Below are 55,823 nucleotides of genomic sequence, written 5' to 3' on the forward strand. Positions count from 1 at the left end.
GCCCGCGCCCGCCTGGCCCGCGCCCGGGTAGCCCTGCGGGGGACGGGAGGGGCCGCCGCCGAAGCCGCCGCCACCACCGCCACCGCCTCCGTAACCGCCGGAGGGGCCGCCGGGCGCGCCGCCACCGCCGCCTCCTCCGCCCGAGGGGTCGACGATGGCCTCGATCTTCCACTGCACGCCGAGCGCGTCGCTGATCGCCTGCTTCAGGACGTCCTCGCTGCCGCTGTTGGCGAAGCTGTTGCGGGCGCCGGGGTTGTCGAAGCCGATCTGCAGCGTCTCGCCGTCGAACCCGGCGACCTGCGCGTTGTTGAACAGCAGCATCCACGTCAGGCGGCGGCGGTTCTTGACCGCCTCCAGGATGTTCGGCCACATCTGGCGGACCCGGGACGGGTCGCCGAGCGGCGCGGCGGACTGCGGCGGCGCGGGGGCCGCCGATGCGGCGGCCGGCCCGGGGGCGGGCTCTGGGCCGGCGGGCGGGCAGGCGGCTCGGACTGCGGCGGCCGGGGGGCGGGCGTACCCGTCGCGCCGGGCGCTCCCGCCGCGCCGGCGCCGGGGGCCGCGGTGGTGGGCCACGCTCCGGGGCGCGGTGCGGCGGGCGCCGCGGGCGGACTGCTCGGCGGCGCGCCCGCGCCGGGCGCGGCAGGGGTGGGCCAGGCGCCGGGCGCGGGGGGCTGGGCCTCGGGCGCGGGCGTGGCGGCGCCGGGTGTCGGGGTGCCGTGCGGGGGTGTGCCCTGCGGGGATGTGCCCTGCGGGGGCGTGTTCTGCGGGGGCGGCGGCGCGACCGGGTGCGGCGGTGCGACCGGCGCCGCGGCCGAGGGGTCCGCGGTGGGCGCCGGGGGTGCCGTTACGGCGGGTCCCGACGGCGTACGGCCCATGGCGGCGCGGGCGGCGGCCGCTCCCCCGGGCCCGGCGGGCGTACCGGCGCCGGGGCCTGAGCCCGGACCCGTACCGGACCCCGCGCCGGGGGCGTACCCCGCGCCGCTTCCGTACCCCCCGGCGGGGTCACCGCCCGGGGCGGCCGTCATCGCGACCGCGCCGGAGGCGATGCCGCGTTCGAGGCGTTCCAGGCGCGCCTGGACCGACCGCTCGTCGTCGTACGCGGCGGGCAGCAGCACGCGCGCGCAGATCAGTTCGAGCTGGAGGCGGGGGGAGGTGGCGCCGCGCATCTCCGTCAGACCCGCGTTGACCAGGTCGGCGGCGCGGCTCAGCTCGGCGGCGCCGAAGACCGATGCCTGGGCCCGCATGCGTTCCACCACGTCGCGCGGCGCGTCGATCAGGCCCTTGTCCACCGCGTCCGGGACGGCGGCGATGATCACCAGGTCCCGTAGGCGTTCCAGCAGGTCGGCGACGAAGCGGCGGGGGTCGTGGCCGCCCTCGATCACCCGGTCGACGATCTCGAAGACCGCGGCGCCGTCGCCGGCGGCGAAGGCGTCGACCACGTCGTCCAGCAGCGCGGCGTCGGTGTACCCGAGCAGGGCGGTGGCCATGGCGTACGTCACACCGTCCGCGCCCGCGCCGGCCAGCAACTGGTCCATGACCGACATCGAGTCGCGCACCGAACCGGCCCCGGCGCGCACCACCAGCGGGTACACGCCGTCCTCGACCCGGATCGCCTCGCGCTCGCACACCTCGGCGAGGTGGTCGCGCAGCGTGCCGGGGGGACCAGGCGGAAGGGGTAGTGGTGGGTGCGGGAGCGGATGGTGCCGATGACCTTCTCGGGCTCGGTCGTGGCGAAGATGAACTTCAGGTGCTCCGGCGGCTCCTCGACCACCTTCAGCAGGGCGTTGAACCCCGCGGAGGTGACCATGTGGGCCTCGTCGATGATGTAGATCTTGTAGCGGCTGCCCGCGGGGCCGAAGAACGCCTTCTCCCGCAGGTCACGGGCGTCGTCCACGCCGCCGTGCGAGGCGGCGTCGATCTCGATGACGTCGATCGAGCCGGGGCCGTTCCTGGCCAGGTCCAGGCAGGAGCGGCACTCGCCGCAGGGGGTGGGGGTGGGGCCCTGCTCGCAGTTCAGGCAGCGGGCGAGGATGCGCGCGCTGGTCGTCTTCCCGCAGCCGCGCGGCCCGCTGAACAGGTACGCGTGGTTGACCCGGTTGTTGCGCAGGGCCTGCTGCAACGGGTCCGTGACGTGCTCCTGCCCGATGACCTCGGCGAAGGTCTCGGGGCGGTAGCGGCGATAGAGAGCGAGAGACACGAGTACGAGGTTATCCGCGCGGACCGACAACGCGCCCCCGGCTCGGGGGGCGGGCCCGGGGGCGGGGCCTGAGCGGGGGCTCGCGGCGGGGCGGGGGGCCTCCGGCGGTGTGGGCGGGCGGCGCGGCCGGGAGGGGCCGGGCGGCGCGGCCGGGAGGGGCCGGGGGCCAGGGGAAGCCGGCGGGACCGGGGGCCGGGAGGAGCCAGGAAACTGCGGGAGCCGGCGGGACCCGGGGCAGCCGGGGGGCCACGAAGCTGCGGGAACCGGCGGGAGCCGGGGTCCCGGCAAAGCGAAGACCCCCCACGTACCCGCCAGAGCCCACCTACCCTTGCTGCCTTCCGGCCCTGGGGGAGTTCAGCGAGATAGCGCCACGTGAGGGGCTGCAGCCCACCCTACCCGATCCCCTCCCCCCACATCGAGTTCGCACCCACCCCCTCGCGTCTTGTACTGTTCCCCACGGAGGATTCGCCTAGAGGCCTAGGGCGCACGCTTGGAAAGCGTGTTGGGGGCAACCCCTCACGAGTTCGAATCTCGTATCCTCCGCACCCGCCCACCAGGGCAAACGTCGGCCCGGACAGCATTGCTGTTCGGGCCTACGTCGTTACAGGGTTGCAGTTTGGGTTGCAGTTGCCATGATCAGACGGCGGGAGGCTGCTGGTCCGGGCGGGTCCAGAGCAGTCCGCCGACCTTGTCGGCTGTGTCCTTGAGGACGCGGTTGGTCAGGTGCTGGTAGCGGCGGCGCATGCGTGCTGACTGGCCGGGTTCCCAGCCCATGATCGCGTCTACGACGGTGTCGGGGACGCCGAGGATGAGCAGGATGGTGCCTGCGGTGTGGCGGGCGTCGTGCAGGCGGCCGTCGCGGAGGCTGGCGGCCTCCAGCAGCTCCTTCCACTTGTGGTGGTCGGTGTTGGGGTTGAGCGGCTCACCGGTCGGTGAGGTGAAGACGTATCCCTTCTCGACCCACAGGTTGCGGGCGAGGCGGCGCTCGTGGTCCTGTTCGTCGCGGTGCTGTGCGAGGAGCTTCATCAGCTCGTCGGGGACGCCGATGGGGCGCCGTCCGGCGCGGGACTTGGTCTCCTTGGTCTCGCGGCGGGTGTTGATCTTCTGCGGCCAGTAGCCGGGTTTGCGACCGCAGGGCGTGCCGCAGCCGTGCTGGTAGCGGGGCCGCAATCGGCCCCGGTGGACGACGAGCACGCCGAGGTCGAAGTCGACGTCCGCCCACTTCAGTCCGAGCACCTCGCCCTGCCGGAGGCCGAGCGACAGGGCGATGACCCACCGGGCGGCGTTCCGCTCGCGGTTGGCCACCTCCAGGAGGAGCTGGACCTCCTCGACCGTGTAGGGCACCACTTCTTCCTCGACGAGGCGTGGGGCCTTGGCGATGGTGGCGGGGTTCTCGGTGAGGTGGCGGCGGCGCTTGGCCTCGTTGAGGGCGGCGCGCAGGGTGCGGTGTGCCTGGTGGGCGGTTCCGGCTGAACTGCCGTTGTCCTGCATCTTCTTGTAGAAGCGCTCCAGGTGTTCGGGCTCCAGCTTGGTCAGGCGGTGGGCGCCGAGGCCGGGTATGAGGTGGTGATAGACGGCGACGCGGTAGCCGTCGATGGTGTTCTCGGAGACGTGCAGGGCTGCGATGTTCTCGACCCAGTGGGTCAGCCAGGATTCGACGGTCCAGGTCTGGCCGGGCTTGCGGACGCGGCCGGCGTCGCGCTCCTTTTCCAGTTCGCGGACGGCCCTGGTGGTCTCGGTGCGGGTCTTGCGCTTGACGTGGCGGCGGTCGGGCTTGCCGTTGTCCTTGACGCCGACGGTGACGTAGCCGTGCCACTTCCCGTCCTTGCCGAGGTAGATCGAGGAGGCGCCGTTGGGCTGCCGGGACTTTGCCATGACCGCCTCCTCAGGCCGCGAGAGCGACGGTCGAACGGGCGGGCTGAGTGCGGGCGGCGACGTACTGGTTCAGCGCCTCGGCCGGGATACGGCGCAAGCGACCTACCGTCACGGACGGGATCTCACCGGAGGCGAGCAGCGCGTACATGGTGGTCCGGCCGACGCTCAGACGCCGGGCGGCTTCCTCGACGGTGAGCGCAACCAACGTTGGGTCGTGCGTGGCCGAGCTGCTGGCCTGAAGGAGGCGCAGGAGATCCTGCTGGCTGACGCCGAGCGCGTCGGCCAGCAGGGCAAGGGGCGTGGGTGTTGCAGGCATGGGGTTCCTCTCGGCGGCGCGGGGCAACGCGCTGCCGTGCTGACTGGTGGGATGGGCGGTGAATGAAGGCATCCCGCGTGCCTGGTCCTCGGCGTTGGTAGCGCCGAGGACCGATGCGGGTGTGTGGCAGGGCTGAGCAGAAATCGGCGCGAGCCGCGACCGGGCTGACGGCCTGCACAGGGCGCACGACCAGGCGGGGGTCCCTGGCGGAGGAGGAGCCCCCCTACTGACCAGCAGACGGCCCCTTGCGCAGTGGGTCCCATGGGGAGTTCGGGGCGGGGTACCACTCGGGTGAGGTGTCCCCGCCGACGTCGACGCCCTGAGCCGCGAGGCGTTCCGCGATCTCGTCGTACTCGCGCTCGGCCTCTTCGAGCCGGGCTTTGGCGCCCTGCTCGATGTCGTGGGCGGTTCTCCACTCCTGCTCGGCCTTCTGGACGCGGTCGCCGGCCTCCTGCAGTTCGTAGTCCGGCTCGTCGGGGCCGGCGACGGCCTCGGTCATGAAGTGGGCGGCGGGGACGTTGAGGGCCTTGGCCAGGCCGACGACCTCGTCGAAGCGCAGCAGGCGGGTGCCGTTCTCGATCTTGGCGATCTGGGTCTGGTGGAACTTGAACCCGAGCTGGGTCATGCGCTCGGCTAGGTCTTCCTGCGACAGGCGAGCGGCCTTCCGCAGGACCTTCATGTTGTGCGCCACCAGGGCCTCGCCCTCAAGGGGCGTGTAGCGGTGCGCGTTCGGACTGGACATGTCGACCTCCCTTCGACCCGGTCTCGACGCGCCGGGATAGACCAAAACAATATCGCATGGAGAACCCATGCTGCAAGCGGTTGAGCTGTTCGTTATGCGATCGTGACACTGCCTGGACCAGCTTACATGCTGGAATCGCATGCTCTGAATATGCCAGGAGCGCTTGACTGGTGGTGCGTGACGGTGATACGAATGTTCTAATCCCGCATTGGGATCCCAATCTGAGGGAGGTTGAGCGTCGAGACCGACACCGCACAGCACAAAGCCCCCGGCGCTACCAACACCGGGGGCCTGACGGAAACCACGCCACCGCCCATCCCAGGACAGTCAGCCAACGGCGGACCGGGTTGCCCCCCGGAACCCGCCGAGCAAGGAGTCTCCATGAACGAGAGTACTGCCTCCAGCCACGGCCCCGCAGCCCCAAGCCCCATCCCACCGGCCGGCACCTGGCCACCCGTCGCACAGCCAGGCGGAGGCCACCGGCCACCCCACCCCAACGCCGTATCCCCACTCACCGCCCCCGCGCAGGAGTCCACCCCGGACCGCCCGGAAGAGCCGACCAGGCCGCCGGAGATACCCGACGCACCGCCGACCGAGGGCGACGAGCTGCTCAGGCGGCTGCAGGCGCTGATCGCCAGGTTCGTCGTCCTGCCCTCCGGCGAGGCCTTGGACGCGACTACGCTCTGGGTCGCCGCATCCCACCTGCAGCCCTCCTGGCAGCACGCCCCCCGCCTGGCGATCGTCGGCCCGGCCAAGCGGTGCGGCAAGTCCCGACTGCTCGACGTCCTTGCCGAGACCGTCCACAGCCCCGTGCTCACCGTCAACTCCACCCCGGCGGCCGTCTTCCGGTCCATCACCGAGGAGCCGCCCACCCTTCTGGTGGATGAGGCCGACACGATCTTCGGGAGCCCGAAGATGGCGGAGAAGAACGAGGAGATGCGTGGCCTGCTCAACGCCGGGCACCAGCGCGACCGCTACGTCCTGCGGGTGGTGGGCAGCGACCACACCCCGCACAGGTTTCACACCTTCGCGATGGCGGCCATCGCGGGAATCGGAGACCTGCCCGACACGATCATGGACCGGTCCATCGTGATTCGGATGCGCCGCCGTGCCGAAGGCGAGCGCGTCTCGCCGTACCGCACCAAGCGCGACAGCCCCGCCCTGCGCGCGATGCGCACCGACCTGGCCCGCTGGGCCAAACCGCTGGCCGACCAAGCCCTGCACCTGGAACCGCAGATGCCGGTCGAGGACCGCGCGGCCGACACATGGGAGCCGCTGGTCATCGTCGCCGACCTCGCGGGCGGCAGCTGGCCGCGGCGCGCACGGCAGGCGTGTACCCGGCTCGTCTCATCCGAGGCGGAGTCCGAGGACGAGCATCCCAGCGGCGCGCGCATCCTCGCCGACATCCGCCGGATCTTCCACGCGGGCAGTGATCCGGACAGCATCGCCACCGACCAGCTCCTGTTCGCCCTCAACGGCGACCCCGAGGCCCCCTGGGGCGAGTGGGGGCGAGGCGGCCTGACTCCGCGCGGCCTCGCGGGGATGCTGCGCGAGTTCGGCATCTCCTCCGGGAACGTTCGCATGGGCGATGGCACCCAGCGCAAGGGCTACATGCGCAACAAGTTCGCCGACGCCTGGCGACGCTACTGCCCCACCGTCCACCCCCTCGGCCCCGCCCCGAGACAGGGCAGCCCGCGCTGACCCCCCTCCCGCAGGACGCGTACCAGCCGTCCCCGCCGTAACACCACCGCCGACAGGGCACCGTTCAGCGGCTGAACACGAGGCCGTTCAGCCAGTGAACGCAGGCACTCGCCCGCCCAGCCGGCAGGCCGGGCCGGGACGCCACCCACGACCGTCTCGTGCCGTCCCAACCGTCCCTGCCACATAACCGCAGCTCAGGGCACCTTCCGCCAAGACGGATCGCCGTCCCAAGACGGAAAGCGGTCATGACACGGAGACGGCAGCGGCCCACCACCGCCACGGCACACCCCAGCCGGGCGTGCCCTGCCGTACCTGCCCTGACCTGCGGTTGCAACGGCCAAGACGCCAAGACGGATCTTCCAGCAAGCCCCTCGCCCGTAAGGATGTCCTCCCGCATGCCCACCACCCCGCCGGACACGCACCCGCCTGCAAGCGGTGCGTTCGCCCGGACGACGATCACGGTCGTGATGGCGGTCATCGCTGCGCTCGCGTTCGTGTTCTCCTTCGGCAACGTCTGGGCGCTGGCGCTTCGGCTCGGCGTGCCGCGTCCGATCGCCCCGCTGATCGCGCCTATGGTCGACCTGTCCGTGGTCGGCCTGCTCGTCGCCCTGCACCATCTGGCCGCCCACGGCACCGACCCCGCCGACCTGCGCTCAGCCACCCGCCTGATGCATCTGTGCGGCCTGCTGACCCTCGCCCTGAACACCGCCGAGCCCGTGCTGGCCCGGCACTACGGCCGCGCCGCCCTGGACACCGTCGCCCCGGCGCTGCTGCTTGGCTGGGGAGCCGTCGGCCCCACTCTGCTCCGCCACCTCCACACACCCGCCCACCCGACGCAGGAGCGCCCAGGCCCCACGCCACCGGCAGCGGCCACCGCTCATCCCGCCCAGCGGACAAGGCCCAGGGCAGCCGCTCCAGTCCGGACACCGCCATCTGGGCAGCCCCGTCGAGGGGACGCGCGCCCCGCTGCGCCGAGCAAGCGCACGGGACGACCGCCCGCGGCAACCATGGACCAGCTGATCGGCGTAGCCCGCCCGGCCGTCGCCGAGCACGGCGTCAGCGTCGCCGTGGTCAAGAAGGCCCTGAAGGATGCCCGGCACACCGGTCGGCAGCGCCCGCTTCACCGTGCTGATGCAGCACCTCAGGGACGAACACACCCCCGCCGCCGCAGACCCGCAGCCGGAGCCCGAGCCAGCGCGAGCCCACCCGGCGGACGCCTGACCCGCGGCTCCGTGCTGCCGGTCGCCTCTCTGTACCGGCTTCACCCAGGCGGGCGGGTGGCCGCGTCCAGCGCCACCCGATCCGGGTGTGCGGAAGTCCCGTAGCTCTGGACTTCCGCACATCCGGCCCCGTTCCTTACACCCCGAAGGCGGTTCGGCCAAACCGCCAACCCTCCGCACCATGACCACCGAGAGGGCCGCCCCGTCATCCGCCACACCCAGAACCCCCCGCTGGAGAGCACCGTGAAACTCAATCCCAACCCCGGCCAGGACACCGGGGAGAGCAGTAATCCCGCAGGCAAGGCCCGTAAACTCGCCGGCCGGTGGGGGCGCGCAGGCAACAAGACAGATCCGGGCGGAGCAAGCTGGAGCGAAGTCCACATCGCCGGGGGCGATGCGGACTTCGCGCTTGATCCCGCCCCGGCGGGGGCGGGCACCGACCGGCGCCAGGGGGCACCTGAGGGGGCGGGGGAGGCCGAGCGCGGCCTCTTCCCAGGGCAGGGCCAGTCGACCGAGCACCCTGCGCGCTTCGCGCCCACCGTGTCCCCCGACGTGTTCGTGCACCGACGTATCGCCGCGCTCGACGTCCCTGTACTGCCCGACGACGCCGACACGCTCGTCGCGAGCCGTCGGCCGCTGAGCGAGATCCTTTATCGCGCGCGCAGCGGCACCAAGCGCGAAATTCAGCTCACTGCCTCCGCCGAACCCGCCGAGCGGGACTTCATCGACCTTGCCGCGAAAGCGGCCAAGCGCTCTCGCTCGGCCTACCTGATGGACGCCGCCCTGACTTTCGCCCACGCCTACCTCGACGACCATCGCCCGGACGGCATCCCACCGCTGCCCTCGCCGCAAGCCATCCAGGACCTGAATCGCCTGTGCGGGCAACTGCTGCGGGAGATCCACCGCGTCGGAGTCAACCTCAACCAGATCGCCCGCGCGATCAACATGGGCACCCTGCCCGACCACACCGACGACGTACTCGCCGAAGTCCACGCCCTGGCCCGCGCCGCGCGCCTGGCCCTGGAGCACACCATCGCAGGGGCCCGCCATGGTGCCTGACATCTCCACCGGCTCCCGCACCCGCGGCCTGCTGTCCTACCTCTACGGCCCCGGCCGCCGCGACGAACATACCGACCCGCACATCGTGGCCGCGTTCGCCATGCCCGGCATCCCCGATCCCGGCCGTGCTCCCCTGGACCAGCACCACAACGTCCTGACGGAACTGGCCGACTACCTTGACCAGCCCGTCCGCGTCCGCGAACAGCGCACCGGCAAGAAGGTGCCTCAGCACGTGTGGCACTGCCCCGTGCGCACTGCTCCCGGCGACCGCTACCTCACCGACGAGGAGTGGGCCGAGGTCGCGCGCCGGGTCGTGCACGCCACCGGCATCGCCCCTGACGGCGACGATGCCGGCTGCCGGTGGATCGCGGTGCGACACGCCGAGGACCACATCCACATCATGGCCACCAGCGTCCGCGAGGACGGCCGCCGCCCACGCACCAACCGCGACGGCCAGCGCGCCCAGGCCGAATGCCGCACGATCGAAGCCGAACTCGGCCTGCGCCGCCTGAAGTCCGGCGACCTCACCGCAGCACCGATGCCCACAAGCGCCGAGCAGGCCAAAGCCCTACGCTCGGGCAACACCGTCACCGCCAAGGAATGGCTGCGCGATGAGGCGTATGCCGCAGCAGCGTCCGCTCGTGACGAGGCCGAGTACTTCTCCACCCTCAGCACCCTCGGCATCAAGATCAAATACCGGGTGGGTCCGGAGACCGGCGACGTGACCGGATACAGCCTGGCCGCCCCCGACGACACCAACAGCCAACGCGAGCCGGTCTACTTCAGCGGCTCCACCCTGGCCCCCGACCTGTCCATCAACCGCCTGCGCGAACGCCTCGCCGCCCACGACCTCACCGACCAGCCCGCCGCCCGCTCCACCGGACCAGGCCCCTGGCACCAGGCCGACACCGCCCTGCACAACCTGCACAGCGGCCTCCTCGGCCAGGAAGCCGAGGGCGGCCGGGCACGAGACAGCGTGGTTCAGGCGCAGGCAGCAGCATTCAGCGAGCTCCTCCACAACGCCGCCGCCACCGCACCCGCCCACGTGCGAGCTGAACTGCGAGCAGCCGCCACGGCATTCAACCGCGCCAACCGCTCCGCCATCCGCGCCGAACACCAGAGCGCCGCCGCCCTGCGCACCGTAGCCAAGGAACTGATCCACGCCCTGGGCTCGGACAAAGACGGCAGCGGAGCCGCCGCACTGCTGTCCACAGCCGTCTCGGTGGCCATTTTCCTGGCCCGCTGGAACGAGACCCGAGGCCACCAGCAACAAGCCGCCGCAGCCCACCAGACCCTCCTCCACCTGCAAACGGCCTACCGTCAAGCCGCCGAACCCGTAATGGCCGACCTCGCCTCACGCACCCCCAGCCCGCAGACTGCCCAGCGCTACGCCACCGACCTCCGCGCCGCCGTCCCCGACCACGCAGCCCGCATCCTCGCCGACCCCTCCTGGCCCGCCCTGGCCACCACCCTCGCCAAAGCCGAAAGCGCCGGCCAAACCCCCCGCCGCGTCCTCGCCGAGATCAGCCAGCAGCGGGAACTCGACACCGCCGACCACCCCGCCGAAGTCCTCAACTGGCGCCTCCAGCACCAGACCACCGAACATCACGCCGCGCGCGTCCGAGCCGCCACCGCCCGCTCCCACCACAACGTCAGTGCGGGTGCGGCGCCCTCGAACACGACAGGCAACACGTCGCCTCGTGCAGTGCAGGCAGACCGTGAGAGGCCTATGCAGCGACGCTGATGGAGCGCCTGCGAACGCGGCTGCGGCCACCTGGGGAAGTTGTCGGGTACCTGGCGTCACAGAACGCTCAGGGAGACGACTCATGCCTGCCATCGAGATCCCAGCCGGCTACACCCACGACGAGTGGACAGAGTTCCTCAAACGCGGGCGCCGCGTCATCCGCACCAAGAGCGCCAGCAACTTCGACCTCGGCGACCTCCTTGTCGAAATGCTCGCCAACAGGTCGCTCGCTACTGGCGAGGTGAGCCGCGTCATCGTGCTCTTCGCACAGCAGATCAGGAGCACCGAAAGTTCGCTCAGGACGTACCGCTACGTGGCAACCGCGTGGCCGGCCGACAAGCGCCGCGAAGACGTGCCTTGGACCGTGCACCAGCACCTCGCGGCACTCCCGAACAGGTTCGAGCTGATCCGGGAAGAGCCGTCGGACGAACTCGACCCCCGCGACCACGGCGTGTGGACCGTAGATGCCGCGCTGCGCGCACGACAGAGCCTGCCCGACCACCCCTCCACACCCCATGAACGTGTTGACCACGCAAAGCGCCTGCTCCGGGCCACAGACGAGGCCGCCCAGGTCGTGACGCAGCTCGCCGACCGGACAGAGGTCATCAAGAAGGCCGTCGAGGACCCGGCATTCCGCCGGGCGGTGCGGGACGCAAGCCGGGAACGCGGCCGGGAGCTGGAGGAGCGGGCGGAGTTCCGGCAACATCAGGCAGCTTCGCCTCCTGAACCGTCCCGCACCGAGAACACGTCGGACGTACCGCCGGCGAGCGTGTCGTACCGGGACACGCCCTCCTCGGTCTTGAAGATCCTCGGCCAGTGCACGTCGTTCTGCGTCTCCATGCAGAACGCGGTCGTTCTCGCCCAAGAGGAGATGCTGGACGCCGACGAAGAAGCAGCCGTCCTGGACAGCCTCAAGAAGGTCCGCGCCGTCTGCGATTGGTGCGAGCACGTGGTCACCACCGGCCAGGGCGACATGGACGAGGCCCTCGTGCGTCTCCTGGACAACGACGGAGGCCAGCTGTGAACAGCCGACGCCGCTCACCGTCCGACCTTGGACTGGAACTGTGGGACCTGGTCAAGGAGACCGGGGAGGAAGGCCTCCCCCGCGAGTCTGCCCTGGAACACATGACCGCAAGCCAGTTCGAGATCGCGAAGGTCTGGGACCGCGACCACATGTGCCCCAGCCAGAACGAGTGCTTCCTCTACGTCCTCGGCCAGTACGTCATCTCCCGCGACCCCCAACTCTCCGTACTCGCCCTGAACCGCGAGATCGAACTGCTCTACCGCCGAGCAGCCCGTCTCCACCGCAGCTCCATCGCACCACTGGTGGACACCGACATCCAGACCCCGCAGCTGCGCGTCGCCCACGCAGCACTGGCCGGCATGATCGAAGCCGCCGCACCGCTGCGTCGCGTGGGCTTCTCCGCCGAACTCGCCGTGCGAACCGAAACCTGAATTGCACCACTTCCGCACTTCCGCTGCAGCACTGGGAGAGCCGAACCTGCGGGTAACCGCAATCCTGCTGCACACGTTCCTGCGAACGCCGGCTCCCCAGGCGTCCCAGGAACTGGGTACAGGGAGCGCACTGGGTGGGGCCGGCAATTCACCGGCCGCTTCTGCTGCGACGGTGCCTTGCGCGCGTTCGTTTGGGCTCCGGCAGAGCAGGCCTGTGGGCTGTGGGAGGCGCCGGTGGTACTGGTTCGTCCCCCAGGAGAATTGCCTGCCAGATTCGATCCTGGAGTTCGCGGATGCAGGGACCACATGCGTACATCGGCGCCTGCGCTCCGGCGACGCTGGCCGGGCCGATCCACAGAACGCGGGTCCACTGCTGGCCGCAGAACAGCCAGCAGTATCCGTCGACCCATGCGTTGCCGTCATCCGTTACCGCCGGCTCGGGCAGACCTCCGCGGGCGAACGCGGCTATCCCGGGGATCACCTGGTGCTGCACGAAGACGTCGGTCAGCACTGCCCCACCTCGGGGATCACTGACCGCTGGGGGAGGGCGCGACGTCCTCGCTCTTCTTCTGGTCGGAGAACAGGAGTGTGGGTTCGGCAAGGATGTCGCGGCCCGCCTCGCTCTTGTAGATGGCATCGACGCTGCCGAAGCGGGCGTCGACGTAGTCGAGTCCCAGGCGGGCGGCGGCCTGACGGACCGATGCCTCGTCGGGGCCTTCGATCTCTAGGAAGGTGGGGAGGTCGGGCCAGGTGTCGAAGTCAAAGGCGACGTCCCCGAGCTGCCACTCCTCGCGGAAATTCTCCTGGTAGCGCACCTCGCGCAGTCCCAGGTTGCCGAGGATCTCGGCCATCGCCTGGAGGTCGCCGACCTCGGTCTCGATCTCGGTCGTTCCGTGGATGGAGTTGGCGTCGGTGACCTGCTTGAGGGTGAGGGTTGTGCGGGTGCCTTCGTTGCGGAGGCGGACCCACTGGGAGCCGTCGAGGACGTCGCTCTCGAAGATTTTGCGGGTGAGCAGGGTCCGGGGGAACGCCTGGACTGCTCCCAGACCTGCCAGTTTCGTCTGGAGGCCGGCCACGTCGACGGCGAGGAACTTCGCCTCGTATTCGTGCTTCATGATCGTTTCATGCCCTTTCGGTGGTTACAGAAGAGGTGCGGGTCGCCAGCAGCGCGCCCATACGGTGCACATGCGGATGAGGTTGGCCGATGTGCGGAAGCTCGGTGAACTGCCCGGTTCGCAAGGTCAGCTGGATGTTCCAGCCGTCGGAGAAGTAGGGACTGAGGCGCTCCGGGGACGTGTAGTGCTCGCTCAGGTGGTGCCGGGCCGTGACGGGCATCATGAACTCGGCTCCGAACAGGCCGTCGACGCGCACGAGGTCCTGCATGCGGGTGACGAAGTCGGCCAGGGGCCGGTGGTGGTTGGCACTGTAATGCCAGGAACAGCTTGTCCAGACTGCGTCGTATCGCGCTGCAAGGGGCAGGTCCCCGTCCAGGAAGTCTGCCTCCACGATGTCCACGCGGTCGTCCAATTGCTCTTGCTGAAGCCGTTCGACCAGCCCGGCTGCGTGGGCCTCTGTTCCGTCGGGGAGCTGGACGAGTCCACCCTGAAGGGCGACCGGGTCTCGTTCGATCGCGATGACGCGGTGGCCGGCCGCGGCGAGCGGCAGGACCAGCCTGCCGTCGCTTGCGCCGATGACCACCACGGTGGCGCTAGAGCCGACGTGCTCCGACAGTGCCGCGCGGAACTGGGGGAAGAAGGTGAGCGTGTTCTCCCACCGGCTGAGGGTCTGCACCGCTGCCTCCTTGGGCAGTGACGTCGAGGATGGCGTGGACGACCTGTTCCGGCGTACGGCCCGTGGTGTCCACGCGATGCATAGGGAAGGGGGCGTACGCGTGGGTGATCTGCTCGGCTACTTCTTCAGCGAGTCCGTCCCAGCGCGATGCGGGCTTGTGGCGGGCCAACAGCCTGCGTCGGCGTTCTTCTTCGTCGCACACGAGGCTGTACGTGATGGGTTCGGGCAGATCCGGCGGCAGGGTGATGCCGAGACGGGAGCCGTAGGCACGGTGGTTGGCCAGGCAGCGGGCGAAGTAGCTGTCCACGACGACCGGGATACCGGCTGACAGGTGCCGGTGGATGTCGTCGGTGGCGGTGAACAGGGCGGAGAGGTAGAAGGCCATGCGGGCTTCCACGTTGTCCCGGGCGTCGATCTCCCGCCGCAGAGACTGGTAGAGCGCGGGCACGGTGGGGACGAGTTCCGCGCCGCGGGCTGCCGCCAGCAGAGGCGCGACGGTGGACTTCCCTGTGCCGCGTAACCCTTCGAGGCTCTCGAAGAGCGGTCGGTCAGGCACGGGCGTAGACCACGCTCGGCACCGCGAGGGCGATCTCGTCGGTGGCGGAGGGCCGGTGGACGATGTGGCCGGCTGCCTTGTCGTACCAGAAGGCGTGGGCGTCCTTGCCGACTGCCTTGCAGGACATCGTCAGGGCGCCGCGCGGGTCGGCCTCGATCCGGGGAATTGCAAGGGCCTCCGTCACGGGGTCGCAGGTCTCGGGGGTGCCCTTCTCCGAGAGGTCCTCGTCCACGATGACCTCGATCGAAAGGTCGGCGGTCCGGAGCTGCTCGCGCAGGCGGCCGTACGCGGTGGTGTCGGTGATGAGCAGTTCGGGGTGGTGGGCGGCGTTGCCGACCGGGCGCAGGTGGTGGAGCTTGAGCTGCTGGGTGCCATGGTCCTGGAGGGTGCGGGCCAGTGGCAGGACCTCGTCGATGTTGCGGGCGTTGACCGTCATGGTCGCACCGGTGGGGATGCCCAGATCGCGAGCGTGGTCCAGGGCGCTGAGCGCGCCTTGGTAGCTGCCGAACTTGCGAATGGCGTCGTTGGTCGCGCCGTTGCCCTCCAGCGAGATCCGCAGCAGGTCCAGGTACGGGGCGATCTCGGTGAGGCGGCGCTCGATGCGGTAGCCGTTGGTGCAGATCTCCACCTGGAGGCCCAGCTCCTGCTTGGCGTACCGGACGACCTCGGGCAGGTCCTTGTAGACGAAGGGCTCGCCACCGAGGAGATTCACGGCCTCGGTGCCGTACTCCTTGTGCATCAGCCTCATCAGTGCGATGGCCTCTTCGAGGGTGAAGGCGTCCGCGTGCTGGAGGCGTTCACCGTGGAAGCAGTGCTGGCAGGCGAAATTGCAGCGGTAAAGCAGTTGCAGGTAGAGCATCCGGATCGTCCTGATGCCGGTGACTTCCGCGATCATGCAGACCTCCCTTGGCCTGTTGCCTGGTTGAGGCCCTGATGGTGGCCGGGCAGTGCGGGACCTCGTCACCGCGTAAAGGGACGGGCGCAGGACGTCCCGGGACGTTTTCAGCCCCGACCGATGTCCTCCAGCAGGCGGAGGACGCGGACGGTGTCCGCGAGGTCGGGCAGGACAGTGGGGGCGCCGGCGGCGGCGAGTGCGGACGGGCTGTCGACGCCGGTCGCTACGGCGATGATGTGCGCTCCGGATATCAGTGCGGCTTCGACATCCCGGGGGGTGTCGCCCACCAGCACGACAGGGGTGCCGAGGGGGAGGCCGCGGTCGCGGTGGATACGGCGGCGGGCGATGTCCACGAGATGTGGACGCTCGTCGGCGTCGGCGCCGTACGCACCGACTGGCAGGTCGAGCAGCGCGTCCAGGGCGAAGGCCGACAGCTTGACGTGCGCGTTGGCCGTGATATTTCCGGTCAGGACCGAGGACACCCAACCGGCCCGCATAGACGCTTCCTTGAGGACGCTTCGTACTCCTGGCAGCGCCGTGCCCCGCTCGCGCAGGACCTCAAGCCGTTCCTGGCCGGCCGTGGCGAGGGCAGCCTCGACCGCCGCCCACTCGGGCTCGTCCGCACCGTTCCGCCTGAACATGTCCCGCATGATCAAGCGGTCCGTGCGCCCCTCGGTGATCGCACCCTCAGTTGGGCGTCTTCCCGTTACGGTCTCGAACGCAGCGGCGTAAATCTCCTTGCTCACGCCGGCGTTGTCGATGAGCGTGTGATCGATGTCCCACAGGACGATGAGCGCCATACGGCCAGCGTAGGTCCGCCAGGGGAACGACCGGTTCCGTTGGCCGTGAACCAATCGGGCTTGCCCGTCAGGCGTGCCCTGCACTTGTATGGCTCTGTGAATGAGCGACTGCACTCCGTACTCGCCCAGCGCGGCGTCACGCCCGAGTCGCTCGCCGAAATATGCGAAGTAGACCCAAAGACCGTCGGCCGCTGGCTCGGCGGACGCATCCCCCACCCGCGGCACCGCTACCGCGTCGCCAAGCACCTCCGGGTAGAGGAGACCTTTCTCTGGCCCGCCCCGCAGGGCACGAGTAGGCCGACGGCCGGTGTCCCTGGCTCGGAGCTGCTCGGTACGTACCCGAATCGGGCCAGCGTCCCCCGAGAGACGTGGCTCTCCCTGCTCCATGAGGCCCAGGAGCAGATCGACGTGCTGGTCTTCTCCGGGACGTTCTTCGCCCAAAGTAATCCGCACGTCGCCAAGATGCTGGCCGCCCGCGCCGCCGAGGGCGTCCGCGTGCGACTGTGCTTCGGTGACCCAGGCGGCCAGGCCGTCTCCCTCAGGGGCCGCGAAGAAGGAATCGGCGACACGCTGGCCGCCAAGATCCGCGCCTCGCTCACCTACTACCGCTCGCTGCTAACGGTGAACGGCTGTGAGGTGCGGCTGCACGACACCACGCTCTACACCTCGCTCTTCCGCTACGACGACACCCTGCTGGCCAACCCGCACATCTACGGTCAGCCCGCCAGCGCCAACCCCGTCCTCCACCTCAAGTGGGCAGACGCCAACGGCTGGTTCGACACGTACGCTGACAGCTTCGACGCCGTCTGGGCCGGCGCACGCCCCTGGACGCCCGAACAGGAGGGGACCACCGCACATGGGCAGGACTGAGTACTACAACGACCCGCACGCCCCCAAGGCCAACACCCTCATCCCTGCCAGCAACCTGCTGGTCGTGGACGAGTCCGGGGCGATCCTCCTCCAGCGCCGCCGCGACACCGGCCAGTGGGCACTGCCCGGCGGCGCCCAGGACATCGGCGAGACCGCCGCCCAGTGCGCGGTCCGAGAGTGCGTGGAAGAGACCGGTATCGTCGCCGAGATCACCGGCTTCCTTGGCGTCTACACCAACCCCAAGCACATCGTCGCCTACACCGACGGCGAGATCCGTCAGCAGTACGAGAACACGTACATCGGTCGCCCTATCGGCGGCGAACCCACCATCAACGACGAAGCCGACGGCGTCCGCTTCGTCCAGCCCGCCGACCTCAACGACTACGACATCCACCCCAGCATGCGCCAGCAGATCGGCGACTACCTCGCTGGCACCTACCCCTACCTCGGCTGACCCTGGGCCAGCGCCACCTCCACCCGCTCCACGGCCGCGAAGATCTCCGGCGCAGCCCGCCTAATGAACCGTCCGACGACGCTGCTGTCCCCATACCGGCTCAGGATCTCCGCTACCCGAGCCTGCGCCGTCGTCGGCTCCCCGTCGGGCATCGTCGTCATGTCGCAGTACACGAGCGCGTCCACCAGAAGCCGGTCCTCCAGCAGCGGGAACTCCGCCTCTAGCGCCTCCTGCAGGCCGCGCTCCTCCGCCTCCAGCAACGCGAAGGAGTGGTTGGCCACCAGCCTGCACAGCCGCTCGTCGGCCCCATGCTCATCGCGGAGGAACCGAGCCCCGTCGAGCGGATGAAAACCGGTAATGGCCAGCCGAGGCGCGTAACCGATGTCGTGCAGAATGGCCGCCGTGTGAAGCAGGTCGGAAGCTAGGCCGGGCATCGGCGCAAGTGAGGAGGCGCGGGCCGCGACTCCTTGAGAGTGGAGCCATCGCTGAGGCAACGGATCAGCGAGCTCGTCGTGTGCCAGTTGCGACGCCCAGGTGACCATGATTTGGTGAAGCACGCAAGAGCCATTCCCGGGACTGCAGGGAGCTACTCGTCATAGGTCGTGGCGCCAGCGCCTCCACGAGGCGTCCAAGAAGGCCTGGCACCTCGCACCTTCCTGCAGTGGCTCGCGTGGCCAGGCCAGTCCCTCATTGGGATGACATTCAGCGGAACGCCTGTGCGGCATCGTCGACCGCCGGTACGACCGACTCATGCAGCGTTGGTCACGTCTCAACGAACGCCAGCTTGCCCTCCTGACTCGTATCGCAGCGGGTGACGATCCGGTGACCTCGGACACTCCCGAGCTGGCCCTCTCTGCTCGTGCGCTGAAGGAACGCGGCCTGGTCACGATGCTCAAGGCGGGCGGCAAGAAGTGGCAGGCAGCGACCACGGCCGCCGGCACCTTCTACCTGGAGCACGGCCACCATCCTGACCTGCCCGCAAAGAGGCCGCGGGCGGTTGTTGGGGCAGCCGTCCCCACAGAGTCAACGAACGAGGGCACCGCTGCGCCCACGACCGAAGAATCAGGACAAGGGGTCACGTCCGCTGGAGTGGTGTATCGACGGCCACTCGGTGATCTTGTTGTGAGGCTATGCGGTGAGTTCGGTGGGCAGGGCGGTTTCGTCGGTGTGTGACTCGTTCGGGTGGCTGGTCCGGGCCAGTAGTTCCCGGCTCATGTAGCGGCGGGCTTCGGTCCATTCGTCGTTCTGTTCGGCCAGGACGGCGCCGACCAGGCGGATCAGGGCGGTTCGGTCGGGGAAGATCCCGACGACGTCGGTGCGGCGGCGGATTTCCTTGTTGAGGCGTTCCTGCGGGTTGTTGGACCAGATCTGCCGCCAGATCTCGCGGGGGAAGGCGGTGAAGGCCAGCAGGTCGTGCTGGGCTGTGTCCAGGTGCTCGGCGGCCTTGGGGAACTTCGCCTCCAGGGCGTTCAGCACGTGCCGCATCTGGGCTTTCACGGCGTCGGCGTCGGGCTGCTCGAAGACCGTCCGCAGAAGAGTCGCCACCCACGGCTGGGCGGATTTCGGGACCTGGGACAGCAGATTCCTTGCGTAGTGGGTGCGGCAGCGCTGCCAGGAAGCGCCGGGCAGGACCGCCCCGATCGCGGCCACCAGGCCGGTGTGGGCATCGGAGACGACGAGCTGGACGCCCGTGAGGCCGCGGGCGGTCAGTGAGCGCAGGAACGCCAGCCAGCCGGCGCCGTCCTCGCAGGTGGCCACGTCGATGCCGAGGATCTCGCGGTGCCCGTCGGCGTTGACACCGACCGCGACCAGCGCATGGACATTGACGATCCGGCCCTCTTCGCGGACCTTCTGCGTCAGGGCGTCGACCCAGACGAAGGCATACGGGCCGGCGTCCAGCGGCCGGTTGCGGAACGCGGTGACCTGCTCGTCCAGGTGCTTGGCCATCGCGCTGACCTGCGACTTCGACAACTGCGTCACCCCGAGGGACTGCGCGAGTTTCTCCACCCGGCGGGTGCTGACGCCCAGGAGGTAGGCGGTGGCGACCACGGAGATGAGGGCCTGCTCGGCCCGGCGGCGGCGTTCCAGCAGCCAGGCCGGGAAGTAGCTGCCGGTCCGCAGTTTGGGGATCGCGAGTTCGACGGTTCCCGCGCGGGTGTCCCACTCGCGCGGGCGGTACCCGTTGCGGTGGTTGACCCTCTCGTCGCTGACCTGCCCGTACTCGGCGTTGCACATCGCGTCGGCCTCCGCCGACATGAGCGCGTCGGTGAAGGTCTTGACCATCGCGCGCAGCAGGTCGGGACTCGCCGAGGCGAGGTTGTCCTCGGTCAGGGCGTGCAGGGGCAGACTGTCAGGTGCGGTCATCGTGCTGATCTCCTTCGAGGCTTTAGACACTTCGAAGATCAGCCGGTGGCCGTCTGAGCTTGTTCCGCTTTGGCGGACACCGTTGGTGTGGTGGTCAGGCTGCGAGTGCGGTCTCGTACTCGGCGGGGCTGCGGTAGTCGAGGCTGCTGTGCAGTCGGTGCAAGTTGTACCAGCCCTCGATGAAGTCGAAGATCGCGGTTCGGGCGGCGGCCCGGGTGGGCCAGGTGGTCGTGTCGAGCAGTTCGCGTTTGATGGTGGCGAAGAACGATTCGGCCAGTGCGTTGTCCTTGTCCCAGCATTGCCCGGTGCGGCCGACTGACAGACGGACCCCGAACTGGTCTGCCAGGGCGGCGAATTGCTGGCTGGTGTACTGGCTTCCGCGATCCGAGTGGAAGATCACCGGTCGCATCGGGCGACGCTGCCGGCAGGCGGTGGTCAGGGCGTCTGCGACCAGATCAGTGCGCATGTGGTCGGCGGTTTCCCAGCCGACGACGCGGCGTGAGGCGATGTCGATGACGGTGGCCAGGTAGAGCCAGCCTTCCTCGGTCGGGATGTAGGTGATGTCGCCGCACCAGCGGGCGTCAAGCCCGGTGGGGTCGGGCTGGAAGTCCCGGCTGATGAGGTCGGGACGGGTGACCGCCCGGGGGTCGGGGACGGTGGTCGGCTGCCGTCGTCTGCGGTGTCGGCCTGCCAGGCCGGCCGCCCGCATCAGCCGGGCGACACGGCGACGCCCACACGCAGCGCCGTCGCGCACCAGGGCGGCGTGGACGCGTGGGGCACCGTAGGTTCCCCGCGACCTGGCGTGGACAGCGGTGATCTGCTCGGTCAGTTCGGCGTCGCGGACCGCGCGGGGGCCGGGGGTGCCGGTGCGGCGGGCGTAGTAGGCGGCTCGGGAGACCTGAAGTAGCTCACAGGCGCGTTTGACGCTGTGACCTGCGCTTTTCTCCGCCTCGATGAACGGGTGAACCGTCACCGGGTCTCCTTCGCGAAGAAAGCCGTGGCCCGCTTGAGGATGTCGACGTCTTCACGCAGCCGGCGGTTCTCCCGCCGAAGCGCAGCCAGTTCCTCGCGTTCGCTGCTGGTCAGGCCGTCGCGCTCGCCGGCGTCGACCTCGGCTTGCTTGACCCAGTCGCGTACCGCCGTCTCGGTCAGGTCGAAGTCCTTCGCGATCTGGCCGACCGTGCGGTCGCCACGCTGGCACAGCTCGACGATCTCGGCCTTGAACTGCGGCGTGAACGAGCGGCGAGGGCGCGGCTTCTTCTTCCCCATGCTCTCCATGATGGACATCCTCCCGGGGCAGAGCCCCTGATCTCGAATGTCCGTCAAAGCGGATCAAGCCCACGTCATTCTATGCGGGCACCAACCCAGACGCCGGGACAAACCCCCGGATCGGGTCCAACCCGCTACACCACTTCCAAGGACGCAACCGGACAAGGGGGTGCGACTGAGCTCTCGGGGTCAGGCTCTCGCCGCAAGGCCTCGCGGAAGCCCGTCGCTTCGGCACGGGCACGTGGAGGGGAGATCGGAGGGCCCGCGCTGATCGAGCAGGTGCTGGCGGCGGAGCGCTTCCTGCGGATTCCCGACCCGACTCCCGAGGAACGGGCCGGTTACAGAAGGGCGTTCGACGCGGCCCGCACGTGTGCGCCGACCGGCTACCACCTGAAGTACAGCGGGCGAGCCAAGGGCGACTTCTTCCTGGGCTTGCTCAGGGTGACTGGCGAGGATGACACCGAATGGAACCGCATCCGGCTGCAGCGCAGTAGAACGATCACTGACGTCGACGACGTCATTGCGGCGGTGCGGGCGGACCACAGCGCTTTCGAGATCTCCGATGATGTGCTCCCTCGCGTCCTGTCCCTCCTTCGCCTTCTGGTGCAGGAGGCTCTGCGCCGCCACGGTGACATCGCCGTGTCCAAGAAGCGTAGGCACCCACGCCCCATGCTCACCGTCCACGGCAGGACTGGGCTTGATCCGCTTTGACGGACATTCGAGATCAGGGGCTCTGCCCCGGGAGGATGTCCATCATGGAGAGCATGGGGAAGAAGAAGCCGCGCCCTCGCCGCTCGTTCACGCCGCAGTTCAAGGCCGAGATCGTCGAGCTGTGCCAGCGTGGCGACCGCACGGTCGGCCAGATCGCGAAGGACTTCGACCTGACCGAGACGGCGGTACGCGACTGGGTCAAGCAAGCCGAGGTCGACGCCGGCGAGCGCGACGGCCTGACCAGCAGCGAACGCGAGGAACTGGCTGCGCTTCGGCGGGAGAACCGCCGGCTGCGTGAAGACGTCGACATCCTCAAGCGGGCCACGGCTTTCTTCGCGAAGGAGACCCGGTGACGGTTCACCCGTTCATCGAGGCGGAGAAAAGCGCAGGTCACAGCGTCAAACGCGCCTGTGAGCTACTTCAGGTCTCCCGAGCCGCCTACTACGCCCGCCGCACCGGCACCCCCGGCCCCCGCGCGGTCCGCGACGCCGAACTGACCGAGCAGATCACCGCTGTCCACGCCAGGTCGCGGGGAACCTACGGTGCCCCACGCGTCCACGCCGCCCTGGTGCGCGACGGCGCTGCGTGTGGGCGTCGCCGTGTCGCCCGGCTGATGCGGGCGGCCGGCCTGGCAGGCCGACACCGCAGACGACGGCAGCCGACCACCGTCCCCGACCCCCGGGCGGTCACCCGTCCCGACCTCATCAGCCGGGACTTCCAGCCCGACCCCACCGGGCTTGACGCCCGCTGGTGCGGCGACATCACCTACATCCCGACCGAGGAAGGCTGGCTCTACCTGGCCACCGTCATCGACATCGCCTCACGCCGCGTCGTCGGCTGGGAAACCGCCGACCACATGCGCACTGATCTGGTCGCAGACGCCCTGACCACCGCCTGCCGGCAGCGTCGCCCGATGCGACCGGTGATCTTCCACTCGGATCGCGGAAGCCAGTACACCAGCCAGCAATTCGCCGCCCTGGCAGACCAGTTCGGGGTCCGTCTGTCAGTCGGCCGCACCGGGCAATGCTGGGACAAGGACAACGCACTGGCCGAATCGTTCTTCGCCACCATCAAACGCGAACTGCTCGACACGACCACCTGGCCCACCCGGGCCGCCGCCCGAACCGCGATCTTCGACTTCATCGAGGGCTGGTACAACTTGCACCGACTGCACAGCAGCCTCGACTACCGCAGCCCCGCCGAGTACGAGACCGCACTCGCAGCCTGACCACCACACCAACGGTGTCCGCCAAAGCGGAACAAGCTCAGGCCGCCCTGAAGCCGAAGATGCGCGGGTGGCTGCACGTGGGCATGTTCCCGCTCGCGCTCGTCGGCGGCATCACCTTGGCCGCTTCTGCACGCTCGGAAAGCGCCGCGGTGGCGTGCTCGGTGTATGCGATGTCCGCGTTGCTGCTGTTCGGCACGAGTGCGGTGTACCACCGCGGGGACTGGGGCCCGCGGGGCGAGGCCGTCATGCGCCGGCTGGACCACGCGAACATCTTCTTGATCATCGCCGGCGCTTACACGCCTCTGGCAGTCCTCCTGCTGCCCGGCGCCGGCGGGTGGTCCTGCTGTCCCTGGTGTGGGCCGGGGCCGCGGCCGGCATCGCCTTCCGTGTCTGGTGGATCAGGGCGCCGCGCTGGCTCTACACCCTGTGCTACATCGCCCTGGACTGGGCAGCGGTCTTCTACCTGCCCGGCTTCGCGCGGACCGGGGGCACGGCGGTCGTCGTACTCGTCATCGCCGGCGGTCTGCTCTACACCGCAGGCGCATTCGTCTACGGACTCAAACGCCCCAACCCCTCGTCGCGCTGGTTCGGATTCCACGAGGTCTTTCACGCTCTCACTGTCGCCGCCTTCACCGCGCACTACGCCGCCATCCTCCTGGCAGCCACGTAACCGGTGTCCAGAGCAATGTCAAAGCGCAGAGTGAAGGGGAGCAGGCCCCGGCTGCACATCGACGAAGAGAGGCTTGCGGGCCCGGCGGGTGCGGATCCGGGCACAGGCCGGGCGATCGTGGTGCAATATGCAGTGCCCGGTGCCGGGCACTGCACCGGAAATCCGCGCATGTGGGACAAAAAACCTGAGCGTCGTCGAGCTGTGAGGAGTCGCTGTGACCGCATGGGGGCCGGGCGGGGACGGTGGGCGCGGCTTCCGTCCTCCCAACGGCAGGAGACGCGAGGGTGGCCCCATGACGCTGGTGGGGACGTTGCAGGCGGCGGAGGCCGCGCCTCCAGTGGAGTCGCTCGACGTGGTCGCTCGCATGCTCAAGGAGCACCTCGGGGCAGCCGCGGTGTCCTTCCTGATCACCGACTTCACCGGAAGCTCGGTCGTACGGCTTGGTGCTGCAGGCAGCGTCGAGACCGGTGTGCCAGCCCAGCGCATCGCCTTGCGGGGCACCCTGTACGACGACGTGATCCGCAGCCAGCAGCCGAGCGTGCAGGACGAAGGCGGGGGGACGCTGGTGCGGATCGTCGCCCCGGTGACCAATCGCGGGGACGCCATCGGACTCCTCGAACTGTTCCTGCCGGCGGCGCCGGATGCGGAAGTGATGCGGGAGATCGGTGAGACGGCGCATGCGTTGGCGTACATCGTCATCGCGAACCGGTCCTTCACCGACGTTTACCAGTGGGGCCGGCGCACTATTCCGCTGAGTCTCGCCGCGGAGATCCAGCACCGGCTGCTCCCGGCGTCGCTGGCCTGCGAGGCGGCACAGTTCGCGGTCGCCGGGGCACTGGAGCCCGCCGACCACGTCGGGGGTGACACATTCGACTACGTGATCGACCGGGACGCCGTCCAGTTGTCCGTCACCGATGCCATGGGTCACGACGTCGCTGCTGCGCTGCTGGCCACCCTGGTGGTGGGCGCCCTTCGCCGGGCGCGGCGGGCGGGGCCGGCCTGGAGGAGCAGGCCCGCCAGGCCGACCAGGCCATGCGGGAGCACGGTCACGGAGGCTATGTCACCGGTCAGCTGCTGCGGATCAGCCTGCTCGACGGCGGGACCGAGTTCGTCAACGCCGGGCACCCCTGGCCGCTGCGGATGCGGGAAGGGGAAGTGCGGCAGATCGTTCCGGAGATCGATCTGCCGTTCGGCGTCCAGTTCCCGCACACCTACCGGATGCAGTCGCTGGACCTGCGGCCCGGCGACCGGCTGGTGATGCTCACCGACGGCATGCTGGAACGCAACGCCAAGTCCCTGGATCTGCCGGACCTGATCGTCCGCACCCGGGCGCTGCACCCCCGAGAAGCCGCCCGCACCCTCATCGGGGCGATCGTCGATGCCGGTCATGGTCACCTGGAAGACGACGCGACCGTCATGTGCCTGGACTGGCACGGCGTCGGGCATTCTCAGCGGGACGCCGCCACAGGCGCCGACCTCACCGGCGCCTCACGACCGTCACGGACGTGACGGATCGCTCCCCGGCGCTGACTCGGGGGTGCGCATGCCGTGGCGAAACCACAGAACTCGCCGCGCTGACTGCTGCCCAGCGGCCGATCAGGTCGGCAGATGCAAATCGAGAGGGCATCCTGTCCTGATGGTTCGGCGTGCGGGAAGCGGAGGCCCGTTACGGTGACGAACTGCACGTGTCGCTGCTCGTGTCGGTCGGTAGCGCGGTCAGGGATCTACGGCTCGGCCCGTGCTGGGCGGCCCGGCTCCGGCACCGGCTCGGTGGCCAGTACAGGGCCGGCATCCTGCCCCAGAGGACGGGAGTTGTCCGGCTGACGCGGCACTGCCGGAATGCGCCGGAAGGACGTCATCGGCTCTGGGGTTCGCAGGCCGGTCAGAGCACGGGCGGCGGCGCGTGCCGCCGCGCGGTAGAAGCGGTCGGGAAGGAAGGCCGCGTCGGCGACGATCATGGCGGCGGAGAAGAGCGGGAGCCCCATGAGGACCGCGATGCTGAGGTGCATGCCCAGGAGCATGACGAGCAGCACGTACTTCAGGCGGCTGAACAGAGAGAAGGGGAAGGCGACCTGGATCAGCACGGTCAGGTAGCCGACCGCGGTGAGGAGCAGCGGGTAGCTGTCGAGCAGCGCGGACAGGGCCGGCCAGGGTCGGAAGAGGTCGAGGTTGACGACGTAGTGCAGCGCGGTTCCGGCCTGCCACGAGGCGCCCTGCACCTTGTACAGGCCCGCGGAGCCGTACAGGAGACAGACCTGGGCGGCGATGACGAACATGCCGCAGTTGTGGAGAGCTGTGACCAGGCACTCACGGGCCATGCCGAACTGGGACCAGAGGTCGCTGGTTGCCCGCCACAGGGCCCAGCGGCCGGGGCGGCCGGTCCGGGCACGGCGAGCGATCCGCCGCGCGTCGAGCGACCACCGGCGTCCGCAGGCGGTCGCGGTGAGGTAGAGGGCCATCAGGAGGATCAGGTTGTCTCCCCCGTCGGTCATGAAGATGGCCCGTGCGTGGAAGGACGCCACGACGAGGGCGAAGACCACGGACATCGCGCGGGTCCGCCAGCCGAGCAGGAACAGCGCGCAGACAGCGAGGGCCGCCAGGTAACAGAGGTCGAAGTAGACCATGCTGTCGGAGAGCGTGAGGAAGCTGAACCAGCCGGTCTGGTCGAAGAGCCGGGTCGCGAGCGCGGGGGTCCACGGGGAGTCCGGGCCCCAGATCTCGTCCCGGTGCGGGAACTCGCGCAGCAGGAACACGAGATAGCACAGGCCGTAGCCGATGCGCAGCACCGACGCCGCGTAGAGGGAGATCGGGCGGTGGGTGAGCAAGGTGATCACGGCGTCGAGGCTGATGCGTGCCGCAGGTACGGGGCCGGCGTCGTCCGTTCTCGGGACATCGCCGGTTGCCGGCACGGGAGTCGCGGTCCGTTCAGTGGCCATGCGCGGTCACCTTCCACCAGGGCAGATTGCGGGTGTCGACGGCCGAGGCTGGTGCGGGGCGAGTGTGGCCGGCGCCGTCTCGGCCGGCCACCGGCGTGGTGCGGACGCGTAGTTGGACCCCCGTGATTGCACCGGGCCGGGCGGCCGAGAGACGGTTCACGGCGATGTTCCGCAGGTATTCCTGCCACATCACCGCGCGGTCCGTGTAGGACACATCGCTGTTGCCGTGGGATTCGAGGTAGCCGGTCCACGCTCTGCGGAGCATGTTCTGGGTGGTGTGGCTTGGGAAAGGGTTGTGCCTGACCCCGGCGTTGTCGACCGCTGTGAGATCGAGCCAGCCGCTGACCTGCTGTGAGCCGTCGGCGGAAGTGCGGACCGTACGGGCGGAGATCTGCGGAACGGACGACTCCGGCTCGGGAGCGAAAAGGCGCCAGTTCTGTTCGAAGAGCGGGTAGACCCAGCTCTGGATCTGTTTGGCGTACCGCTGCGAGACCTGATTCGGGGGAGCCACGTGCAGGAACAGGAAGAGCGTGTGCAGGACGGCTACGCCCACCAGTAGGACCGCGATACCTCGTGTCGCGGCGCGCAGCGGAAGCGGCAGGTGCGACAGCGTGGCCGGACCTTCGGATGGGCTGTCCTGCTGCGGCCCCGGCAGTGCACGACGGGCGGTGCCCGGGCTGCCGAGCACGGTGGCATCCGGCGCCTTCGTGCCCGGCGATTCGCCCCCGCCCACTACCTCTTCTGGGCCAGTCAGTGTCATCCCGGCCCTCCTCTCACGACTTCCGCTGAACTTCGCTGTTTAGGACGCATGAAGGCGGGCCCGGCCCGGCGAACGCATCGCTGCGCACGCCGGGCCGGGACCGAGTGGCGTCAGTGCTGATCTACCGGCTTCGTGTCGTCATCCGCCGTGGGCCAGTCCGAATTCGGCTGGTCGGGCGCGTCCTCGTGCGGTGACTGCCCGTAGGCCGGGGGCTGGCCCTCGTGGGGCTGCTGTCCGTAAGTCGGGGGCTGGTCCTCGTGGGGGGCTTCTCCTCGTGGGGCGGCTTGCCCTGGTGCGGCGGCTTGCCCTCGTTGCCTCCAGTGTTGCCCGCCGAGTTGCCGGCCGTGTTGCCACCGACGGTGCTGCCGCCAACGGTGTTGCCACCACCGACGGTGTTACCGCCACCGATGGTGTTACCGCCGCCAACAGTGTTGCCACCGACGGTGTTACCGGCGATCGAGCTGCCGCCGAGCAGACCACCGCTGGTGATGCCGCCGAGCAGACCACCGCTGGTGATGCCGCCGAGCAGGCCGCCGGTCGTGCCCGTGGTGGTGCCGGTGGTGGTGCCGGTGGTGGTGCCGGTGGTGGTGCCGGTGGTGGTGCCGGTGGTGGTGCCGGCCGTGGTGCCGGTCGTGGTGCCGGTCGTGGTGCCGGTCGTGGTGCTGCCGGTGGTCGTACCGCCGGTGGTGCTGGCGCACGAAGGCCGGGTGATCGAGTTCGTGTCCAACGTCACGGAGCCGTTGCGGGCCAGGGCGCGGCCCGTGACCGAGGCGCCGGTGTCCAGTCCGGTCGAGGCCAGCGACATGATGGTGCCCACGAACGTGGTGTCCGTACCGAGCGTGGTGGAACTGCCCACCTGCCAGAAGACGTTGCACGGCGAGGCGCCGTTGACCAGCAGGACCCGGCTGGCGGACGCGGTCGTCAGCGTCGACCCGATCTGGAAGACCCATACCGCATCGGGGTTGCCGGCGGCATTGAGGGTGAGCGTGCCGGTGAGCCCCATGGAGGTCGGCGCGTTGTAGACACCTGGCGCCAGGGTCAGACCGCCGAGGTCCGAGGAGATGCTCGCGTCCGGTTGCTGGCCGGCGGCGTTGTTGTACGCGACGGTCAGGTCGGACTGGGCTTGGGCGGCGACCGCGTCGGCGGCGTGAGTCGCCCCGTGCACCACACCGGGCGGGAAGCCTGTGATCGACGTACCCGGGCTGACGCCCAGATCACCCGTGATCGTTGAGGGCCCGGTATTGGTCACCGACTGGCCGCCCAGTACGGCGAAGCTGTCGACCGTACCGAGAGGAACGGCCGTCGCGATGGCGGCGGCGGGGGTCGGTGAAAACACCGCCACGGCACCGGCGATCACCATGGCCGACGCGATCGATGTCGCCAGGGCACGCCGGCCCGGCATGCCCCGAGCTTTGAATTTCATCGATGAGCTCACTCTCTTCGGGGGAGCGAGTCCGTCGAGCGATCCCGCCCGCGGACTGAATCCGTAGTTCCCCTCTTCCCAACGGCAGGCTGTGGTTGTTCAGTTGCCGGAAAGGTGACAGCCAGAGGAAAGAGATTGCCACAAGAGTAGGCAGCGCGATGAGGTGAGTTGGCAAGCAAATGGGTGAACGATTCCACGTATTCCACCGAATGGCCCCTTCGTGCTGGCATATGCCCTGGTCGCGGCCACGGTGAGGCAAACCCGAAAATTTCCCCGCCTCGCCCGGATATCACCTGCAGGGGCGGACCGGCCGCTAATAATGTCGGCGCACCATCGCATGTTCACTCCAGCTCGCCAAGGTGCACATGCGTAAGTCGGAAACAATATGGAGCGGCCTCGGTGTGAGGCGTGGGGGAATTCAGCGTTCAGTGGGGACCGCGCACGCCGGCGTACCTCCCGGCATCCGTTCACGGTTGTTCGCGACGAGGCGGTACACCCCGTGGGCGGCCCAGCGAAGGAGTGGCAGGCGGAGCAGTCCTCCCAGCGCGGCCCAGCCTCCGCCGGAGCTGAGCAGTAGCCGTGCGACGGCCTGCGCCCCGCCGTACGACGCTCCGACAGGCGTGACCCACAGCACCTCGTACTCGGCCTGCTGCTGGTCGACACCCAGTGACGGCAGATCCGCGCGCTGCCACGGGGTGAAATCGCAGCAGGGCCGGAGCCACCGCTCGGCGAACATGACCGAGGTCGTGCAGAAGGCGCAGTCCCCGTCGAAGACGAGTACAGGTCGGGTACACATGAAGCCATCATCCAGCGCCGGATCGCCTCAACGAGGCTGACGCGCGTGCGCCCCCGAAGCGCCATTCGAACGTGGCGCAGCAGGTAAGGGTGCCTCTCCCGCCGGGCGGGCCGACTCTCCGATGCGATGACAGCGACGTGTACCTGCCGCGCGGGGTCCGGTGTTCACCCCCCGCAGGGTCGCCTGACCCTGCGGGGTGCGTGAGCCCGGCACGCCACCGCCCGGCACGCCACCGCCTGGATCGCCTGCGCCCATCGGCGAGGACCTGCCGCATCAGCGGCGTGGTGACGTGCGCCAGAGGGGGCCGACACCTTCCGCCTCAGGTCAGGACGTCGTCCACCCTGTCGGACCGCCCCATCGGACACCTCCGTGATCAAGGTGTTGCGACGACCAGTTGAATCCGCCCAATAGGTGTCCATTCGGTACGCGGAGCGTCTTGCCGAGGTCGGAGCTTCCGTGTCCGTCGGGTCAGTCGCCGACAGCAACTCGACTCCGTACAAGCCGGGGCACATCGCGGACTGGTCGCTGCCGTCCAGCAACGGCAGGAACAGCCTCGTCGCGCCGTCCGGCGGCACCTCGATGATCCGCGCTTCGAGAAAGGCGGTGCCGGCAGGGGAATCGCCGATCGGATGCGGCGCTTCTGCCAGGAGGCCCCGGCCACGCAGCGGCATGAGCATCAGCTGCTCGTAGTCCTGGAGCAGCACCGACAGGTCCCGCCCGCCGACCTTGGCGACTTCCTCGGCGATGAGTGGAGCGACGAGCTGCGGCGGCATCTCGTGGGCACGGTCCAGCAGAACACCTAGCAAGCGCTCCCCGAAACCTTCCGACCGGTCGACCGGGATGTCGCGGAACCGGCGCTGCTGTTCGCTCACACCACCACATAACACCATCGAATGCGCTCCGGTGGCGAAGCGTGGTGACAAGTGAAGTGAGACGGCGGTGTGAGCCCCCGTGTGCGGGGCAGGCGTTCGCCGAGGGGCGTTCACCGATCCCTGAGAACGGGATTCCCAGCAACGCACCCAAGCAATGAGAGGTCACCCAGTGACTGACAGCATGTGGGCATACCAGGCTACGTCCGGCCACCGCACGGGAACGGATCTGAGCGGCTTCAAGGTCGAGGCGACCGACGGCGGAATCGGCAGAGTCTCCAAGTACTCCGACACCGTCGACTCCTCCTACATCGTCGTTGACACCGGCGTCTGGATCCTCGGGAAGCACGTCCTGCTCCCGGCGGGCACGATCACGTCCGTGGACGCGGCGCAGCGGCGCATCCTGGTCTCCCGATCCAAGGACGCCATCAAGAACTCCCCGGAGTTCGACAAGAACAAGCACACCGAGGACGCCGGCTACCACGAGCAGGTCGGTACCTACTACGGGACGCCGCGCGGTTGAGCGTTCCCTGTACGCCGTCGGGCCCCGGGCAATCCGCCCGGGGCCCTTCGCTGTGCCGACCGCAGCCGGACGTTGCGGGCCGTCAGCCGGGGAGGCCCCGGCTCCATATTCGGGGTGCCGGTGTTGCCGAGCCGCGACCGATCTCGCCGAGGTCCTCCCATGACCACGCCCGGTAGGCGGCTTCGGCAGCCGTGTTGTCGGGCGCGACAAGCGCGATCACCCGGGCCGCCTCGCTGCGGGCCAGCAGGTGCTCCCGCAGGCGGGTGGCCACGCCTGTCCGCCGGTACCGGGGCCGCACCATCATCTCCGCGATCACGAACACCTGCCCGGACGCGGTCAGTTCTTCCAGGCCCGAAGGCAGTCCGGCGCCGACGCCCTGCCACCAGCTTCCCGAGCGGCGGACGGGGAACCCGTAGGCGCAGCCCATCAGTTGAGCGCCCTCGGCGACCACCATCTCGAATCCCGGCTGCTGGACGTCGTCCTCGAAGCGGCGCAGGAAGTCCTGCCGGCCCCTGAACTCCTCGCCCACGGCTCCGTCGTACGCCTCGACGTACATGTCGGCGAAAGGGCCCCGCTGTTGCTCGGCCTGCCACCGCGTCAGCCGGCGTACGAAGAAATCTGCCATGCCTACTGTCTTCCCCACTCGGTGCATCGGCACGCTGGTTGCGGACTCGCGCGGATCCGCCGACCGGGTGAAAGGGAACGCAGGATTTGGTCACCGGGCTCGTCCACGACGCCCGAACGACACCTCCTTCGGGCTGAAGCGCGGGCTGTCAGCGGCGTGCGAGTTGTCTCTCGCCGCCCGTACCTGTCTGGTACGTCATGCCGTAGTGCTGGAAGATCGCTTCCTCTGCCTCGGCGGGCAGGATGTCGTCCATGCCGATTGCGGGGGCTTCTTTCACCAGCGCCTTGGCGTAGGAGACCTGGACGTAGTTCGGGCCGAGGGTCACGTCGTCGAGGGGTACGAAGGCCAGCTGGTGGCGGGTGGGGAGCCCGGTGCGGACCGTGGCCATGGCTGGTTCGTCGGTGGTGGTGTCCACGTAGATCGCTTCGAGTATGCCGATCTTGTGGCCCTGCGGGTCGATGACGTTCTGGTTGCGCCACTCGCGTATTTCGGCTGCGTGGATCATGGCCTGTCCTCCTGAGCCGTTGATCCGGGCCGGTGCGCGCCGTACCGCGGGCAGTCGCGGCCGGCTGAGCCCCGGTGGCCCGTTGCCTTCCAGACTATCGCCGGAACTCCGCGCCGCGCCCACGTGCGGTGCCGGTATCGGCGTGGTAGTCGACAGGCATGCCGATGAAGCTCTCCGCTGTCGCCTCTCTGGAGGGACGGCTACGCCGCGCGGTCAGCCGCTCAACGATCGGGGACGGATGGCGGCGGTTCAGTGATCTTGAACTGTTGTCGCGATCGCTGGGCTTCGCCGCGATTGGGATCCTGACGCTGATGCCGCTGCTGATCATCGTTTCCTCGGCCGATCCGCAACGCGGGCAGGGGTTCGCGCAGTGGCTCGGGGAGGGGCTGGGCGTGTCGACGGCTGCCAGAGACCAGGTGGAACGGTTGTTCGCACAGCCCGGCCAGGCAGTGCGGACCACGACCGCGTTCGGCATTGCCGCGCTTGCCGTCTTTGGTCTGGCCTTCGGAGCGGCGGTTCAAACCGGCTACGAGAAGGTCTGGGGCCTGCAGCCGGCCCGCTGGTGGGCCAGGTGGCGGCATGTGGTGTGGCTCTGCGTCCTCACCTGGTACCTCTTCTTCTCGGCCACCGCCACGCTGCGGCGCAAACCCCTGGCGGGTGGGGCCGTTGTTGCGCTGAGCGCTCTCCTGTTCCTGTGGTGGTCCCAGCGCATGCTGCTCGGCGGACGGATCGGCTGGCGTGCCCTGTTCCCCGGAGCCGTGGCCACCGTGATCGGGCTGCTCGGCCTGAGGGTCTTCTCCCGGTTCGTCTTCTCACCGTTGATCGCATCCAACACCGTTACCTACGGCCCCGTCGGAACCCTCCTGGTCATCCAGTCCTGGCTCGTCGGTGTGGGTGTCGTCGTCTTCGGCGGTGCGCTGGCCGGCCGCTGCTGTACGAGGAACTCCCGCGCACGGTACACAGACGGAAACGGCGCAGGTAGGGCCGCTCGACCATGCGCCGTGAGAGGGGCATGCGGTGGGACCGGGTGGGTGGTTGCGGCTCGGTTGCATGCGGGGCGGTCAGTTGTGGGGGGTGAGGTGGCCGGGGTGGGGGATCGCGGTGGTGTCCAGGGTGCCGGCTGCGATGTCTCGGGCCAGTTGGGCCAGTCGGAGGTTGTGGGCGCGGGCGTAGGCGCGGAAGGCGGCGAATGCGGCATCCGGTGAGACGTGCCAGCGTTCGGCGAGGATGCCCTTGGCCTGCTCCACGACGATGCGGCTGGTGAGGGCGTACTGGAGTTGAGCACGCTCGACTTGGCTGTGGTCGAGGGTGCGCTGTTGGAGTATGGCGATGGTGGCGACGTCCGCGAGGGCTTGGGCCAGGGTGATGTCCCCGTTGCTGAGGGGGTCGGGGTCGGTCTGGAACAGGGCCAGTGCCCCGATGACCCGGCCGCGAAGGCGCAGCGGGAGTACGTTGGCGGCCACGAAGCCGGTATCAGCAGCGCGGGCGGCGAACTGCGGCCAGCGCGAGGTCGTTTCGGGGTCGGTGAGGTTGATGTCGGTACGGGCCTGGCCGCTGCGGTAGCAGTCCACGCACGGGCCCTGCTCGTGTTGCAGGGCGAAGAGTTCCAGCAGCCGGGTGTGTTCGTCGGAGGCTGCCATGGTCTGCAGGGTGTCGTGTGCGTCGGCCAGCAGGATGCCGACCGCGGCCACGTCGAGGAGTTCCACGCAGCGCGCCGAGAGCTGTTGGAGGAAGTCGATGAGGTCGAAGTCGTCGGTCAGGGAGTCGGCGACCTCCACGAAGACCTCGGTCATGCGCTGTTCGCGGGTCATGTCGATCAGTCCTTGTCTACGGCGGTCGGGGGCGTGCCGTTGCCGCCTGAGTCCAGGCGGATGCGCCGGTCCACGATGTCCTGGGCGACATCGGTGAGGGGGCGCCCGCTGCTGTAAGCATGTGCGCGCAGCCGCAGCAGGGCTTGGGGCAAGGGCACCGAGAGCTGGACGCTGAGCATGCCGGTTGCCTGGTGGACCACCGCGTGCCGCAGGGCGCGGGGGATCCGCCCGGGATGGAGGTGCCCTGTGGTCCACCGTCCAGGCAGCGGGTGGTGAGTGCGGCGGCCAGGACCGTGGCATCGTCGATCTGCTGGGCGGTCATCGGGCCGGGGGTGTGGCGCACGGCGGTCAGGACACCGACGCTGATGGCGCCGATACTCAGAGGGAAGCAGAACACCGCGCGGATGTCGACGTCAGGGGCCTCCATGGTCAGGCCGGGCCAGCGGGCGAAGGGGATTCGGACCAGGTCCGGTGCCCACACCATCGCCCCGGTGCGGGCCGCGTCGGGCCCTGGGCCTTCCCCGAGGGTGAACTGCAGGTCCTCAAAGTGCCGTGTGGTGGCGTCCGAGCACCACATGGACTCGGTGAGGTCGTCCCCGGTGACCAGGGAGACGGCCAGCCCGTCCATGCCCAGGGCACCGGCGCCGACCGCCGAGACGACGTGGGCGATGGCGTCGGAGCCCGCACCGATCTGCAGCGTGCGCAGGACCTGGGCCATGCGATCGCTGATCACCCGCTCCCGCTCTCGGGACCGGGCGGCTGCTGATCCGCGGCGCGTGACCTGGTCATGAGGCCAGCACCCCGGGTTGTGCGGCGGGCAGGGGGCCCGAGGCCGTGGGACGGACTGGCGCGGGGTGGGGGGCGCGGAGCAGGAAGCCCGTGCCGCTGAGGTCCAGGAGCCGGGCCATCTGAGGCCGCGGACGAAGCAGGCGCAGCGAACCGCTTTCCGAAGCGGTGCGTTCAGAGGCGGACAGGAAGGCGTTGAGGCCGCTGACGTCACAGAAGTCCAGGGCGGCCAGGTCGATGGTGATCGTGCGGATTCCGTTACGCAGGCAGTCCTCGACCACCGCGCGCAGCGCCGGCGCGGAGTCCAGGTCGAACTCACCCGCCAGGGCGATCGTCGTACTGTGTCCACAGTCGTGCCGGAAGATTTGAAAGCTGGGCAGAACAGGCATAACGCCTCAGTTCATGTGACCACTGGCGCGGCACTTGATGGGGCCGCGGCTTCTCAGGCCCGCACGGCACGCGTCGCCTGTGGTCGGACGCCTGGACAGGTCAGGCGAAGCTCTGTCCCGGCAACCACATGGTCCAGGGCTACCCGCAGAAACCGCCTCGCCTCGAAAATGTGCCGGCGGCGTTTCGACGGATCGTTCGACCCCGCAGGCATCTGGAAATACGGCATGACGCACGCCGAGGTCTGGGACGTTCTTCGAAGCATAGCTCTCTTGCCTGCCCCCGCTCGCCGTTCCTGGACATCTTTCTCCACCGGCGCGCACCGACGCGGCGGTGCCGGCCAGGCCCGGCGGCGACGGACTCGCACGCCTGACCGGCAGCGGGCCCCCTTGTGCAGCGGGCGGGGTGGCCGGGTTGGAACGGGAGCGGGGAGGGTTGCAGTTCGGGTTGCATTCAGCTCCGTTCATGTGGGTCCATCGTGGCGGCCTTGGGGCGTTCCGCCGCTGGTCAGGATGGTGGTGAACCCGCCTGAACCCCCGGGCGAGCAGTTGGAAAGCGTGTTGGGGGCAACCCCTCACGAGTTCGAATCTCGTATCCTCCGCACCCGCCCACCAGGGCAGACGAGGGCCCCGACCGCGCTGCGGTCGGGGCCCTCGTCGTTCCGTAGTTGCAGTTTCAGTTGCAGTTGCCGAGATCCGACAGCGGGAAACCGCTGGTCCGGCTGGGTTCAGGGCAGTCCGCTCATCTTGTCGGCGATGTCCTGAAAGAGCAGGCGCAGCCGGGCAGCACCGCCATATATTCGCTGAATGCGAGTTACCGACGTCACCATGCCCACCGGCGTTACCGCCCGCCCGCGAGACGGACGCGGGTACCCGGTGCCGGCCATCACTCCATGGGAGGACGGAGCCCCTCAGTTCGCGAACACCAGCATGGGCCGGGTGTTCCTTTGCGTCGCCGAGCGTAGATGCACGGTCTGCGGCCGGGAGATGCAGCCCGGGCCGGTGTGGCGGGTCGTCGATGGGGACGAAGCGGAGATGATCGATGCCGTCCTCAGCCACGGCAAGGAGTTCCTCAACAATGCCCCTACAGCTGAGGCCCCTGGCCACCGTACGTGCATGATCTACGCCGCTATGGTGTGCCCCTTCCTGAGCAGCCCGGAGGGCCGTCGAGGCGAGGCTTCGAACATGTACGGGGCCGATCTCCCGAAGGGGGACGCCCGAGGCACCGGCGGCGCGGTCGTTGCCTACAACGACTACAAGTTTGAGCAGACCCCCGTCGGGCCTGGGGTCGTCTACGGTGCACCGATCGAGATCATCAACTACGACCGTGCCGAGGACCTGCAGGGCGCGCTTACGGCGGCCCTAACTAACGACGAGACAGGCACAGGGCGGAGCCCAGCTTGGCTGGGGGAGGACGAGCAGCTCCTTGAGTCCGCCCTCCGCAAAGCCATGCTCCCCCCACAAGAGAAGCAGGTTCTGGCTGCGCGGAGGCGCGCAGCACAGACCAAGAAACGGCAGCAGAAGCAAGCCAAAGCATCCCGCAAGAAGAACCGGTAGCCGTCAACGCTTAGACCAGCGGGCATGCTGCGGATTCCGGCGCGCGAGGTCGGCCTTCGAACCGCCAGCTTCAGAGGACCCACGCCGTGCTACGGCGCAGGCCCTCTTCCGTCCGTAGTTTGCTGTCCAGCTCAGACAGCGGGAGGCTCCTGATCCGGGCGGGTCCACAAGAGCCCTCCAACCTTGGCGGCGGTGTCCTTGAGGACGCGGTTGGTCAGGTGCTGGTAGCGGCGGCGCATGCGGGCGGACTGGCCGGGTTCCCAGCCCATGATCGCGTCGACGACGGTGTCGGGGACGCCGAGGATGAGCAGGATGGTGCCCGCGGTGTGGCGGGCGTCGTGCAGTCGGCCGTCGCGGAGGCCGGCGGTCTCCAGCAGTTCCTTCCACTTGTGGTGGTCGGTGTTGGGGTTGAGCGGCTCTCCGGTCGGTGAGGTGAAGACGTATCCCTTCTCGATCCACAGGTCGCGGGCAATAGCGCGCTCGCGGTCCTGTTCGTCGCGGTGCTGGGTGAGGAGCTTCATCAGCTCGTCCGGGACGCCGACGGGCCTGCGTCCGGCGCGGGACTTGGTCTCCTTCGTCTCCCGGCGCACGTTGATCTTCTGCGGGCAGTAGCCGGGCTTGCGCCCGCACGTGTCGCCGCAGCCGTGCTGGTAGCGGGGCCGCAGCCGGCCGCGGTGGACGACGAGCACTCCGAGGTCGAAGTCGACGTCCGCCCACTTCAGTCCGAGCACCTCGCCCTGCCGGAGGCCGAGCGACAGGGCGATGACCCACCGCGCGGCGTTCCGCTGGCGGCCGGCCACCTCCAGGAGGCGCTGCACCTCCTCGACCGTGTAGGGCACCACCTCCTCCTCCACCAGCCGAGGCGCCTTGGCGATGGTGGCCGGATTCTCGGTGAGGTGGCGGCGGCGCCGTGCCTCGTTGAGGGCGGCACGCACGGTGCGGTGCGCCTGGTGGGCGGTGCCGGCCGAACTGCCGTTGTCCTGCATCTTCTTGTAGAAGCGCTCCAGGTGCTCGGGCTCCAGTTTCGTCAGGCGGTGCGCACCCAGGCCGGGTATGAGGTGGTGGTAGACCGCGACGCGGTAGCCGTCGATGGTGTTCTCGGAGACGTGCAGGGCCGCGATGTTCTCGACCCAGTGGGTCAGCCAGGACTCGACCGTCCAGGTCTGACCGGCCTTGCGCACCCGGCCGGCGTCGCGCTCCTTCTCCAACTCGCGGACCGCCTTGGTCGTCTCGGCGCGGGTCTTCCGCTTGACGTGGCGGCGGTCGGGCTTGCCGTTGTCCTTGACGCCGACGGTGACGTAGCCGTGCCACTTCCCGTCCTTGCCGAGGTAGATCGAGGAGGCGCCGTTGGGCTGCCGGGACTTTGCCATGCCCGCCCCCTCAGGCCGCAAGAGCGACGGTCGAGCGGGTGAGCTGGGCGCGGGCGACGACGTAGTCGGTGAGCGCCTCAGCCGGGATACGGCGCAGGCGGCCGACCGTGACGGACGGGATTTCGCCGGAGGCGACGAGCGCATACATGGTGGTCCGGCCGACGCTCAGGCGCCGGGCGGCCTCCTCGACGGTGAGCGCGACGAGGGTGGGGTCGTGCGCGGTCGACGTACTGGCGTGCAGGGCGCGCAGAAGGGCCTGTGGGCTGACGCCGAGTGCGTCTGCCAGCAAGGCGATGGGCGTGGGCGTTTCAGACATGGAGATTCCTCTCGGCGGCGCGGGGCAACGCGCTGCCGTGGTGACTGGCTGGGATGGGCGGTGGGCTGGGGGCAACGGCGCGGGTCCTCGGCGTTGGTAGCGCCGAGGGCTCACAGGCGGGGAACGCGTGATGCCCGCGCTGGAGGCGGGCGTGTGCCGGGGGCGAGGCGGCGTTCGCGATAAGGGCAGGGGCAGGGTGCGGAGGGTAGAGATGGGTGGTGCGCCTTACCGCTCAGCCGACGGTCCCTTGCGCAGGGGGTCCCAGGGCGAGCCGGGTGCCGGGTAGAACTGGGGCTCGTCGGCGTCCTGGCCGACGTCGACGCCCTGGGCCGCGAGCCGTTCGGCGATCTCGTCGTACTCGCGCTCGGCCTCTTCGAGCCGGGCTTTGGCGCCCTGCTCGATGTCGCGGGCGGTTCTCCACTCCTGCTCGGCCTTCTGGACGCGGTCGCCGGCTTCCTGCAGTTCGAAGTCCGGCTCGTCGGGGCCAGCGACGGCCTCGGTCATGAAGTGCGCGGCGGGGACGTTGAGCGCCTTGGCCAGGCCGACGACCTCGTCGAAGCGCAGCAGACGGGTGCCGTTCTCGATCTTGGCGATCTGGGTCTGGTGGAACTTGAACCCGAGCCGGCTCATGCGCTCGGCCAGGTCCTCCTGGGACAGGCGCGCGGCCTTCCGCAGCACCTTCATGTTGTGCGCCACCAGCGCCTCGCCTTCGAGCGGCGCGTACCGGTGCGCCTGCGGGCTGGACATAGCGGCCTCCCTTCGACCGGGTCTCGACGTGGCGGGGCGAGTAAAGACGCTACAGCATGGAATACACATGCTCCAAACGGTTGAGATCTTCGAGACCAGATCGTTACCAAAGTCACTCCAGCAGCAATCATGCTACAGGCGCATGAATAGTCTATGCCGCAATCGCTTGACACGAGGGCGTGGCGACTGATATACCTTCCTCGATCCCCGCATGAAGATCCCAACCCGAATGAGGTTGAACAGGCTCAACATGAAGCCCCCGGCGCTACCAACACCGGGGGCTTGACGGAAACCTCAGTACCGCCCATCCCAGGACAGTCACCAACGGCGGACCGGGTTGCCCCCCGGGACCCGCCGAGCAAGGAGTCTCCGTGAACGAGGGTACTGCCCCCGACCACACCCCCGCAGCCCCCGGCCAGAGCCCACCCCCACCGCCCACCAGCACCTGGCCACCCGTCGCGCTTCCAGGGGGCGGCCGACAGCCGACACCGACGGCGGCCGGGCCGCACGCCCTCGCCTCCCTGCCAGCACCGGCACCGGCACCAGCGCCGATCCCAGAAGAGCCAACCGGTCCTGCGGAGATACCCGACGCGCCGGCGAGTGAGGGCGGCGAGCTGCTGGTGCGGTTGCGGGCGCTGATCGCCCGGTTCGTGGTGCTGCCGTCCGAGCATGCGCTGGATGCGGTCACGTTGTGGGTGGCCGCTACGCATCTGCAGGGCGCGTGGCAGCATGCTCCGCGCCTGGCGGTGGTGGGTCCTGCGAAGCGGTGCGGGAAGTCGCGGCTGCTGGATGTGCTGGCCGAGACCGTTCACGCGCCGGTGCTGACGGTGAACTCCACGCCGGCGGCGGTGTTCCGCTCGATCACCGAGGAGCCGCCGACGCTGCTGGTGGACGAGGCCGACACGATCTTCGGCAGTCCGAAGATGGCCGAGAAGAACGAGGAGATGCGCGGCCTGCTCAACGCCGGCCACCAGCGCGAACGCTACGTGCTGCGGGTGGTGGGCAGCGACCACACCCCGCGCCGGTTCCACACCTTCGCCATGGCCGCCATCGCCGGGATCGGCGACCTGCCGGACACGATCATGGACCGGTCCATCGTGATCCGGATGCGCCGCCGCGCCGACGGCGAGCACGTCTGGCCGTACCGCACCAAGCGCGACAGCCCCGCCCTGCGCGCGATGCGCACCGACCTGGCCCGCTGGACCAAGCCCCTGGCCGACCGGGCCCTGCACCTGGAACCGGCGATGCCGGTCGAAGACCGGGCCGCGGACACGTGGGAGCCGCTGGTCATCACCGCCGACCTCGCCGGCGGCCCCTGGCCCCGGCGGGCCCGTCAGGCGTGCGCCGGCCTGGTCGCCGCCGAGGCCGCGTCGGAGGAGGACCAGCCCGGCGGCGCGCGCATCCTCGCCGACATCCGCCGCGTCTTCCACGCCGGCGGCGACCCCGACAGCATGCCCACCGACCAGCTGCTGTTCGCCCTCAACGCCGACCCCGAAGCCCCCTGGGCCGAGTGGGGCCGCGGCGGCCTGACCCCGCGCGGCCTCGCGGGCATGCTCCGCGAGTTCGGCATCACCTCCGGCAACGTCCGCATGGGCGACAGCACCCAGCGCAAGGGCTACATGCGCAACAAGTTCGCCGACGCCTGGCGCCGCTACTGCCCCACCGTCCACCCCACCCCGGCGAGAGCAACCAGCCCCCGCTGAAACCACCGCCCCGCCTCCCCGCAGGACGCGTACCCGCCGGCCACCGTCACACCCCGGCCGCAGGCCGCTTACCGCCCGCACGGTGGCTGGGCGGGCGGGGCTGGGACGGCACGCGCCTCCGTCTCGTGCCGTCCCAGCCGTCCCTGCCGCATAACCCCAGGTCAACACCCCTTCCGACGGGACGGATCAGCGTCCCAAGACGGAAACGGTCACGGCACCGGAAGCGCCAGGACAACACCAGGTCGGCACCAGCCCGCCCGTGCAACGCCGTCCCGAACCGAGGCGGCTGCGTGCCGTCCCTGCCCTGACCTGCGGCTGCAACGGCCAAGACGGCCAAGACGGCCAAGACGGCCAAGACGGCCAAGACGGATCTTCAGCCACACCCCACGAAGTAAGGAAACCCCGCAGCATGCCCACCACCCCGCCCGACCACCAGCCGGTCGCCACGGGTGCCCTCGCCCGCACGACCATCACCACCGTGATGGCAGTCATCGCCGCACTCGCCTTCATCTTCAGCTTCGGCAACGTCTGGGCCCTCGCCCTGCGCCCCGCCACCCGCCTGATGCACCTGTGCGGCCTGCTCACCCTCGCCCTCAACACCGCCCAGCCCCTCCTGGCCCGCCACTACGCCCGCGCCGCCCTCGACACCGTCGCCCCCGCCCTCCTCCTCGGCTGGGCAACCGTCGGCCCCACCCTCCTGCACCACCTCCACACACCACCTGCAGAGCAACGCCCAGCGCCCGCAGCCCCGGTGGTGGCCGCCACCCTGCCGCCACGAGCCCCCACCGCAGCCCCAGCCCGCGCTCGGCCGCCGGGCAAGCCCACACCCGCGGCGCCGGGCAAACGCACCGGACGCCCACCCGCGGCCACCATGACCCAGCTCATCGCCATCGCCCGGCCCGCCGTCGCCCAGCACGGCCTCACCACCGCCGTCGTCAAACAAGCCCTGCGCGACACCGCAACACCGATCAGCAGCGCCCGCCTCACCCAACTCATGCAACACCTCAAGAACGAACACCACCCCGCGCCACCGGAGCCGGAGCGGGAGCGGGAACCCGCGCGAGCGCACCCCGCCCAGACCTGACCAGCACCCGGCCACGGTCACCCGCCCCCACCGACCCCCAACCGGAACGGGCGGGTGACCGCCTCCCACATCCACCGATCCGGAAGCCCAGAACCCCCACCCCCGCACTTCCGCACATCCGGTTCAGCCAGCGCCCTACACCCGGAACGCGGAAACAGCAAACCGCCGACGATCCGCACCATGACCCCCAGCGCAGACAGGAAGCCAACGCCCATATACGACATCAGTGCCACCCCACCGGAGCCCGCCGTGACACCCGACCCCCACGCCGCAGACCACACCGAGGACGGCGATAGCCGAGCCGTCAACTCCTGCGGGCCGACGGCCTCGTGGACGCACACCCCCACCACCACGGCCCCAGACGCAGCAAGTTGTCGGGTAAGGAGTCCTTACCCGGCCACCGCCCCAGGGGAGGCGGTGGCTTCCGGCGCCGAGGGGGCACCGGGAGCGGCCGGCCCGGGGGTGCCGTCCGAGATCGGGGGTCCGCGCCGTCGCCTGCGCGAAGCGCGTCTGCGTGCCCGCCGCGTCCATCCCCGCTATAGCGAAACCGAGTTCGCTCTTCTCGAACGCGCCGCCAAGGCAAGCCGCATGAAGATCGGCGGCTATGTCGCCGAAGCCTCCCTCGCCGCCGCACGCGCGGAAGACCCCACAGCGGGCGTGGCGGATTACCGGGCCCTGATCAAGTCATTGATGGCCGCCAACCGCCAACTCGCCGGAGTCGGCAACAACCTCAACCAGCTCACCTGGCACCTCAACAAGGACGGCCCCTGGCCTGCTGACGAGACGGTCGGCAGGCTCCTGAACCGTGTCGAGGCTGCGATCGCCGAAGTCGACGCCGCCATCGCCCGCGTGACGGAGCGATGAGCCGGTGATACCGAAGATCATCCTCGGCAAGGGCAGCAGCCGTCGCCTCATTGCCTACCTGTTCGGCAAGGGCACCGCCAACGAGCATGTCGACCCTCATCTGGTCGCCTCCTGGAACGACTTCGCCCCCGATCCCGGCCGCAGCCCGCACCGCGGGCGGAAGGAGGTCGAGGACCAACTGGCCGCCCAGCTCGACCAGCCCGTGGCGATGCTGGGAAGTCGGGCACCGAAGACGACCATCTGGCACTGCCCGGTCCGCGCCGCTCCGGAAGATCCGATCCTGACCGATGCCCAATGGGCGCAGATCGCCCGCAGGATCGTCGCCGCCGCCGGCATCGCCCCCGACGGCGACGTCGAAGCGTGCCGGTGGGTGGCGGTCCGGCACGCCGACGACCACATCCACATCGCCGGCACCCTCGTGCGACAGGACGGCCGCCGCGCGCGCCGCGACCACGACATCCGCGCCGTCCAGCGGGAAGCCCGCAGGATCGAGGTCGACTACGGGCTCCGGCGGCTCAAAGCCGGCGACGGCACCGCGGCCAAACGCCCCACGAGCAAGGAGCACTTCAAGGCCGCACGGCTGGGCCAGGACGCCACCAGCCGCGAGATCCTGCGCACCCGCGTACGGCGCGCGGTAGCCGCCGCCTCCACCGAGACCGAGTTCTTCGCGCTGCTGGAAGCGCAGGGCGTGACCGTACGGCCGAAGACCGGCCCGTCCGGCGACGCCCTCGGCTACAGCGTCGCCTTGCCGGGTGAGACGAACAAGCACGGCGAGCCCGTGTGGTTCTCCGGCTCGACGCTCTCAGGCGATCTCTCCCTGCCCAAGGTCCGGGAGCGTCTGAACGCGTCCGCGCCGCAGGGAGTCCCTCGTCCTTCGGGCAATCCCTGGCACGAGGCCACCGCCGCCGCTGAGCGCATCCCCGACCACCTGACCCGTGGCAGTGAGCAGGTGGCCCAAGGCCAGTTGGCCGCCCTCGGCGGAGCGCTGGATCTGCTCTCCGTCACCGCTCCGGACACGATCCAGGCCGACGTCAAACGAGCCTCCGCCGCGTTCGAACGCGCCACCAGGTCCCGCATCGCCGCCGACCACGCCAGCGCCCGTGTCCTGCGACGAAGCATCCAGGCGATCTGGAACGACCCCGCACGACGCGCGGACGACACCGGCCTGGCCATGCTGCTGGACGCCATGCTCATCGCCGTCGCCTACGGAATGCACTGGCACCGCACACGCCGGCACGCCCAGCAGGAAGCAGCCGCCCAACAGGCTCTCCTTCACCTGCAAGCTGCCGCCGCCGAAGCAGCCGGGCCCGCGCTGGACAGCCTCGCCCACCGCTCACCGGCCCCGCAGCACCAGCAGCGCTACGCCCACCACCTCCGACAGGCGGCCCCCGAACACGTCGAGCGGATCCTCGCCGATCCGGCATGGGCGGCGCTCACCGCTGCACTCGTCGAGGCGGAGGCCAAAGGCCACAACCCACGCACCCTGCTCGACCGGGCCCTCGGCCAGCGCAGCCTCGACGACGCCCGCAGCCCCGCCCGGGCCCTCACCTGGCGCATCAAACGCCTGGGCGACCACCACGCGCCCAGCCCCCGCGCCCAAGCAGCCCTCGCCCGCAGCACGGCACGGCGCCCCGCACCGAAGGACGACACGCCCCGGACCGGACCGACTCCCCCGACCGCGCCGACGGCTCGACGGCGCTGACGGGACGAGATCAGGCCGCAGTCTTCAGGTCGAGCACCATGGCCGTGTAGAAGGGCGCCTCGGGCCAGGGGTGGGACAGGCCCACCTCGCGGTATCCCCACGCCGCGTAGGCGGTCTGCGCGGCCTTCGCCTCGGGTTCCGGGCGGACGGTGAGGGTGACCCGCTCGACGTCCAGGCCGTCGAGGAGTTCGGCGTGGAGCTTGGCGGCGACGCCACGGCGGCGCCACGGCCTGCGGACGGCCAGTTCGAGGATGACCCAGGTTCGTTTCCCGTCTTCACGGGTGAAGTCGCCGGGCAGGTCCTTCTGGACGTTCTTCCACCACGAGCTGTCGGCCGGCAGGAGATAGCCGTAGGTGAAGCCGACCACTTCTTCGGCGTCGCGCGCGATGACCAGGCGCATTCCGGCACGCTGCGCGTGGACCTGGTAGTGCGTGATGAACTCGGCGACGTCGGACGGGCCTTCGCGGTACGGGGGTTCTTCGTACACCTCCTCGTAGGCGGCGATGAAGGTGTCGAGCTGCCCTGCGGCCTCCTGGCCCTCGAAGCGCTCGTATGTCAGCTCGGTCGGCGTCACGCCGCTCCCTTCGCCTCTACGTACTCGGTCAGTTCCTCGACAGCCTGGCGCGCGGGGCCGGCGTCATGTTCCCGGAGGAGCTCGGTCACCTCGCGCAGCCTTCTGGTGACGCGCCCGGACTCGACCTCTTCCAAGTGTTCGAGGCTTTCTACGGCATGGGCGGCGCCTTCGTCGACATCGCCGGACTTGACCAGGCTGCTGGCCAGGGTGAGGCGGTACAGCGCGCGGTTGCGGCCGTACGTGCGGTCCTGATGGTCGAGCGCGGCGCGCAGGAACTGCACGGCGGCACCGTGGTGGCCCAGCTCGGTGTACAGCAGCCCCTGGGAGTAGTCGAGTTCGGCGTGGCCGTGGAATGCCGCCCACTGGGGAGCGGGGCGTCCGGCGCGGCCGCGGTCGACCAGGCGGATCGCCTCGGACATCCGTTGGCCGGCGCCGCGGCCGTCGTTCATGAGCGACAGGGCGCGTGCTTCGCGGGCGGCGATGATCGACCGGAGCGTAGGGGAGTTGAGCCGGGTGGCACGCTCCTGGGCGGCCCGGGCGAGTTCGAGGCCTTGGCGGGGCCGGCCTTCGTGGCATGCCTGCAAGCTCATGGACGAGAAGACCAGAACCTGGAGGCTCGCGTCCCGCAGGACGCTGGCCGTGGTCAGCGCCTCGCCCCAGTACTGGCGGGCGCCGTCCTGGTCGTCGGCGTCGTAGGCCAGCCATCCGCAGTGCTCGGCGGCTTCGCCGGCCAGCAGGTGAAGCTGGCGTCCGATGGTCTCCGGGTAGCTGCGGGTGTTGAGGATGCGGCGGATCCTGCGAAGGTGGCGGGCCGCCAGCGAGCGGACGTCGTCGCCCCCGTAGGCGTTGTCGAGCTGGAAGAGGCTGAGCAGCCCCTGTCGGAGTTCGAGGACGTGCACCGTCCCGACGGCGCCGGACGAGCCGGCGGGCGTGAGCGGACGGGTGTGGGCGGGCAGGGTTGCGGCAGCGAGGCCCACGGTGTCGGCCAGCAACGCGCGTCGGTCCACGGGTGACGTGCCTCTCGGTAGGGGAAACGGTGCGGCAGGGTCCTCGGCGCCCGGTGGCGGTCCGGGAAACCCCAGGAGCTGAGGGTTCACGTCGAACATCGCGTGGAGCACGCGCCAGGCTCGTACTCGTGGCCCGGGCGGGTTGGGCTTCTTCCAGCGCCGGAACTGCCGGTCCGTCACATCGATGGGTTCGCCGAGGATGTCGGCGGTGGCCTGGAAGGCCCGTAAGAAGTCGACGGGATTCTCCCAGCCGTGCTCGATGCATGCCTGCGTGAACGGCGTCAGGGTGTCCACGGCCAGTACCTCCGGTGCTCCGGGTCTCCTCGACGGTAGCGCCGTCCGCGAAGGGAAAGTCCGGAGGCGGCGAAAAGTCCGGCCAAACGTCCGGGGCAAGGTCCGGCTGCCCTCGCTTACCGGCGGTTAGCTCATACGCAAGGCGCCGGAGGGCTGATCCTCCGGCCACCGAGACGGACCGCTTGGAGCGCTGAGATGCCGAGCACGCACGCGAATCGCCCGCAGCGGCACGCTGTGGCGGACTGGCTGTCCGCTGCGGCGTCCGACCGGCAGCGGGCCCATGAGGAGTGGCGCGAGCAGGGCATCGCGCTGCTTCAGTGCGGGCTGCTGTTCAGCGCGGTGCGGATCCCCGCTGATCTGGTGTGGTCGGCAGCCGGTTCGACCGGCGCGGAGACGGTCGCGCGCTTTGTGGCGGGCACGTTGCGCGGCGGGGTGTTCGCTCACCCGGCGGGCCGCCGGTACTACGCCCTGGTCGGCACGGACGCCGGGCGGCACTGGCGTGAGCCGGACGCCGAGGTCCTGGGTGCCGGTACGTATCTGGGTGTGCCGGCCGTCGACCGCACCTCGGCGGCCACGGACTTGGCGGCTTTCTGGGTCGTGCCCATGACCCGGCCGGGAGCGTTGTGTGCCGCGCGTGACGTCGCGGAGTTGGTGGCCGTCGGCCGTGCGGCTCTGGTCCGGTCCCCGTCGAACGGTGGTGACGGAGGTGAATGAGGTGCAGTGCCTGGACGTTCGCGCCGGCGCGGGCGGGTTGCCCGTGTACAGCCGGACTTTGCCGCGTGAGGCCGGCTCGGCGGGCGTCTCCCGCCGGGTGGTCACCACGGTCTTGACCTCGTGGCGCCTGCCGCCGGGCTTCGTCGATGAAGCGCGGCTCGTCGTCGACGAGCTGGTGGCCAACGCCTCCGAGCACGCCGAGGGCGCCTCGATCCGCGTCACGATCACGCGCACCGGGCGGGGCGTGCGCCTGGCCGTGACCGACATGGACCACGCCCGGCCTGTGCTCCGCACGGCAGGTCCGGGCGAGGAAGGCGGCCGTGGCCTGTTCCTGGTCGACGAGATCAGCGACCGGTGGGGGGTCGATCCGCTGCCCTGGGGAAAGCGCGTGTGGGCGGAGCTGGCCCTGGCCGCCGAGTGAACGCGCGCACGCAGGCACTGCTGAACGTCGTGTCGGTCGTCGTACTGCTCGGCGCTCTGCTCCTCGCCGCCGTCACTGGCTGACTCGTCCCGGCTCATGAGACTCCCGGCCCCGCCGCACCCGTTGCGGTCACGGCCGGGCGCACAACACCGACAACAACAGGAGATGTAGTGGCACACAGCGACACCGACTTACAGCACCCCGGCGAGCGTCGAAACGGCGGCGTGTGGCTGATCCTGGACGACCAGGACCGCGCGCTGGTGGTCAGGCCGAGTTACAAGGACGGCGTGTACCAGCTGGTCGGGGGCGGCGCCCACCTGAACGAGGCGCCGCACCTGGCCGCGGTCCGGGAGGCGCAGGAGGAGATCGGGCTCACGCTCGTGCCCCACACGCTGCTCGTGACCGACTGGGTGCCGGACAACCCGGGCAGGTCCGCCGAGGCCAACAGTTACGTCTTCTTCCACCGCCTGGAGCCGAGTGAGCTGGACACGATCGTCCTCAACGCCGGGACGCCCGAGGGCGAGAAGCCGGAGCTGCTGGACTTCACGCTCCTGGCCGACGAAGAGCTGGACGCACACTGCGAGCCGTACATCGTCAGGCGCATCCGGGCAGCCACGGCGGCCGTACGGGACCCGCGGCTGCGCGGCTACCTGATGCAGGGCTTCCGGGTCGCCGACCCTGCGTAGCCGTATCCCGCCCGGCCGCGTTTCGCGGCCGGTGCATCCGCAACTCCCCGCAGCGCGCCTCGTGCTCCGCGCGCCGCGGGGACCGCGGCCGAGCCCCCGATCGGCCGCCCGCCGGGACCCGCCTCCGACCTCCGCCTGGAGCGGGTCCCGGCGACCGGCTCCGCCCGGCGAATCGGGCTGAGCGGGCACGGCCCGCTCGTCCTGCGCTCGGGCGAGGCACGGCACGTCCACGTCTTCGACTCGCCTTTGCACCCGTAGCGCAACCACCGACCGCACAGGACCAGTTGTGCCCTGTCACCCCGCTTTCGGGAGGAATCCTTGCCTGCCAACCTGCCCCGTGACTCCCTGCTGGCTCCCCCGTCCTTCCCGGACCTGGGCGCGGCCTACGTCGCCCTGCTGCGCCTGGCCACCGAGGAGCCGCAGTTCCGGATCTCCCCGCGCGGCAACACCGCCCGCGAGGTGATCGGTGTGGCCTTCAGGCTGCCGGACCCCCGGCAGCGCCTGCCGTATGTGGCAGCCCGGAGGGCCAATCCGGTGTTCCACTACGCGGAGGCTCTGTGGTACCTGGCCGGGCGCCGGGACCTGGCCATGATCGGCCACTACGCGCCGTCGATGGCCGCCAGCTCGCGCGACGGACTCACCGTCGACGGTTCGGCCTACGGCGCGCGGATCTTCGCCCCGGCCCCGGGCGACGACGTCGCGCCGTTCGACCGGGTGCTGGAGCTGCTGCGGCGCGAACGAGACAGCAAGCGGGCGCTGATCCCGGTGTTCTCCGCACGGGAGTTGGCCGGCCTAAAGTCCAATCCGGACGTGGCGTGCCTGGCCGGTCTGCACTTCCTGCCGCGGGACGGACGGCTGCACATGGTGTGCTCGATGCGGGCCAACGACCTGGACTGCGGGCTGCTGTCCGACGTGTTCTCGTTCACGATGATCCAGGAGTACGCCGCAGTGCGGCTGGGCCTGGAACTGGGCACCTACACCCACTACATGGGGTCCGCGCACGTCAACGACCATGACGCCGACCGGGTGGGCCGCGTTCTGGCCGAGGCCGCCGCCGGAGAGGCGCCGGCCTTCCCGTTCCCGCGGATGCCCGCGACCACGACAACCGCCACGGTCTCCCACGTCCTGGAGCACGAGGAACTGCTGCGCACCAACCGGGCCGCCTACAGCGTGGAGGACATCTCGGCGCTCGGCCTGGCCCCGTACTGGGAGCAGGCGTTGCTGCTGTTCGAGGTGCACCGGCAGATCACGCACGACAAGGCCGAACGAGTGGACGCCGGCGTTCTGGCCGCGCTGGAGCCCGGGCTGCGGTGGCTGCTCGCCCGGAAGTGGCCGGCCGCGGCGGGGGCGAGCAGCCGGTGACCGGCACGCCGATGGCCGGCCGGGTGGCAGCGGGCATCCCGTTCGAGCGGTGGGCCGTGGTGCTGGTGAAGCCGGACGCGGTCGAGCGCGGTCTGGCCGACGCCGTGCTGGAGCGCATCGCCGGTGCCGGGGTGGACGTGCTCGCGCGTACCGAGGTGGTCGCCGAGCCGTGGCAAGCCCACGTGCACTACTGGGACCTGCTCGTGGACGCCGACCACTTCCCGGACCGCGACATCCCGGCGTGCCTGGACGCCGAGTACGCCGGGCAGCGCGTCACGGTCGCCCTGGCCCACGGCGAGCCCGGCATCCACCAGCGGCTGCGGGACGTGCTCGGCCACTTCGACCCGACCCGAGCCGCAGCCGGCACGATCCGCGGCGACCTGGCCGAGGACAGCCTCGCCGTAGCGCTCGCCGAACACCGCCTCGTGCGGAACCTCGTGCACACCTCCGACGATCCGGACGCCGCGCGCCGGGACTTCGGCACCTGGTACGGCGCGGATCGTGCCCACCTGCTCGTCCCGCCCCAGAGCACCATCTGACCTGATGGGAGAGACCATGAGCGCAACAACCCCGGCCGCCCGCCGCCCGCTGCCGCTCCTGACCAGCGAGCAGATCGCCGGCCTGAAACCGGCCCTCGCCGATGTGATCGAGTACCGCAAGTCCGGGCTGTCGCTGAACCACGTCATCGGCTGCCCGCTGGACTGCGGGTACTGCGTGCGGCACCTGTTCGACAACTTCGAGCTGAAGGCCCCGCGGCGGCTGATGAGCGACGAGGAAGCCGTCCAGGCGCTCATCGGGCACCGGTACTTCCGCCCCCACAAGACGCCGATCCAACTGTTCAACCGGGCCACGGACCCGATGCTGCCGGTGGTCAAGCCGCACCTGTTCGCGGTGCTGCGCGCACTGGACGAGCGGGGCATGACCAACCACGTCCTGATCATCACCCGGTGGCGGGTGGAGCCGGAGGACTGCGCCGTCCTCAACTCCTTCCGGAACCTGCGCTTGACGGTGCTCGTCACGCACTCCGGCATCGACAACCCGGCGATCGAGCCGGTGGACTCCGCCATCGCCGCCCGGAGCCTGGCCACGCTCTACCAGCACGCCGAGCACTACCGGACGGTCCTGTACTGGCGGCCGATCGTGCCCGGCCTCAACGACAGCGACGAACACCTGGAGCGGGCCCGGGAGCTGTCCGCCCACGCGCACGCCACGGTGTTCACCGGGCTGTTCTTCCGCCGGGAGATCGCCGACTACTACGCCACCAACGGACTGCCGATGCCGTACGACGACACCGCGCGCCGCAAGATCATGCCGGAGGTCGCGGAGCGGCGCATCCTCGACTTCTTCCACGTCCCGGACCGGCCGGACCCGTGGGGCGCCCTGTTCCGCAAGACCTCCTGCGCGGTCGCCTACGCCCACGGCGAGGCCGACTACAACGGCCACGTCGGCATCGAGGAACTGTGCGACATCTGCCCGGCCGACCAGGTCGCGCGGTGCACGGCGGCGCGGGTGCGGCCGGACCTGGAGGAGGTGAGCGCCGCGGCGCGCCAGTTGGGCGCGACCGGCCCGGTGGAGATCACCGAGCGGGCCATCATCGTGGAGGGCCTGGACGAGCCGCCCCGGTACTTCCTGCAGCACGGCTTCGCCTACCAGTGCCACGACCGCGACAAGCCCCACCACTACCGCCAGCACGGCCGGGCGCCGATCGGCTGGGCGGCGGAGAACGGACCGCGCACGCCATGAACTTCGCCACCTGGCCGTCCCTGCTCGTCGTCGACGTCGAAGGCAACGGCCTGAACCCGCCGGACCTGGTGGAGATCGCCGCACTGCCGGTGCGCGACGGCCGGCCGGACACGAGCACGGCCGGGTGGTGGCAGATCCGGCCGCGCCGCCCGGTCACGCCCTTCGCAGCCCGGGTGCACGGCCTGACGAACCAGACGCTGGCGGCCTGCCCACCGTGGAACGACGTGGCCGTGCAGGTACGGGAGCGGCTGGGGACGGCGTGGATCGCCGCGCACAACGCGCACGTCGACTACCGGGCGCTCGCCGCGCACCTGCCCGGCTGGCAGCCCGCCGGCGTGGTGGACACGCTGCGCCTGGCCCGCACCGCCCTCCCGGACCTGCCGAAGTACACGCTGGACGCGCTGATCGAGCACCTCCAGCCGGACCTGTCCGCCGTCGCGGACCAGCGGCACCGCGCCCGGTACGACGCGTACGCGACCTCGCTCGTACTGATCGCCCTGGCCGAGAGCTATCCGACCTGGGACCAGCTCGCCGCGGCGGCGGTCCCGCCCGGCCTGCCCGGCTCTCCCGAACCAGAAGAGGACCCAACGCTGTGGTGAAGACCCCCGTCCGGATCGGCGTCACCGGCGCGCACTCCACCGGCAAGACGGTGCTGCTGCGCCGCATCGAGAGGGAACTGCGCGCCGAGGGCGTCCGCGTCGCCCGCACCGGCCGCCTCGGCCGGCGGGCCGCCGACATCGGACTGCCGAAGATGCACGAGCACACCGCGCTGTCCACGGAATGGATCATGACGCAGGGCATCGCGGACGAGATCGCCGCTGCCGCCCAGGGCGCCGACGTCGTGATGGCCGACCGCGCCGTGATCGACGCCCTGGCGTACTGGCACGCCGCGGTGGAGTTCCGCGGGGAGAGCCTCGACCCCGCGCAGGACGAGCGGCTTCGCCTGCTGGCAGGCACCCAGCACGCGCAGTACCACCTGCTGCTGGCCACCGTGCTGGACCCGGACGTACCGGTCGAGAACAGGCGGCACACCTACGATCCGCGGTACCGCGAACTGGTCGACCACCACGTCCACGCCCTCCTCGCCCAGGAACGCATCGACCACCGCCGGGTCGTCCACGATCCGCACGACGAGGGCGAAGCCGTCGTCGCGGCGGTACGCGTGGCCCTGGGCAGGGTGCCCACGTGACCACCGCGCCGGCGCCCGCCACGGCTCCGGCCGTGCACGAGCCCTACGTCAACTGGCGGCCACCGCTGGTGTGGACGGCCGTGGTGGTGCGCGTGGGCAGCGGGCACATGCTGCTGAGGCAGTTCCCCAAAGGCGCGGTGCTCGTCCCCGGCAGCCCGGTCCTGGGCGATCGCACCCCTTCGCAAGCAGCTCCCCAAGCGCTGCGCGGCCCGGGCAGCGAACAGCTGATCCTCCGACCGGTGCTGATCGACGAGCGGCAACTGGCACGGCGGAAGGTGACCGTCCACACCTTCGTGAGCGAACCCCTCTCCCGACGCACAGCGCGCAAACTGCGCCCGGCCGACAACCAATCCACCTCCGTGATCCTGCCGCGCCAGAAGGCCCTGCAGACGCTCCCCGCCCGCGCAAGGCTGCGCACCCAATTCGCCCTGGCAATCCCGGAGTTCCACGAGACGGGCGTCCTGGAGTGGCGCTCATGGCGACACCCCGATGGACGGCTCGGCATGCCGGCGGGATGGCCGCCGGCCGGGGAACGCTGACCAATTGTCGAACGGGCCAGCGACACCGCGCGGGCCCCGTGCTCCGGCTGCAGGTGAGGATACGAGCGGCCTTGACTTCCCGTATCGACAGGCGTTCAGTTCCCGGCATTCGAGCTGCCGGGAACGGGGGCTGCCCATCGTTGAGCCGCTTGTACTGCTGCTCAGGCCAAGACGGCCACGGTCGCCGGCTCGTTCTCAGCGCGCCGCGGGTGGCCAGGTTAGCGCTTGGCGTCCAGGGCTCACCAGGGGCCTGAGCTGGGCACGGGTGCTGTAGAGGGCGGCGGCGTGTCCGGCGGGGCCGGAGCAGGTGACCACCCCGCCCCGCACGGGTGGCTCCTCGGTGCTCGTGCGGCGGGCTCCGGGGCAATCTCGGCGATCAAGCCCTCCACCAGAGTCTTGATCTCGTCGCGGATCGGGCGGACGGCTTCGACACCCTGCCCGGCGGGGTCGTCGAGCTTCCAGTCGAGGTAGCGCTTGCCGGGGAAGACCGGGCAGGTATCCCCGCAGCCCATCGTGATGCACACGTCGGACTCTCGGACCGCGTCGACGGTGAGGATCTTCGGCGTCTCGTGGGAGATGTCGATGCCGACTTCGGCCATCGCCTGCACAGCAGCGGGGTTCACCTGATCGCCGGGGGCGGAGCCGGCGGAGCGGACCTCGACGCGGTCGCCGGCCAGGTGGGTCAGCCAGGCGGCGGCCATCTGGGAACGGCCGGCGTTGTGGACACAGACGAACAGGACGGACGGCTTGCCACCGGGTGTCTCGGTCATGAGAGGCTCTCTCGTCTCGTGGGCGGCACCAACGCCGGAGATACCAGTATCCGCCGGTACCCAAGCAGCTGGCCTTGCCCGGTCAGAAGGTTGTTGTTCGAGGCACACAGCGCGCCTGGTATCCGCTCGTCGGCACCGTGATCGCCTTCGGCGCGCACGACGAAGCTCCCCTGATCACCAGATATGTCGACCCGTCTCGGTCACCGTCGGACGCAAGAAGCGTGACCTGCGAGAGGCCGACGGCCGCCCGTTGTCTCAGAACGCCCTGAACGCCTCGACGTCACGGCAGAGGGGGGAAGCCGGGGCCATCGGCTCCTGGTGACACGGATCAGCGCTATACTGAGTAAGTCGAGGGTTCTGTCGTACGTCAGCTGCCATGCCGACGCCATTCTTGATGATGGTCTATGCCGGCCCTCGCCTTGCGCGGTGTCCGGAGGCGGGCCCGCGCGATGTTCACCCACGAGTCTGTGTTGCGGCGGCACACGAACTTCGACGACCTTCCCGCTCGCGTCGGTCCGAAGGACACAGACGCCACGCGGGGACTGCTGGACGGGGCATGATGGCCTCATCCCGGGGCGTGGCACGGGCAATTCCCGCATTTGGTCGAGACGCTGACACCCTGCAGCGGTACGTCGCCCGCATCGTGGTCAGCCCCTCCTGCCGCGGCGCATCCCGCGCCCATCGGCAGTCCACGAGCCGGGCGGCGCCTTCTCGGCCCCCAAGCGCACATGCTCGGAGCCTGGCCACAGGCAACCAGCACCATGACCCACAAGGACACCCCATGACACACGAACCCACTCTTGCCGAGCCGAGGGGCGCCGATGTTCGCATAACGGCGGCCTCTCCCGAGGTGGCCGGATATGTGGCGCAGATGCCGCGTGCCTGGTTCACCCGTACCGAGCAGCACAGTTGCCCCGCCGGAGCCGAAGGCACTGGCACAGCCCTCCACCTCCGCGTGGACACCACCCGACCCGCGCTGTCCGACCCAGCTCCCGAGCCTGCACCGGACGGGCCCTTCGAGGAAGGCGCGCAGCAGATATGGCCCTGACCGGGGACCTGACGTCGTCGCTCCTGCCGGAAGATCCTCCGGCTCGGTTGGACCTGCGACCGCCGGAGGACGGACCCCATCGGCTCGACGGCACATGGTGGCCTCGCTCGCACGACCTGGACCGAGAGCTGCCAGCCCTGATCAAGGCGCTGGAACACCGCTGGCCAGGCATCACCCGGGTCACCGTCAGCCGTACGATGTGGCGGATCCGGCCCGACACCGTGACCCTCGCCGACCGCGAGATCCACATCAACCGGTCCGGCGCGCTTCCCCATCCGCACACGATCTGTCTGCTCTCCTACGGCGTGGGCCGCTGCGACCTCCTGGTCACACCGCCCGGCACCCCGCTCGCGCCCATCTAGGCCGGACTCGGTGGTGCGAATCCGCGCTCCTGCCCCGGCTGGAACGATAAGCCCGCCACCGCGAACGCGCTTCCGCGTCGGCACAAACAGCTCCTACGGGCCATACGGTCGACACGTACTTCGCTTCCACCACGGACAACGGCTTCGATGGTGTTATGTGGTGCCGTGAACGAACAGCGGGGGCACTTTCGCGGGACGGAAGTCGACCGGTCGGAGGGCTTCGGGGAACGTTTGCTGGGCGTGTTGCTGGACCGGGCCCGCGAAATGCCGCCGCAGCTCATCGCCCCGCTGGTCGCGGAAGAGCTCGCCAGGATCGGCGGCCGTGACGTATCCGTACTGCTCCAGGACTATGAGCAGCTGACGCTTGTCCCGTTGCGCGGCCGAGGGCTCTTGACCGGAGCGGAGCAGCCGATCGCCGCTTCCCTGGCCGGTAC

General features: G+C 69.9%; 55 protein-coding genes, 2 tRNA genes, 1 other RNA gene and 6 pseudogenes (2 of these 64 cut by a window edge). 34 read left to right on the plus strand and 30 right to left on the minus strand.

All coding sequences use genetic code 11. The features are described from left to right. A pseudogene (locus VSR01_RS17885) lies at positions 1–2,197 on the minus strand (DNA polymerase III subunit gamma and tau) (it extends 450 nt beyond the left edge of the window). 288 nt (positions 2,198–2,485) lie between these two features. Continuing rightward, an RNA gene (ffs, locus tag VSR01_RS17890) (signal recognition particle sRNA small type) lies at positions 2,486–2,582 on the minus strand. A 73-nt stretch (positions 2,583–2,655) separates the two neighbouring features. Between ffs and VSR01_RS17895 the strand changes: the two genes are divergently transcribed. Beyond that, positions 2,656–2,740: transfer RNA gene (locus VSR01_RS17895), tRNA-Ser, on the plus strand. A 93-nt stretch (positions 2,741–2,833) separates the two neighbouring features. Here VSR01_RS17895 and VSR01_RS17900 read toward each other — a convergent pair. From VSR01_RS17900 to VSR01_RS17910, 3 genes are all read right to left on the minus strand, one after another. Then, positions 2,834–4,072: a tyrosine-type recombinase/integrase gene (locus VSR01_RS17900; protein WP_326450220.1), complete on the minus strand. Its 1,239-nt coding sequence runs from the start codon at positions 4,070–4,072 to the stop codon at positions 2,834–2,836. A gap of 10 nt (positions 4,073–4,082) precedes the next feature. Next, positions 4,083–4,388: a helix-turn-helix domain-containing protein gene (locus tag VSR01_RS17905; RefSeq protein ID WP_326450221.1), complete on the minus strand. Its 306-nt coding sequence runs from the start codon at positions 4,386–4,388 to the stop codon at positions 4,083–4,085. Positions 4,389–4,611: 223 nt separating this feature from the next. Next, positions 4,612–5,130: a helix-turn-helix domain-containing protein gene (locus VSR01_RS17910; protein ID WP_326450222.1), complete on the minus strand. Its 519-nt coding sequence runs from the start codon at positions 5,128–5,130 to the stop codon at positions 4,612–4,614. 381 nt (positions 5,131–5,511) lie between these two features. Here VSR01_RS17910 and VSR01_RS17915 point away from each other — a divergent pair, with 381 nt between their 5' ends. The 6 genes from VSR01_RS17915 (at position 5,512) to VSR01_RS17940 (ending at position 12,309) form a co-directional block, all read left to right on the plus strand. After that, positions 5,512–6,831 (plus strand): DUF3631 domain-containing protein, encoded by a 1,320-nt coding sequence (locus VSR01_RS17915; RefSeq protein ID WP_326450223.1) that lies wholly within the window; start codon positions 5,512–5,514, stop codon positions 6,829–6,831. Positions 6,832–7,226: 395 nt separating this feature from the next. Further along, positions 7,227–8,156 (plus strand): DUF2637 domain-containing protein, encoded by a 930-nt coding sequence (locus VSR01_RS37810; RefSeq protein ID WP_442785481.1) that lies wholly within the window; start codon positions 7,227–7,229, stop codon positions 8,154–8,156. Positions 8,157–8,294: 138 nt separating this feature from the next. After that, complete coding sequence (gene mobC, locus VSR01_RS17925) at positions 8,295–9,110, plus strand: plasmid mobilization relaxosome protein MobC (protein ID WP_326450224.1); 816 nt, start codon at positions 8,295–8,297, stop codon at positions 9,108–9,110. After that, positions 9,100–10,854: a relaxase/mobilization nuclease domain-containing protein gene (locus VSR01_RS17930; protein WP_326450225.1), complete on the plus strand. Its 1,755-nt coding sequence runs from the start codon at positions 9,100–9,102 to the stop codon at positions 10,852–10,854. Before mobC ends, VSR01_RS17930 begins: the two co-directional genes overlap by 11 nt. 82 nt (positions 10,855–10,936) lie before the next feature. Beyond that, positions 10,937–11,878: a DUF6192 family protein gene (locus VSR01_RS17935; protein WP_326450226.1), complete on the plus strand. Its 942-nt coding sequence runs from the start codon at positions 10,937–10,939 to the stop codon at positions 11,876–11,878. Between the two features lie 101 nt (positions 11,879–11,979). Beyond that, positions 11,980–12,309, plus strand: coding sequence for a hypothetical protein (locus tag VSR01_RS17940; RefSeq protein WP_326450227.1), 330 nt, complete (start codon positions 11,980–11,982; stop codon positions 12,307–12,309). A 527-nt stretch (positions 12,310–12,836) separates the two neighbouring features. Here the strand turns inward: VSR01_RS17940 and VSR01_RS17945 are convergent. The 5 genes from VSR01_RS17945 to VSR01_RS17965 form a co-directional block, all read right to left on the minus strand. Further along, the gene (locus VSR01_RS17945) at positions 12,837–13,424 is read right to left on the minus strand and encodes a class IV adenylate cyclase (RefSeq protein WP_326450228.1); all 588 of its coding nucleotides are present in this window, start codon (positions 13,422–13,424) and stop codon (positions 12,837–12,839) included. Positions 13,425–13,431: 7 nt separating this feature from the next. After that, positions 13,432–14,100, minus strand: a complete 669-nt coding sequence (locus tag VSR01_RS17950; RefSeq protein WP_326450229.1) for a class I SAM-dependent methyltransferase — start codon at positions 14,098–14,100, stop codon at positions 13,432–13,434. Beyond that, the gene (locus VSR01_RS17955; RefSeq protein ID WP_326450230.1) at positions 14,018–14,656 is read right to left on the minus strand and encodes an AAA family ATPase; all 639 of its coding nucleotides are present in this window, start codon (positions 14,654–14,656) and stop codon (positions 14,018–14,020) included. Before VSR01_RS17955 ends, VSR01_RS17950 begins: the two co-directional genes overlap by 83 nt. Further along, complete coding sequence (locus VSR01_RS17960; RefSeq protein ID WP_326450231.1) at positions 14,649–15,551, minus strand: radical SAM protein; 903 nt, start codon at positions 15,549–15,551, stop codon at positions 14,649–14,651. The genes VSR01_RS17955 and VSR01_RS17960 overlap by 8 nt, the downstream gene beginning before the upstream one ends. 107 nt (positions 15,552–15,658) lie before the next feature. Further along, positions 15,659–16,351, minus strand: coding sequence for an HAD family hydrolase (locus tag VSR01_RS17965; RefSeq protein ID WP_326450232.1), 693 nt, complete (start codon positions 16,349–16,351; stop codon positions 15,659–15,661). 96 nt (positions 16,352–16,447) lie between these two features. Here VSR01_RS17965 and VSR01_RS17970 point away from each other — a divergent pair, with 96 nt between their 5' ends. Together VSR01_RS17970 and VSR01_RS17975 are read left to right on the plus strand one after the other, a co-directional pair. Continuing rightward, on the plus strand, positions 16,448–17,221 hold the full coding sequence (locus VSR01_RS17970; RefSeq protein WP_326450233.1) for an XRE family transcriptional regulator: 774 nt from the start codon (positions 16,448–16,450) through the stop codon (positions 17,219–17,221). Next, on the plus strand, positions 17,208–17,675 hold the full coding sequence (locus VSR01_RS17975; protein WP_326450234.1) for an NUDIX hydrolase: 468 nt from the start codon (positions 17,208–17,210) through the stop codon (positions 17,673–17,675). Before VSR01_RS17970 ends, VSR01_RS17975 begins: the two co-directional genes overlap by 14 nt. Here VSR01_RS17975 and VSR01_RS17980 read toward each other — a convergent pair. Further along, positions 17,663–18,217: an HD domain-containing protein gene (locus VSR01_RS17980; RefSeq protein ID WP_326450235.1), complete on the minus strand. Its 555-nt coding sequence runs from the start codon at positions 18,215–18,217 to the stop codon at positions 17,663–17,665. The genes VSR01_RS17975 and VSR01_RS17980 overlap by 13 nt on opposite strands. Positions 18,218–18,425: 208 nt before the next feature. On the opposite strand from VSR01_RS17980, the gene VSR01_RS17985 reads away from it, so the two are divergent. Beyond that, on the plus strand, positions 18,426–18,848 hold the full coding sequence (locus VSR01_RS17985; protein WP_326450236.1) for a hypothetical protein: 423 nt from the start codon (positions 18,426–18,428) through the stop codon (positions 18,846–18,848). Here the strand turns inward: VSR01_RS17985 and VSR01_RS17990 are convergent. From VSR01_RS17990 to VSR01_RS18000, 3 genes are all read right to left on the minus strand, one after another. Then, positions 18,804–20,039, minus strand: a complete 1,236-nt coding sequence (locus VSR01_RS17990; protein WP_326450237.1) for an IS256 family transposase — start codon at positions 20,037–20,039, stop codon at positions 18,804–18,806. The two genes, VSR01_RS17985 and VSR01_RS17990, sit on opposite strands and share 45 nt — an antisense overlap. A 94-nt stretch (positions 20,040–20,133) precedes the next feature. Then, positions 20,134–21,012: an IS3 family transposase gene (locus VSR01_RS17995; protein WP_326450238.1), complete on the minus strand. Its 879-nt coding sequence runs from the start codon at positions 21,010–21,012 to the stop codon at positions 20,134–20,136. Then, entirely contained in the window at positions 21,009–21,317 is a 309-nt protein-coding gene (locus VSR01_RS18000) for a transposase (RefSeq protein ID WP_442785482.1), read from the minus strand. Before VSR01_RS18000 ends, VSR01_RS17995 begins: the two co-directional genes overlap by 4 nt. A gap of 270 nt (positions 21,318–21,587) precedes the next feature. Here VSR01_RS18000 and VSR01_RS18005 point away from each other — a divergent pair, with 270 nt between their 5' ends. The 5 genes and pseudogenes from VSR01_RS18005 to VSR01_RS18025 all read left to right on the plus strand — a co-directional run bounded on the left by VSR01_RS18005 (position 21,588) and on the right by VSR01_RS18025 (position 25,426). Next, positions 21,588–22,019 carry a hypothetical protein gene (locus tag VSR01_RS18005; protein WP_326450239.1) on the plus strand — a complete coding sequence of 144 codons (432 nt, stop codon included), beginning with the start codon at positions 21,588–21,590 and terminating at the stop codon, positions 22,017–22,019. 44 nt (positions 22,020–22,063) lie between these two features. After that, the gene (locus VSR01_RS18010) at positions 22,064–22,372 is read left to right on the plus strand and encodes a transposase (protein WP_442785482.1); all 309 of its coding nucleotides are present in this window, start codon (positions 22,064–22,066) and stop codon (positions 22,370–22,372) included. Further along, complete coding sequence (locus VSR01_RS18015) at positions 22,369–23,247, plus strand: IS3 family transposase (RefSeq protein WP_326450238.1); 879 nt, start codon at positions 22,369–22,371, stop codon at positions 23,245–23,247. Before VSR01_RS18010 ends, VSR01_RS18015 begins: the two co-directional genes overlap by 4 nt. Positions 23,248–23,306: 59 nt before the next feature. Further along, a pseudogene (gene trhA / locus VSR01_RS18020) lies at positions 23,307–23,917 on the plus strand (PAQR family membrane homeostasis protein TrhA). 292 nt (positions 23,918–24,209) lie between these two features. Continuing rightward, positions 24,210–25,426: pseudogene (locus VSR01_RS18025) on the plus strand (PP2C family protein-serine/threonine phosphatase). A gap of 215 nt (positions 25,427–25,641) precedes the next feature. Here VSR01_RS18025 and VSR01_RS18030 read toward each other — a convergent pair. The 5 genes and pseudogenes from VSR01_RS18030 to VSR01_RS18050 all read right to left on the minus strand — a co-directional run. Continuing rightward, positions 25,642–26,853, minus strand: a complete 1,212-nt coding sequence (locus tag VSR01_RS18030) for an HTTM domain-containing protein (protein ID WP_326450240.1) — start codon at positions 26,851–26,853, stop codon at positions 25,642–25,644. Next, positions 26,843–27,613, minus strand: a complete 771-nt coding sequence (locus tag VSR01_RS18035) for a DUF5819 family protein (RefSeq protein WP_326450241.1) — start codon at positions 27,611–27,613, stop codon at positions 26,843–26,845. The genes VSR01_RS18030 and VSR01_RS18035 overlap by 11 nt, the downstream gene beginning before the upstream one ends. Before the next feature lie 121 nt (positions 27,614–27,734). Continuing rightward, positions 27,735–29,036, minus strand: coding sequence for an ice-binding family protein (locus VSR01_RS18040; protein WP_326450242.1), 1,302 nt, complete (start codon positions 29,034–29,036; stop codon positions 27,735–27,737). Positions 29,037–29,454: 418 nt separating this feature from the next. Then, entirely contained in the window at positions 29,455–29,832 is a 378-nt protein-coding gene (locus VSR01_RS18045; protein ID WP_326450243.1) for a thiol-disulfide oxidoreductase DCC family protein, read from the minus strand. A 518-nt stretch (positions 29,833–30,350) separates the two neighbouring features. Then, positions 30,351–30,722, minus strand: a pseudogene (locus VSR01_RS18050) (serine/threonine-protein phosphatase); the annotation flags it as partial. Between the two features lie 151 nt (positions 30,723–30,873). Here VSR01_RS18050 and VSR01_RS18055 point away from each other — a divergent pair. Then, complete coding sequence (locus tag VSR01_RS18055) at positions 30,874–31,224, plus strand: PRC-barrel domain containing protein (RefSeq protein WP_326450244.1); 351 nt, start codon at positions 30,874–30,876, stop codon at positions 31,222–31,224. A gap of 82 nt (positions 31,225–31,306) precedes the next feature. On the opposite strand, the gene VSR01_RS18060 is transcribed toward VSR01_RS18055, so the two are convergent. Next, positions 31,307–31,849, minus strand: coding sequence for a GNAT family N-acetyltransferase (locus tag VSR01_RS18060; protein ID WP_326450245.1), 543 nt, complete (start codon positions 31,847–31,849; stop codon positions 31,307–31,309). A gap of 148 nt (positions 31,850–31,997) precedes the next feature. Then, positions 31,998–32,354 (minus strand): PRC-barrel domain-containing protein, encoded by a 357-nt coding sequence (locus VSR01_RS18065; protein WP_326450246.1) that lies wholly within the window; start codon positions 32,352–32,354, stop codon positions 31,998–32,000. 158 nt (positions 32,355–32,512) lie between these two features. On the opposite strand from VSR01_RS18065, the pseudogene VSR01_RS18070 reads away from it, so the two are divergent. After that, positions 32,513–33,336, plus strand: a pseudogene (locus VSR01_RS18070) (ribonuclease BN). A 79-nt stretch (positions 33,337–33,415) separates the two neighbouring features. Here VSR01_RS18070 and VSR01_RS18075 read toward each other — a convergent pair. From VSR01_RS18075 to VSR01_RS18085, 3 genes are all read right to left on the minus strand, one after another. After that, positions 33,416–34,165 carry a GAF and ANTAR domain-containing protein gene (locus tag VSR01_RS18075; protein ID WP_326450247.1) on the minus strand — a complete coding sequence of 250 codons (750 nt, stop codon included), beginning with the start codon at positions 34,163–34,165 and terminating at the stop codon, positions 33,416–33,418. A gap of 5 nt (positions 34,166–34,170) precedes the next feature. Next, positions 34,171–34,344 (minus strand): ANTAR domain-containing protein, encoded by a 174-nt coding sequence (locus VSR01_RS37815; protein ID WP_442785681.1) that lies wholly within the window; start codon positions 34,342–34,344, stop codon positions 34,171–34,173. Between the two features lie 606 nt (positions 34,345–34,950). Then, on the minus strand, positions 34,951–35,340 hold the full coding sequence (locus VSR01_RS18085; RefSeq protein WP_326450249.1) for an STAS domain-containing protein: 390 nt from the start codon (positions 35,338–35,340) through the stop codon (positions 34,951–34,953). Positions 35,341–35,847: 507 nt separating this feature from the next. Here VSR01_RS18085 and VSR01_RS18090 point away from each other — a divergent pair. Beyond that, positions 35,848–35,939: transfer RNA gene (locus tag VSR01_RS18090), tRNA-OTHER, on the plus strand. A gap of 205 nt (positions 35,940–36,144) precedes the next feature. Continuing rightward, positions 36,145–36,894, plus strand: coding sequence for a hypothetical protein (locus VSR01_RS18095; protein WP_326450250.1), 750 nt, complete (start codon positions 36,145–36,147; stop codon positions 36,892–36,894). Between the two features lie 131 nt (positions 36,895–37,025). On the opposite strand, the gene VSR01_RS18100 is transcribed toward VSR01_RS18095, so the two are convergent. From VSR01_RS18100 to VSR01_RS18110, 3 genes are all read right to left on the minus strand, one after another. Next, positions 37,026–38,264 carry a tyrosine-type recombinase/integrase gene (locus VSR01_RS18100; protein WP_326450251.1) on the minus strand — a complete coding sequence of 413 codons (1,239 nt, stop codon included), beginning with the start codon at positions 38,262–38,264 and terminating at the stop codon, positions 37,026–37,028. 10 nt (positions 38,265–38,274) lie between these two features. Continuing rightward, entirely contained in the window at positions 38,275–38,580 is a 306-nt protein-coding gene (locus VSR01_RS18105; protein ID WP_326450252.1) for a helix-turn-helix domain-containing protein, read from the minus strand. A 225-nt stretch (positions 38,581–38,805) separates the two neighbouring features. Next, positions 38,806–39,327 (minus strand): helix-turn-helix domain-containing protein, encoded by a 522-nt coding sequence (locus tag VSR01_RS18110; RefSeq protein ID WP_326450253.1) that lies wholly within the window; start codon positions 39,325–39,327, stop codon positions 38,806–38,808. 371 nt (positions 39,328–39,698) lie between these two features. On the opposite strand from VSR01_RS18110, the gene VSR01_RS18115 reads away from it, so the two are divergent. The 4 genes from VSR01_RS18115 (at position 39,699) to VSR01_RS18130 (ending at position 44,680) form a co-directional block, all read left to right on the plus strand. Then, positions 39,699–41,030 (plus strand): DUF3631 domain-containing protein, encoded by a 1,332-nt coding sequence (locus VSR01_RS18115; RefSeq protein WP_442785483.1) that lies wholly within the window; start codon positions 39,699–39,701, stop codon positions 41,028–41,030. Between the two features lie 409 nt (positions 41,031–41,439). Beyond that, positions 41,440–42,114 (plus strand): SpdA protein, encoded by a 675-nt coding sequence (locus VSR01_RS18120; protein ID WP_326450254.1) that lies wholly within the window; start codon positions 41,440–41,442, stop codon positions 42,112–42,114. A 462-nt stretch (positions 42,115–42,576) separates the two neighbouring features. Continuing rightward, complete coding sequence (locus VSR01_RS18125; RefSeq protein ID WP_326450255.1) at positions 42,577–42,978, plus strand: plasmid mobilization protein; 402 nt, start codon at positions 42,577–42,579, stop codon at positions 42,976–42,978. A gap of 4 nt (positions 42,979–42,982) precedes the next feature. Further along, on the plus strand, positions 42,983–44,680 hold the full coding sequence (locus tag VSR01_RS18130) for a mobilization protein (protein ID WP_326450256.1): 1,698 nt from the start codon (positions 42,983–42,985) through the stop codon (positions 44,678–44,680). A gap of 10 nt (positions 44,681–44,690) precedes the next feature. On the opposite strand, the gene VSR01_RS18135 is transcribed toward VSR01_RS18130, so the two are convergent. Then, positions 44,691–45,254, minus strand: a complete 564-nt coding sequence (locus tag VSR01_RS18135) for a GNAT family N-acetyltransferase (RefSeq protein WP_326450257.1) — start codon at positions 45,252–45,254, stop codon at positions 44,691–44,693. Continuing rightward, positions 45,251–46,555, minus strand: a complete 1,305-nt coding sequence (locus tag VSR01_RS18140; RefSeq protein ID WP_326450258.1) for a hypothetical protein — start codon at positions 46,553–46,555, stop codon at positions 45,251–45,253. The genes VSR01_RS18135 and VSR01_RS18140 overlap by 4 nt, the downstream gene beginning before the upstream one ends. A 195-nt stretch (positions 46,556–46,750) precedes the next feature. Between VSR01_RS18140 and VSR01_RS18145 the strand changes: the two genes are divergently transcribed. The 9 genes from VSR01_RS18145 to VSR01_RS18185 all read left to right on the plus strand — a co-directional run bounded on the left by VSR01_RS18145 (position 46,751) and on the right by VSR01_RS18185 (position 53,209). Then, positions 46,751–47,269, plus strand: a complete 519-nt coding sequence (locus VSR01_RS18145) for a hypothetical protein (RefSeq protein WP_326450259.1) — start codon at positions 46,751–46,753, stop codon at positions 47,267–47,269. Next, on the plus strand, positions 47,250–47,690 hold the full coding sequence (locus VSR01_RS18150) for an ATP-binding protein (RefSeq protein WP_326450260.1): 441 nt from the start codon (positions 47,250–47,252) through the stop codon (positions 47,688–47,690). Before VSR01_RS18145 ends, VSR01_RS18150 begins: the two co-directional genes overlap by 20 nt. A 170-nt stretch (positions 47,691–47,860) precedes the next feature. Beyond that, on the plus strand, positions 47,861–48,376 hold the full coding sequence (locus VSR01_RS18155) for an NUDIX hydrolase (RefSeq protein ID WP_326450261.1): 516 nt from the start codon (positions 47,861–47,863) through the stop codon (positions 48,374–48,376). A 318-nt stretch (positions 48,377–48,694) separates the two neighbouring features. Then, positions 48,695–49,738 (plus strand): thymidylate synthase, encoded by a 1,044-nt coding sequence (locus VSR01_RS18160; RefSeq protein ID WP_326450262.1) that lies wholly within the window; start codon positions 48,695–48,697, stop codon positions 49,736–49,738. Continuing rightward, positions 49,735–50,277, plus strand: coding sequence for a nucleoside-diphosphate kinase (locus tag VSR01_RS18165; RefSeq protein ID WP_326450263.1), 543 nt, complete (start codon positions 49,735–49,737; stop codon positions 50,275–50,277). The genes VSR01_RS18160 and VSR01_RS18165 overlap by 4 nt, the downstream gene beginning before the upstream one ends. A gap of 16 nt (positions 50,278–50,293) precedes the next feature. Then, a complete protein-coding gene (locus VSR01_RS18170; RefSeq protein ID WP_326450264.1) occupies positions 50,294–51,481 on the plus strand; it encodes a radical SAM protein in 1,188 nt (395 codons plus the stop codon). Next, the gene (locus VSR01_RS18175) at positions 51,478–52,080 is read left to right on the plus strand and encodes a 3'-5' exonuclease (protein ID WP_326450265.1); all 603 of its coding nucleotides are present in this window, start codon (positions 51,478–51,480) and stop codon (positions 52,078–52,080) included. Before VSR01_RS18170 ends, VSR01_RS18175 begins: the two co-directional genes overlap by 4 nt. Next, positions 52,074–52,670: an AAA family ATPase gene (locus VSR01_RS18180; protein WP_326450266.1), complete on the plus strand. Its 597-nt coding sequence runs from the start codon at positions 52,074–52,076 to the stop codon at positions 52,668–52,670. The genes VSR01_RS18175 and VSR01_RS18180 overlap by 7 nt, the downstream gene beginning before the upstream one ends. After that, complete coding sequence (locus tag VSR01_RS18185) at positions 52,667–53,209, plus strand: hypothetical protein (RefSeq protein ID WP_326450267.1); 543 nt, start codon at positions 52,667–52,669, stop codon at positions 53,207–53,209. The genes VSR01_RS18180 and VSR01_RS18185 overlap by 4 nt, the downstream gene beginning before the upstream one ends. Positions 53,210–53,565: 356 nt before the next feature. Here the strand turns inward: VSR01_RS18185 and VSR01_RS18190 are convergent. Then, positions 53,566–53,979, minus strand: a pseudogene (locus tag VSR01_RS18190) (arsenate reductase ArsC); the annotation flags it as partial. 1,095 nt (positions 53,980–55,074) lie between these two features. Between VSR01_RS18190 and VSR01_RS18195 the strand changes: the two are divergent. Next, complete coding sequence (locus VSR01_RS18195) at positions 55,075–55,389, plus strand: DUF5994 family protein (RefSeq protein WP_326450268.1); 315 nt, start codon at positions 55,075–55,077, stop codon at positions 55,387–55,389. A gap of 165 nt (positions 55,390–55,554) precedes the next feature. Continuing rightward, positions 55,555–55,823, plus strand: partial view of a PP2C family protein-serine/threonine phosphatase gene (locus VSR01_RS18200; protein ID WP_326450269.1) — the 5' portion only. 973 nt of this gene lie beyond the right edge of the window; the window shows 269 of its 1,242 coding nt (coding positions 1–269); it begins with the start codon at positions 55,555–55,557; the stop codon falls past the right edge of the window.

The organism is Actinacidiphila sp. DG2A-62, from assembly GCF_035825295.1.
Taxonomy (GTDB): Bacteria; Actinomycetota; Actinomycetes; order Streptomycetales; family Streptomycetaceae; genus Actinacidiphila.

Bases quoted from the DNA above. Each gene is read 5' to 3' on its own strand.
- VSR01_RS37810 (WP_442785481.1), top strand. From the start codon at position 7,227: ATGCCCACCACCCCGCCGGACACGCACCCGCCTGCAAGCGGTGCGTTC.
- VSR01_RS18045 (WP_326450243.1), bottom strand. From the start codon at position 29,832: ATGTGTACCCGACCTGTACTCGTCTTCGACGGGGACTGCGCCTTCTGC.
- VSR01_RS18175 (WP_326450265.1), top strand. From the start codon at position 51,478: ATGAACTTCGCCACCTGGCCGTCCCTGCTCGTCGTCGACGTCGAAGGC.
- VSR01_RS18030 (WP_326450240.1), bottom strand. From the start codon at position 26,853: ATGGCCACTGAACGGACCGCGACTCCCGTGCCGGCAACCGGCGATGTC.
- VSR01_RS17965 (WP_326450232.1), bottom strand. From the start codon at position 16,351: ATGGCGCTCATCGTCCTGTGGGACATCGATCACACGCTCATCGACAAC.
- VSR01_RS17905 (WP_326450221.1), bottom strand. From the start codon at position 4,388: ATGCCTGCAACACCCACGCCCCTTGCCCTGCTGGCCGACGCGCTCGGC.
- VSR01_RS18065 (WP_326450246.1), bottom strand. From the start codon at position 32,354: ATGATCCACGCAGCCGAAATACGCGAGTGGCGCAACCAGAACGTCATC.
- VSR01_RS17975 (WP_326450234.1), top strand. From the start codon at position 17,208: ATGGGCAGGACTGAGTACTACAACGACCCGCACGCCCCCAAGGCCAAC.
- VSR01_RS18105 (WP_326450252.1), bottom strand. From the start codon at position 38,580: ATGTCTGAAACGCCCACGCCCATCGCCTTGCTGGCAGACGCACTCGGC.
- VSR01_RS18170 (WP_326450264.1), top strand. From the start codon at position 50,294: ATGAGCGCAACAACCCCGGCCGCCCGCCGCCCGCTGCCGCTCCTGACC.
- VSR01_RS17945 (WP_326450228.1), bottom strand. From the start codon at position 13,424: ATGAAGCACGAATACGAGGCGAAGTTCCTCGCCGTCGACGTGGCCGGC.
- VSR01_RS17935 (WP_326450226.1), top strand. From the start codon at position 10,937: ATGCCTGCCATCGAGATCCCAGCCGGCTACACCCACGACGAGTGGACA.
- VSR01_RS18040 (WP_326450242.1), bottom strand. From the start codon at position 29,036: ATGAAATTCAAAGCTCGGGGCATGCCGGGCCGGCGTGCCCTGGCGACA.
- VSR01_RS17910 (WP_326450222.1), bottom strand. From the start codon at position 5,130: ATGTCCAGTCCGAACGCGCACCGCTACACGCCCCTTGAGGGCGAGGCC.
- VSR01_RS17930 (WP_326450225.1), top strand. From the start codon at position 9,100: ATGGTGCCTGACATCTCCACCGGCTCCCGCACCCGCGGCCTGCTGTCC.
- VSR01_RS18095 (WP_326450250.1), top strand. From the start codon at position 36,145: ATGCGAGTTACCGACGTCACCATGCCCACCGGCGTTACCGCCCGCCCG.
- VSR01_RS18035 (WP_326450241.1), bottom strand. From the start codon at position 27,613: ATGACACTGACTGGCCCAGAAGAGGTAGTGGGCGGGGGCGAATCGCCG.
- VSR01_RS17985 (WP_326450236.1), top strand. From the start codon at position 18,426: ATGCAGCGTTGGTCACGTCTCAACGAACGCCAGCTTGCCCTCCTGACT.
- VSR01_RS18120 (WP_326450254.1), top strand. From the start codon at position 41,440: ATGCCCACCACCCCGCCCGACCACCAGCCGGTCGCCACGGGTGCCCTC.
- VSR01_RS18075 (WP_326450247.1), bottom strand. From the start codon at position 34,165: ATGACCCGCGAACAGCGCATGACCGAGGTCTTCGTGGAGGTCGCCGAC.
- VSR01_RS18010 (WP_442785482.1), top strand. From the start codon at position 22,064: ATGGAGAGCATGGGGAAGAAGAAGCCGCGCCCTCGCCGCTCGTTCACG.
- VSR01_RS37815 (WP_442785681.1), bottom strand. From the start codon at position 34,344: ATGCTCAGCGTCCAGCTCTCGGTGCCCTTGCCCCAAGCCCTGCTGCGG.
- VSR01_RS18000 (WP_442785482.1), bottom strand. From the start codon at position 21,317: ATGGAGAGCATGGGGAAGAAGAAGCCGCGCCCTCGCCGCTCGTTCACG.
- VSR01_RS17960 (WP_326450231.1), bottom strand. From the start codon at position 15,551: ATGATCGCGGAAGTCACCGGCATCAGGACGATCCGGATGCTCTACCTG.
- VSR01_RS17900 (WP_326450220.1), bottom strand. From the start codon at position 4,072: ATGGCAAAGTCCCGGCAGCCCAACGGCGCCTCCTCGATCTACCTCGGC.
- VSR01_RS17980 (WP_326450235.1), bottom strand. From the start codon at position 18,217: ATGGTCACCTGGGCGTCGCAACTGGCACACGACGAGCTCGCTGATCCG.
- VSR01_RS17915 (WP_326450223.1), top strand. From the start codon at position 5,512: ATGAACGAGAGTACTGCCTCCAGCCACGGCCCCGCAGCCCCAAGCCCC.
- VSR01_RS17990 (WP_326450237.1), bottom strand. From the start codon at position 20,039: ATGACCGCACCTGACAGTCTGCCCCTGCACGCCCTGACCGAGGACAAC.
- VSR01_RS18060 (WP_326450245.1), bottom strand. From the start codon at position 31,849: ATGGCAGATTTCTTCGTACGCCGGCTGACGCGGTGGCAGGCCGAGCAA.
- VSR01_RS18100 (WP_326450251.1), bottom strand. From the start codon at position 38,264: ATGGCAAAGTCCCGGCAGCCCAACGGCGCCTCCTCGATCTACCTCGGC.
- VSR01_RS18145 (WP_326450259.1), top strand. From the start codon at position 46,751: ATGCCGAGCACGCACGCGAATCGCCCGCAGCGGCACGCTGTGGCGGAC.
- VSR01_RS18110 (WP_326450253.1), bottom strand. From the start codon at position 39,327: ATGTCCAGCCCGCAGGCGCACCGGTACGCGCCGCTCGAAGGCGAGGCG.
- VSR01_RS17940 (WP_326450227.1), top strand. From the start codon at position 11,980: ATGACCGCAAGCCAGTTCGAGATCGCGAAGGTCTGGGACCGCGACCAC.
- VSR01_RS18085 (WP_326450249.1), bottom strand. From the start codon at position 35,340: ATGCCTGTTCTGCCCAGCTTTCAAATCTTCCGGCACGACTGTGGACAC.